A 56,857-nucleotide genomic window follows, 5' to 3' on the forward strand; every position below is an offset into this window, starting at 1 on the left:
GGCAGCAGCCGCACCTCGTGGCCCAGGTCACGGATCTGGCGGGCCCAGTGATGGGCGGTGGCGCAGGCCTCCATCGCCACGATCGTCGCGGGGACCTTCTTGAGCGCCGGCAGCAGCTTGTCGCGCGACACGCGCTCGGTGCTCACCACGGCGCCTTGCGCGTCCTGAGCCTCGAACTGGAAGACGGACTTGGCGATGTCCAGGCCGATGATGCTAATCTGCGTCACGGACGGTCTCCTCGGTTGGGTATTCAGACGACCCCAATCTGGCACCTATGATGCCGGCGGGGGCCGTCCACCCCAACATCCCGGGGCCGCGAAGCGGAACCCGGGATCCATAACCGCTGAGGTGCGGAACCAAGCGGACCGCGTCCCGTCTCATCCGGCATCGTCAGCGGCTATGGATCCCGGGTTCCGCTTCGCGGCCCCGGGATGCCGATGGAGGATGGAAGGAGCGGTCGGTGGAAACTGGGTGGGATCGCCCCCGCTCAGCGCCGGTTCCCCTCCAGAAAAACCCCGATCCGCTCCAGCGCCCGAGAGATGTTCTCCGCCGAGTTGGCGTAGGACAGGCGCAGGTAGCCCTCGCCGTGCACCCCGAAATCCGGCCCGCCGATCGTCGCGACGCCGGACTCCTCCAGGAGCGCCGAGGCGAGGGCCTTGGCCTTCCAGCCGGTCTCGCTGATGTTCGGGAAGGCGTAGAAGGCGCCCTTCGGGGTGATGCAGGAGACGCCCGGCAGCCGGTTCAGCCCCTCGACCACCAGGAGGCGGCGGCGGTCGAACTCGGCCATCATCGCGGCGACGCAATCCTGCGGCCCGTCGAGGGCGGCGATGCCCGCCCATTGCGTCGCGGCGTTGACGCAGGAGAACGAGTTCACCGCGAGCTTGCGGGCGGCGTCGTAGAGCGGTGCCGGCCAGACCGACCAGCCGAGGCGCCAGCCGGTCATCGCGTAGGTCTTCGAGGCGCCGTCGAGGTAGATCAGCCGGTCGCGGATCTCCGGATAGGCGAGCAGCGTGTGGTGGCGCTCGCCGTCATAGGTCATCGTGCCGTAGATCTCGTCCGATAGGATGGTGACGTCGGGATGCTTCGCCAGCCCCGCCACCAGCGTGTCGATCTCGGCCTTCGGGGTGACGCCGCCGGTCGGGTTGGCGGGAGAGTTGAGGATCAAGAGGCGCGTGCGCGGCGTGATCAGCCCCAAGGTCTCCTCGGCCGAGAAGGCGAAGCCGTTCTCCTCGCGGATCGGCACCGGCACCGGCGTGGCGCCGGTGAACTCGATCATCGAGCGGTAGATCGGGAAGCCCGGATCCGGGTACAGGATCTCGGCGCCCGGCTCGCCGAACATCAGGATCGCCATGAACATGGTGACCTTGCCGCCCGGCACGATCATCACGCTGTCGGGCGAGACCTGGACGCCGAGGCGCCGGTCGAGGTCGCGGGCCACCGCCTCGCGCAAGGGCAGGATGCCGGTCGCCGGGGTGTAGCCGTGGTGCCCGTCCTGGAGCGCCTTCACCGCCGCCTCGACGACGTGCGGCGGGGTCGGCATGTCGGGCTGGCCGATGCCGAGATTGATCACGTCGCGGCCGGCCTGGGCGAGAGCCGTGGCGCGGGCGAGCACCGCGAAGGCGTTCTCCTCCCCGATGCGCGAGAAGGCGGGGACGATGGCGGGCATGGTGGTCTCTCGTTTCCTCGATGGCAGGCGGGGCAGGGCGTCGTCGCGCCCCGCCCGGCGGTCCCGCGGCCTTCCGGTGCCGTCGGGACGGATCTGGCTCAGCGCGAGGCGTTGCGCTCGGCCAGCCGGCTGACGCCGTACGAGATCGCGCCGCCGAGCACCGTCAGGATGATGCCGGTCTTGATCGCCGCCCAGAGCAGCGAGCGCTCGATGCCGTCGTCGGTCAGCATGATGATCAGGCACACGATGACCGGGATCGACACCACGATGGCGATCGGCACGAGCGGGTTGGACGGCTTCTCTTGGCTCATCGGCGGCTCCCCTGGGCTAGTCGAGCGGTATGGTTCAGCCGGCCTCATAGCACCGCTCCGCCGTGATGCGACAGCAGTACCGCGAGAAACTTTCGGCCTCTCGGCGTCGCAGCCGCGGGGGCGCCGGCCATGCGCATGACGGTGTTGCCTTCCTGCACCGGCCGGGTCCATAGGTTCCCCGGAACGGTTCTCGACAAGAACGAACTCGGGAAGGACGACCCCGCCATGGCCCAGACGCCGCGCTCCCGCATCGACGCCAGCCGCCTGCGTTCGCGCCTCTGGTTCGACAACCCGGACAACCCGGGCATGACCGCGCTCTACCTTGAGCGCTACCTCAATTTCGGCCTCACGGTGGGCGAGCTGCGCGGCGGCAAGCCGTTGATCGGCATCGCCCAGACCGGCTCGGATCTCTCGCCGTGCAACCGCCACCATCTCGAGCTCGCCAAGCGCGTGCGCGAGGGCATCACCGCGGCCGGCGGCGTGGCGTTCGAGTTCCCGTGCCACCCGATCCAGGAGACCGGCAAGCGGCCGACCGCCTCGCTCGACCGCAACCTCGCCTACCTGTCGCTGGTCGAGGTGCTGTACGGCTACCCCCTCGACGGCGTCGTGCTGCTCACCGGCTGCGACAAGACCATGCCGGCCTGCCTGATGGCGGCGGCCACCGTGAACATCCCGACGATCTCGCTCAATGTCGGCCCGATGCTGAACGGCTGGAGCCGCGGCGAGCGCACCGGTTCCGGCACCGTGGTGTGGAAGGCACGCGAGCGCCACGCCGCCGGCGACATCGACTACCAGCAGTTCCTCGACATCGTGGCCTCGTCGGCGCCCTCGGACGGCCACTGCAACACCATGGGCACCGCCTCGACCATGAACGCGCTGGCCGAGGCGCTCGGCATGGCGCTGCCGGGTTCCGCGGCGATCCCCGCCCCCTACCGCGAGCGCGGCCAGGCGGCCTACGCCACCGGCCAGCGCATCGTCGACATGGTGTGGGAGGACCTGAAGCCCTCCGACATCCTCACCCGCGAGGCGTTCGAGAACGCAATCGTCGCCAACACCGCCATCGGCGGCTCGACCAACGCGCCGATCCACATCAACGCCATCGCCAAGCTGATCGGCGTGCCGCTGACCTGCGACGACTGGGAGCGCGTCGGCTACGACATCCCGCTCCTCGTCAACATGCAGCCCGCCGGCCACTATCTCGGCGAGGAATATTTCCGCGCCGGCGGCCTGCCGGCGGTGATGTCCGAGCTCCTCGAGGCCGGCAAGCTCCACGCCGACGTGCTGACCTGCAACGGCAAGACCGTGGCGGAGAACTGCGCCGGCGCCCAGACCTGGGACCGCGACGTCATCAAGCCCTATAACGAGCCCCTGCGCGAGCGCGCCGGGTTCCTCAACCTCAAGGGCTCGCTGTTCGATTCCGCGATCATGAAGACCAGCGTGATCAGCCGCGAGTTCTACGACCGCTACCTCGCCAACCCGGACGACCCCTACGCCTTCGAGGGGCGTGTCGTGGTGTTCGACGGGCCGGAGGATTACCACCACCGCATCGACGATCCGGCGCTGGAGATCGACGAGCACACGGTGCTGATCATGCGCGGCGCCGGGCCGATCGGCTATCCGGGCGCGGCGGAGGTCGTGAACATGCAGCCCCCGGGCGAGCTGATCCGCAGGGGCGTGCTGTCGCTGCCCTGCATCGGCGACGGGCGCCAGTCCGGCACCTCGGGCACGCCCTCGATCCTCAACGCCTCGCCGGAAGCCGCGGCCGGCGGCGGCCTGGCGCTGCTCCAGAACGGCGACCGCGTCCGGATCGACCTCAACAAGCGCACCGCCGACATCCTGCTCCCCGAGGAGGAGATCCGGCGCCGCCGCGAGGACCTGAACGCCCGGGGCGGCTACCCCTACCCGGCGAGCCAGACCCCCTGGCAGGCGATCCAGCGCGCGATGGTCGACCAGCTCTCCGAGGGCATGATCCTCAAGGGCTCCGAGGCCTTCCAGCGCATCGCCCAGACGCACGGCGTGCCGCGCGACAACCACTGATGTCCCCTCGCCCCGGGCCGGCGACGGTTCGGGGCGCCCGAGAGACGCCGTGTCGAGATCGAGCGCAGGACCTCCCCTCTCCCGCGGGCGAGAGGAGGGCCTGCGCTCTTTTTTTGGTTCCCATCGTCCGGGAAAGGGGAAAAGATGCAATGCGATCCGCCGTCCTGACCCAGCGTTCCGCAACGCAGCATTCCAGAAAATCACGCTATATAACCGTTACATGAAGTAAAATATCGGATCTCACCGGATCTTAACGCTCACCCGGCTAACAAAAGACACTCGTCTCCCCGGTGGGTCCTTCGATGAAGTTCCGGTTTCCCAGCGTCGGTCTGCGCGCACAGATTGCGGTTCTCGGCGTCGGCGGAGTCCTTCTGCTGGGGATCGTCTTCGGCTGGGGCTCGTGGAACCAGGAGCGGCTCCAGGCGAGCGCCGACCGGGCCGCCGATCTCGCCGCCCGGATCACCGCGTTCGCCGACGATCTCCTCAAGGCGCATCAGGTCGAGACCGACTTCCTGCTGCACCGGAAGGACGCGCTGATCGACGAGCGCCAGGTTCTGCTGACCAAGGCCGGCGAGCGCCTCGACGAGATCGAGCGCCAGGTCGCCCCCCTGCCGGACGATGCGCCGCTCAAGGCGGCGGAGGCGCTGCGGGCCGGCCTCAACATCTATGCCACGCGCTTCCAGAACGTCGCGGCGGCGCAGCGCACCCTCGGCTTCACCGAGAAGGACGGGCTGCAGGGGCGCCTGCGCGGGGCGATCCACGACGTCGAGACGCGGCTCGCCCGGCTCGACGAGCCGCGCCTCGCCGTGCTGATGCTGATGATGCGCCGGCACGAGAAGGACTTCATGCTGCGGGGCGACGAGGCCTACGGCGACGCGCTGCGTGAGCGGGCGTCGGAATTCGTCGAGGCGCTGAAGGCCACGCGGCTGAGCCCGGCCGAGCGGGGGGAGATCGGCGACCTCGTCGGGCGCTACCGGGACGGCTTCATGGCCTACCTCGTCGGCGCCGGCAGCCTGAAGGAGGAAGCCGACGACCTCGCGACCCTCTATACCCGCCTCGCGCCCCGCATCGCCGCGGTCGCGCAGGCCGCCGAGGAGGAGCGCGCCGCGGCGCAAGGAGCGGTGACCGCCTCGCGGGACTGGACCGGCCGGCTGATCCTCGGCTGCATCGGCTTCGTCGTGCTGTGCGCCGCCGGCCTGTCGTGGTGGGTCGGCCAGCGCATCTCCGGCCCGCTGACGCAGCTGGCCGACGCCATGGGGCGGGTCGCCGGCGGCGACCTCGCGGTCGCCGTGCCGGATTCCCGCCGCCGGGACGAGATCGGCGCCATCGGCCGCGCCTTCGCGGTGTTCCACGCCAAGATGGTGGAGAACGGCGCGCTCGTCGCCGAGCAGGCCGCCTTGCGGGCGGGCAGCGAGGCGGAGCGACGGGCGGCGTTCCGGGACATGGCCGACCGGTTCGAGCAGGCGGTCGGCGCGGTGGTCGCGACGGTCTCGGCCTCGGCGGGCGCCCTCCAGGAGACCGCCCGCGGCATGAGCGCCATCGCCACCGGCACGGCGGAGCGCTCCGCCACCGTGGCGGCGGCCGCCGAGGAGACGGCGCGGAATGTCGAGGCGGTCTCGGCGGCGGCCGGGCAGGTCGGCCTGTCGATGACGGTGATCGGCGGGCAGGTGCGGGATTCTGCCGACCTCGCGCGGCGGGCCGTGGCCGAGACCGACGAGGCCGGTGCCTTCGTCCAGGCCCTCGACGGGGCGGCGTCCCGGATCGGCGACGTGGTGCAGCTGATCTCGTCGATCGCCGCCCAGACGAACCTTCTGGCGCTGAATGCCACCATCGAGGCGGCCCGCGCCGGCGAGGCCGGTCGCGGCTTCGCGGTGGTGGCGGCGGAAGTGAAGCAGCTGGCGAGCCAGACCGCGCGGGCGACCGAGGAGGTCGGCGGCCAGATCGGCGAGATCCAGGCCGCCACCGCCCGCGCCGTCGCGGCGATCGGCACGGTCACGGCGCGCATCCGGGAGATCGACGGGGGCGCCGCCGCGATCGCCGCGGCGACCGCGCAGCAGGGCGAGGCGATGCAGGAGATCGCCCGCAACGTGGCGCAGGCCTCGACCGGCACCGGCGAGGTGACGCGCACCATCGCGAGCGTCGCGCAGGATTCCGAACGGGCCGGCGCCGCCGCCGCCGCGGTGCTGGAATCGGCCTCGGCGCTCACGCAGCAATCCGACCGGCTCGGGGCCGAGGTCGCGGGCTTCATCGCCTCGGTGCGCGCCGCCTGACGCGTGGCGACGACGGTTTACAGCGGCCCGCGCCCTATGAAAGGCTGGCGCCCCGATTCCCGCGAGACGACCCCGATGACCGATTTCGCCGCGCGCCGCGCCGCCTTCCGGCGGCTCCACGAGGGCGGCTGCTTCGTGATGCCGAATCCCTGGGACATCGGGACCAGCCGCTACCTCGCGGCCATGGGGTTTCCGGCGCTCGCCACCACCAGCTCCGGCTACGCCTTCACCCGCGCCCTGCCGGACACCGACTGGGCGGTGCCGCTCGACGCGATGCTCGCCCACATCGCCGAGATCGTCGCCGCCACCGACCTGCCGGTGAACGCCGATTTCGAATCGGGCTACGCGCACGATCCCGAGGAGGTGGCCCGCAACGTCGCGGCCTGCGTGGCGACCGGAATCGCCGGCCTGTCGATCGAGGACGCCACCGGGGATCCCGCCCGGCCGCTCTACGACATCCGGGAGGGCGCCGAGCGCATCCGCGCCGCCAAGGCCGCGATCGACGCGTCGGGCGCCGACGTGATGCTGACCGGCCGGGCCGAGTGCTATCTCACCGGCCACCCCGAGCCGCTGCCCGAGGCGATCCGCCGGCTCCAGGCCTATGCCGAGGCGGGGGCCGACGTGGCCTACGCGCCGGGCCCGAAACGGCGCGAGGAAATCCGCACTCTGGTCGACGCCCTGGCGCCAGTGCCGGTCAACCTCCTGATGAGCACCAATCCGGGCCTCAAGGTCGCCGATCTCGAAGCCTTGGGTGTGCGCCGGATCAGCGTCGGCTCGTCGCTGGCGCGGGCGGCCTGGACCGGCTTCATCCGGGCGGCCAGGCGCATCCACGACGAGGGCAGCTTCGGCGGCTTCGACGGCTCGGTGAGCTTTTCGGAGATCAACGGCTTCTTCCGCCAGGACCTCAAGGCGCGAGACCTCAAGGAGCAGGGCGGCGCATGAGCCAGGATCGCGATCCCGTCACCGGCCTGCCGATCGGCCGGCCCGTCGCCGTCACCGCCCCGGCCCCCGCGCCGGAGCGGGTCCGCCTGGAGGGGCGCCACGTCACGATCGTGCCCCTCGACACAGGCCACGCCGCCGACCTCGCCGAGGGCGCCGTCGGACCGGGCCGGGAGGCCTTGTGGCAGTACATGGCCGCCGGGCCGTTCGACGACCGTGCGGCGTTCGAGGCCTACATCGCGGCCTGCGCCGCCTCGGCCGATCCGCTGTTCTTCGCCATCCTCGATGCCCGCACGGGCACGGCGATCGGCCACGCCTCCCTGATGCGGATCGACCGGGCGAACCGGGTGATCGAGGTCGGCAACATCCTCTACACCCCGGCGCTCCAGCGCACGCCCGGCGCCACCGAGGCGATGCGGCTCCTCGCCGGTTACGTCTTCGACCTCGGCTATCGCCGCTACGAGTGGAAGTGCAACGCCCTCAACGCCCCTTCGCGGCGCGCGGCCGAGCGCCTGGGCTTCTCCTACGAGGGGCTGTTTCGCCAGGCGGTGATCGTCAAGGGCCGCAACCGCGACACGGCCTGGTTCTCGATGCTCGACGGCGAGTGGCCGCAGCTCGCCCAGGGCTTCGACCGCTGGCTCGCGCCCGACAACCTCGCCGGCGGCCAGTCCCTGCGCCTCGGCGCCCTCAACCGGTCGACGATCCCCGGTACCTCCTTGCGGCGGGCGACCGCCGCGGACGAGAGCGCCCTCGCGGCCTTGCAGGAAGCCGCCTACGCGCCGAACCGCCCGCTCCTCGGCGTCGAGCCGGTGCCGCTCCTCACGCCGGCCGCCGAGGTGCTGGCGCGCTACGAGGTCTGGCTGCCCGACCAGGACGAAAAGCCCGCCGGCGCCCTGATCCTCGACCCGACGCCCGATCACCTGATGATCTGGAGCGTATCGGTCGATCCCTCCTACCAAGGATCGGGCCTCGGCAACACCCTGCTCGCAGCGGCCGAAGCCCGGGCGCGGGACCTCGACCTGTCGGTTCTCCGGCTCTACACCGGGGACAAGCTCGTGCGGAACATCGACTGGTACGCGCGGCGGGGCTACGCCACCGAGCGGGTCGAGGACCTGCCGGACCGGCGCCTGGTCCACATGCTCAAGCGCCTCGCCTGAGGCGCCACGGTTTCACGGACAAGCCCCGCCGGCGAGCGGGGCGCGAACACACGCGGGAGGACAGAATGGCGGGACGTCTGACGGGCAAGCGCGCGGTCGTGACGGCGGCGGGCCAGGGGATCGGACGCGCCATCGCGGCGGCGTTCCTGGCCGAGGGCGCGGAGGTGCTGGCGACCGACCTCGATGCGGGCAAGCTCGAGGGCTTGAAGGGCGCGCAGGCTGCCTCCCTCGACGTGCGCTCGGACGCGGCGGTGCAAGACTTCGCGAAGGGGGCCGGGCCGGTCGACGTGCTGGTGAATGCCGCGGGCTTCGTCCATCACGGCACCATCCTCGACTGCACCGACGCCGAGTGGGATCTGGCCTTCGACCTCAACGTGCGCTCGATGCACCGCACCATCCGGGCCTTCCTGCCCGGCATGCTGGAGCGCGGCAACGGCTCGATCGTCAACATCGCCTCGGCCGTCGGCGCCGATGCCACCGCGCCGAACCGCTACGTCTACGGCGCCTCGAAGGCTGCGGTGGTCGGTCTCACCAAGGCGGTGGCGCGGGACTTCATCCGCAGCGGCGTGCGGGCGAACGCGATCTGCCCCGGCACGATCCAGTCGCCCTCCCTCGACGACCGCATCGCGGCGCTGGCGGAGATGAACAAGACCTCGGTCGAGGCCGCCCGCCAGGCCTTCATCGATCGCCAGCCGATGGGCCGGCTCGGCACGCCGGAGGAGATGGCCCTGCTCGCCGTCTACCTCGCTTCCGACGAGTCCCGCTTCACCACCGGCCAGACCCACGTCGCCGACGGCGGCTTCACGCTCTGATCCGACGGCGAAGGAGTTTTTTCCCATGCATATCCTCATCCTCGGCGCCGCCGGCATGGTCGGGCGCAAGCTCCTCGACCGACTGGTCAAGGACGGCTCCCTCGGCGGCGAGACCATCTCGCGCCTGACCCTGCACGACGTGGTGCCGCCCGAGGCGCCCGCCGGCACCGCGATCCCGGTCTCGCTCTCGGCCTCCGACTTCTCCGATCCCGGCGAGGCCGAGCGCCTGGTCGCCGGCCGGCCGGACGTGATCTTCCACCTCGCGGCGATCGTGTCCGGCGAGGCAGAGGCCGATTTCGACAAGGGCTACCGGATCAACCTCGACGGCACGCGCCGCCTCTACGACGCGGTGCGGGCGATCGGCGAGGGCTACACGCCGCGCTTCGTCTTCACCTCGTCGGTGGCGGTGTTCGGTGCGCCGATGCCCGATCCGATCCCCGACGAGTACCTGACGGCGCCGCTCACCAGCTACGGCACCCAGAAGGCGATCGGCGAGCTGCTGCTCTCCGACTATTCGCGCCGCGGCATCTTCGACGGCGTCGGCATCCGCCTCCCCACCATCTGCGTGCGGCCGGGCAAGCCCAACAAGGCGGCCTCGGGCTTCTTCTCCGGCATCATCCGCGAGCCGCTGGCCGGCCAGGAAGCGGTGCTGCCGGTCTCCGACCAGGTCCGCCACTGGCACGCCTCGCCGCGCTCGGCGGTCGGCTTCCTCCTCCACGCCGCGACGATCGACACCAAGCGCCTCGGCGACCGTCGCAACCTGACCATGCCGGGCGTCGGCGCCACGGTGGCCGAGCAGATCGAGGCCCTGCGCCGTGCCGCCGGCGACTCCGCCGTCGCCCGCATCCGCCGCGAGCCCGACCCGACGATCGAGCGCATCGTCTCCGGCTGGCCCCGCACCTTCGACGCCCGCCGGGCGCTGGAACTCGGCTTCAAGGCCGAGCCCGACTTCGATGCCATCGTGCGGGCGCATATCGAGGACGAGCTGGGCGGGAAGGTGCCGGCGTAGGGCTTTTCCCCTCCCCACAAGGGGCAAATCTGTCCGGGGAAATGAAAAGCGCGGGCTTTCTCCCTCCCCCCTCTGCGGGGGAGGGTGGCCTGCGGAGCAGGCCGGGAGAGGGGACGCCGCTTCCGGAGAAGTCACGACCATGATGACGGGCGCTCCCGGGATCAGCGTCGCGCTGCCCCTCTCCCGCCCCACTCCGTGGGGCACCCTCCCCCGCAGAGGGGGGAGGGGAGAAGCCCGCGCCATGGCGCGGAAGTTTGCGGCACAAACAGAAACGGGCGGCACGCGCGTGCCGCCCGTTCTCATTTCGTAAGATCTGGTGCTCAGCCGCGCTGAGCCACCGTCACGTAGTCCCGCTTCGGCGCACCCGTGTAGAGCTGGCGCGGACGGCCGATCTTCTGGGACGGGTCCTCGATCATCTCGGCCCACTGGCTGATCCAGCCGACGGTGCGGGCGAGCGCGAACAGCACCGTGAACATCGAGGTCGGGAAGCCCATCGCCTTCAGGGTGATGCCCGAGTAGAAGTCGATGTTCGGGTAGAGCTTCTTCTCGATGAAGTAATCGTCCTTGAGGGCGATCTGCTCCAGCTCCATCGCGACGTCGAGCAGCGGATCGTCCTTGATGCCGAGCTCGCTCAGCACCTCATGCGTGGTCTTCTGCATGATGCGGGCGCGCGGGTCGTAGTTCTTGTAGACCCGGTGGCCGAAGCCCATCAGGCGGAAGGGATCGTTCTTGTCCTTCGCCTTGGCGACGTATTCGGAGACGCGCTCCGGGGTGCCGATTTCGGCCAGCATCTTGAGCGCCGCCTCGTTGGCGCCGCCATGGGCGGGGCCCCACAGGCAGGCGATGCCGGCGGCGATGCAGGCGAAGGGGTTGGCGCCCGAGGAACCGGCCAGACGCACCGTCGAGGTCGAGGCGTTCTGCTCGTGGTCGGCGTGCAGGATGAAGATCCGGTCGAGCGCGCGCGACAGCACCGGGTTGGGCTGGTACTCCTCGCACGGCACCGCGAAACACATCCGCAGGAAGTTCGAGGTGTAGTCGAGGTCGTTCTTCGGATACACGAAGGGCTGGCCGATCGTGTACTTGTACGCCATGGCCGCCAGCGTCGGCATCTTGGCGATCATGCGCATGGAGGCGATCATGCGCTGCTTCTCGTCCGTGATGTCGGTCGAGTCGTGGTAGAACGCCGAGAGCGCGCCGACCGAGGCCACCATGACGGCCATCGGGTGGGCGTCGCGGCGGAAGCCCTGGAAGAACCGGTTCATCTGGTCATGCACCATGGTGTGGCGCGTGACGCGGTAGTCGAAATCGGCCTTCTGGGCCGCGGTCGGCAGCTCGCCGTACAGCAGCAGGTAGCAGGTCTCGAGGAAGTCGCCGTGCTCGGCCAGCTGCTCGATCGGGTAGCCCCGATACAGGAGCACGCCCTCGTCGCCGTCGATGTAGGTGATCTTCGACTCGCAGGAGGCGGTCGAGGTGAAGCCCGGGTCGTAGGTGAACTGACCGGTCTGCGCGTAGAGCTTGCTGATGTCGATGACGCTCGGACCGATCGTGCCGGCCTTGGTGGGCATCTCGATCGCGCGGTCGTTCACCGTGAGTGTGCTGGTGGGGAGGCTCATGGGGTTGCGGACCCTTTCATCAACGTGACTGAGCGTTGGCGCCTCGACCGCGGCCCCCGGGGCAGGGCGGCGACTTTGCTGCGGGTGCTCACTCGCCGACCGGGTTAGCGGATCGTCGCACCGGCATCAACCGCGGCTCCCCGCACGGGTGACAGAATTCATTGTCTGTTCAGAGGCGACCGGATCGCCCCCGCGACGGTGGATTCGCGGGGGCCGTGCCGTCGGTCCTCAGGCCGCAACCTGCTCGCGCAGGCGCTCCAGGCTCTCCTCGCGGCCGAGCACTTCCATCACGTCGAAGAGCGGCGGCGAGGTCGTCCGGCCGGTGAGCGCGGCCCGCAAGGGCTGGGCCACCTGCCCGAGCTTGACCCCGGCGCTCTCGGCGAAATGCCGCACCGCACCCTCGGTCGAGGTGGCGCTCCACTCGTTCAACGCTTCGAGATGCGTGAGCGCGCCGGCCAGCCGCTCGCGGCCGCCATTGCCGAGGAGACCGGTGGCCTTCTCGTCGAGGGCGAGGGGGCGCGGCGCGTAGAGGTAGTAGGCGCTGTCGACGAGCTCGATCAGGGTCTTAGCCCGCTCCTTCAGCCCCGGCATCGCGGCGATGAATTTTTCCCGCAAGGCCGGATCGAGGGGAGCCGAGAGGCCCCAGCGCTGCCCTTGCGTCGGCAGGATCGCCTCGATCGCCTCCACCAGCGCCTCGTTCGAGGACGAGCGGATGTAATGGCCGTTCAGGTTCTCGAGCTTGGCGAAGTCGAACCGGGCCGGCGAGCGCCCGACCGAACCGAGATCGAAGGCGGCGATCATCTCCTCGGTCGAAAAGATCTCCTGGTCGCCGTGGCTCCAGCCGAGGCGCACGAGGTAGTTGCGCAGAGCGACCGGCAGGTAGCCGAGGTCGCGGTAGGCGTCGACCCCGAGGGCGCCGTGGCGCTTCGAGAGCTTCGCCCCGTCCGGGCCGTGGATCAGCGGGATGTGCGACATGTTCGGCACGTCCCATCCGAGCGCCTGGTAGATCTGGGTCTGGCGCGCCGCGTTGGTCAGGTGGTCGTCGCCGCGGATGACGTGGGTCACGCCCATGTCGTGGTCGTCGACCACCACCGCCAGCATGTAGGTCGGCGTGCCGTCCGAGCGCAGCAGGACGAGGTCGTCGAGGTCCTTGTTCTGCCACACCACCCGGCCCTGCACCGCGTCCTCGACCACGGTCTCGCCGTCGGTGGGGGCGCGCAGCCGGATCACCGGCTTGACGCCGGCGGGGGCCTCGGACGGGTCGCGGTCGCGCCAGCGGCCGTCGTAGCGGATCGGCTTGCCCTCGCGGCGGGCGGCCTCGCGCATCTCGGTCAGCTCGTCGGGCGTGGCGTAGCAGTGATAGGCCCGGCCGGCCGCGAGCAGCCCCTCGGCCACCTCGCGGTGCCGGGCGGCGCGGGCGAACTGGTAGACCACGTCGCCGTCCCAATCGAGGCCGAGCCAGTTGAGCCCGTCGAGGATCGCGTCGATGGCCCCTTGCGTCGAGCGCTCGCGGTCGGTGTCCTCGATGCGCAGCAGCATCCGACCGCCGTGTCGGCGGGCGTAGAGCCAGTTGAACAAAGCCGTGCGACCCCCGCCGATGTGGAGGAAGCCCGTGGGCGACGGGGCAAAGCGGGTGACGACGGAGGACATGCGCGACGTGAACCGGGTGAGAGCGAAAAAACGGTGTGGCCGGGGCCGTTAGGGCAGGGTTGCTCGAGTCGACCCGCCGGCGCCGGGTCCTGTAGCATGCGCGGGACGAGCCGTTAAGAAACCGTCTTCCGGACCGTCCCGTCACGGCGGGATCAGCGGCGGTTGGGCGCAGCCTCGTCGGGTCGGGACGCGGGATGGCGGGGCCGGGGGCAGGAACGGGTTTGGCGGCGCGCCGGCTGCGCGCGCTGCCGGCGCCCGTGCTGCTGCTGCCGGCTTTGGGCGGCTGGTTCTCCGCCGGGCTCGCCCTGGAGGCCGCGCAGCGCCGGCTGTTTCCCTGGCTGGCGGTGGCCTTCGGGGCTGGGGCCCTCCTGTTCCTCACCGTGGCGGACGGCCCGGCCGTGCTCGCCGCGCCGCTCGGCTGCGGCATCGCGCTCGCCGGGGCCGCCTTCGGCCTGCGCGCCCGGGCGGTGGCGCCGGCCCTGCTGCTCGCCGCCGCCTTCGTGTTCTTCGGCTTTTCCGCCGCCGCCTACCGCACCGCCAGCGTCGCCGCGCCGGTCCTCGCCCGCACGGTGATCGCGCCGCTCCACGGCTTCGTCGAGGCGCTGGAGGAGCGGGAGGAGGGCGCGCGGCTCGTGGTGCGGGTCCTGCGGCTCGGCGAGATGCCCGCCTCCGAGCGCCCGGCCCGGGTAAGGGTCTCGTACCGCCGCGCCGACAACCTCAAGCCCGGCGACTACGTCGAGGCCAAGGCGCGCCTGCTCCCCCCGCCGGAGCCGGCCCGGCCCGGCGGCTACGATTTCTCCCGCGACGCGTATTTTCGCGGCATCGGCGCCGTCGGCTCGCTCCTCGGCCAGGCCGCCGTCAAGCCGCCGCCCGAGCCCGCGCCGCTCGCCTTGCGCCTCGCCGCCGGCCTCGACGAGGCCCGCAACGCGCTCACCCGCCGCATCGCCGAATCCAATGGTGGCCAGCCCGGTGCCGTCGCGGCGGCCCTCGTCACCGGCAAGCGCGGCCTCATCGACCAGCCGACCAACGACACCCTCCGGGCGGCCGGAATCTATCACGTCGTAACGATGGTGAGGAATAGCCGGCAGATTGACGAACTGGTGAGCGCTCTGTGCTCACCTGCATGCGACTATGAGCCTCGGTAAAGATCCGGTCAACCATGACAGCGCCCGCGCCTGCAACTGCCTACTCATACCTCCGGCTCTCATCGGCCCGCCAAGCCAACAAGGCCGATCAGAAGGCTTACAAAGACGGATTCCGCCGCCAGGTAGCGCTCCGTGACGCCTACCTTAAGAAGAATCCCCACCTCAGGCTCGATACAAGCCTCACGCTGCACGACATCGGCGTGTCCGCTTATACGGCTGCGAACATCGCACGAGGCGGCACGGGCAAGCTCGCAGCCTTCAGAGCGATGGTCGAGGCCGGAAAGATCGCGGCTGGTAGCTATCTTCTTGTCGAATCGTTAGATCGGTTGAGTAGAGCCCAAGTTAACGAAGCGCTTGAGCTTTTGCTTTCCCTGATAAATCGAGAGATAATCGTTGTTACATTGATGGACGAGCAGATATATCGGCGTGGAGCAGATCCAACTCAGTTTCTTATATCGATCGTGCACATGATGAGGTCATTCGAAGAGTCGGACCTAAAATCAAAGCGCTTGAGATCGACCTGGGATAATAAAAGGCAAAACATCGGTGAACGTAAGCTCACGGCACGTGCGCCCGCCTGGCTGCACCTAAACGGCAGTTTGTTCGAACCGATACCTGAACGAGTCGATGTTGTGCGCAGAATACTTCGAGAACTCGCGGACGGCATCGGGCGGGATAAGATTGCCATGCGCCTAAATCAAGAAGGAGTTCCGTGTTGGGGTCATGGACGTGGATGGCACGGTGGCACCGTTCAGAAAATAACCGACAGCGAAGCGCTGAGAGGTTATTTTCAGCCGCACAAGCTTGTATTTGAAGAACGTGACGGGAAGCGCATCTCCAAACGGATTCCGATCGGGGATCCAATACCAAATTATTTTCCTGCGGTAGTGGATGATGAACTATGGTTTAGTGCTCGCAGAATTGCCACAGAGCGCATGCGACGGCATGGCGGAAACAGCGGCGGTAGGCAAGGAACCGTTATTAGCAATCTGTTCGGGGGACTTGCAACCTGCGGCGTTTGCGGCTCGCCGATGAATTACAGAGACAGAGGCCCACGATCGCGACCTATACTAAGGTGTTCGTCCGAGCGCGCAGGACAATGCTCAAATCACTATCGGTATCCATACCAAGCCACTGAGGACGTAGTGCTCAGCAGCGCTGTATTTCTGGCACCTCAACGCTCAGAGCCCAGCGAATTGAGCAACCTGGAAAGCCGAATTCGAATTAAATTGGGAGAGCGGGATTCACTTCAAGTGCAAGGTGAAAACATTGTCAATGAATTGGGCCAGGGCAATCGCTTTGCACTGCGCCGCCTTGCCGAAATAGACCGTTCATTATCAGCGGTAGAGAATGATATTCATCTCATCGAGATACGACTGGAAAAGCTTCGCGCTGCTGATCGTATTGAGGAACGTGAGGTAGCTCTCTCTAAAATGCTAGACTTGCAAGGTAATGACGCCCCGGAGGCTGAAATTTTCGCGGCAAGATCTAGGATTCGCCAAATAATACGGGATACATTTCAATCTATGGTCTTCTATCCAGACGGGCACGTTGCAATCACGACGGAGAACGGGGAATCCTATCTATACCGTGACGGATTCTATCTCAAAGACGGAAGGAAGTTTCCATCAGCCTATAGTTTTTTTGGATTGTTTGCCGATCGACGACGTCCTTCAAAGAGCAAGAAGGATTAACAAGAAATGCGCCGTGGCAAGCTTGTGAGAGAGGATTGCGGACATTTAGTGTGAATACAGCATATTCAATGGAGCGCCCCTCGTGGTGGCAATGGGCTACGAGACGGTCTAGTTTGCGCCCCGACCGTGATCCTTAGCGCAAGTGGAAGTAATTTATGGAAAGATTAACCACAGGCATGCGAGGTGTATTCGATCCTCAGAATTGGATTGAAGAGGGAGATGGTCTGCTTGCATCGGCAAGAACTATGCGAGCCGCATGGAGTGTCTATCGGCGAAATTTGAAACGCCAGAAAAATATAGATTTACTCAAGAAGCATATGGACTGGCCGAAATTGACCGGCATGCCGAGAGCTTCCATGTTGCTGTTGTCTTATGCAACGGAGATGTACCTGAAGGCTGGATTGGCCAAAGCATGTAGGGGATGCAGCGAAGAGTTCTTCAACTTTCTATCCGAGCGAAAATACGGCCATCGGCTGCACGCACTCGCAGGAGAGATCGAGTTTCCATTTGCTGACGTATATGGACCTGACCTTTCGACGCTCAACAAAATGATAACGGAGACCGCTCGGTACCCATTAAAGCCAAAGCCGGGCATCGATTTCAGCCAACAAATTAACGCGAGAACAAGATCAATTTGGGACAGAACATCATTCAAGCGTTATTGCATTATTGCAAATGAGATAAGAGCATTCGCCATAAAACTTGATCAAGATAGCAAAAATCCTGCTTTTTTTGTCGGATATCAAATCGATAAGACTGGATATTTTGCTTCGAGGATAGGTGGCGGGTTGCGGCCGCGTATGACTTTTCGCTACAGCGACGAGATGAAGAATGCGGGAAAGGCCGATATTGAGGCGCTTCGGGAGTTGCTTGATAGAGACGGCTTGCACAGGGTGACAAGGTACTGGCAAAGATACAAATTCATCGAGGATACAGGGCCGCCCTACAAGCGATGAATATTACGTGTAGCTGACTTACACCGCCACGGTGAGCTACCAACAGACCGTCACGGCAGCAGCGAAGACGCGGCAGGCCGTGATGATCGTGGCAACGGCGGTGGGAGAGACGGGGCCTGGCAGCCGATCGTCACGAGGGCAGTTCACAGGGTCCATGGCGCCGCCAGCCAAGCACCGAGTGCACCGCAACCGTGAGGCGATCGTCGAGCTAAAGGCCAGTGCCGTACGGAGGCCGTGGTTCGCGACGGAGGCGCGCTGCCGGCGGAACGCACCCGTACGCAGACGCACCTGGTGCTTTGGTCGGATTCCTTCGTGCTATACGATTGGTGCGACGAGGCCGAATCGGATCGAGCCGGTCCAAGACGACAAACCGATTGGTCACGCACTACACCTGAAGGCGTCGACGTCTGCAGCTCATGGGCGTTAGGCGCCCTCCCGCAACTCGCCAGGAGCCAGCCGCTCGGGGCCTGACATTGTAGTCCCACTCTCCGACCGGCAGTTCGGACAAAATGGGAGGCGAGCCTCCAAAGCTTGACGTCATCAAAGGTCAAGAGTTTCCGGCGCCTCTTCAAACAATACTTTCGCTATCGGTATAAGATTTTTCTGTCTTTTTATCTCAAGCCATACAGTTCTATGCGGTGAGATGGCAATATCCTTCTGACGGCTCCTTAGTTCATCATCAGGACCGTCCTCCTTTTTCCTGCGAGCATATTGCGCAAGTCTATCAATGTAGCCAGTGAACGCATTTTTTCGTGCTCTAGTTAGAACTTCTCTGTTGAGGCGCAATATAGTTATGGTAGAATCGGCACGATCATACGATAGTTGATCATCTTCATTGAGTGGATCAAAGCGAAAAGTTCCACCAATTATGTCAAGCCAAATATGGTCCATTGCCTCTTCCGTACGAGGATCTATAAACATTTCAATCCCATCAGGCGGCGGAACAATCCCATTTTGCTTTCTATGCTGTGATAGATCAATTTTTTGCCCGTCAACAATTAAGGGGTACTTGTTTCTTTTGCCCCCGTTACATGGCCCGCATGCGAAAAGATAATTTTCCCAATGAAAAGTCACGGCTGGATAATAATCTTTTGGTCGAACGTGCTCTACTTCATCGGCGCATGAATCTTCACAGTAGGAACATCTAACTAAATGGCCTGAAAGTATCTCCAAATGGTCGCGTATCCTGCCAAAAAGACTGGCTGGCTTACGATCGAAATTTTGCTTAGCCGCTGCAACTTGCGCTGGATACCCGTCCTTTTGATTGATGATATCTTGTAATGCATAGAGTTGCACATTTTCATTATCCGGGAGTTTGTAATCTGGCAGGCGGTACAATTTTCACTCCTGCTCAATCGTCAGTTGCTCGGTCGGCATGGCGGCTCGAATGCTTTCTAGTTCAGTCTCTTCCTCTTTCGTGATTTTGCCCGTCGCCTTTCGTTTTGCCAGCTTTGATAGTCTGGCGAGATTTGCCTCACTATCGGCCGACCTTTCGATATCTTTACCGAAGAAATCTGTAGAATATGCTTCAAGGATATTGCCCGATATGAGCCGTTCTTCCTCGACTCCAGTTACACGAAATGCTTCGCCTCCGCCGCCCGGCGTTGGCATTTTCCAGATTGACCCCTTCTTTGCCGCTCGGCATATAATCGGACTATGGGTAGTTACAATGAATTGTATCTTTGGGAATTTCGCAAGAAACCAGTCGCCGATTCTTGCTTGCCAAGTGGGGTGGAGATGAGCATCAACCTCATCAATGGCAACTACGCCCGGAACAGATACGATTGAGGATGCGGAGTCTATATTACTGATCATTATCTCATTTCCGTAAACTTCAAACATCTGGCGGAGTAGTTCAAAGGTTAAGCTCAAAATAGATCTATATCCATCGCTCATTTGTTCCAAAAGAACTATGTTGCCGTCGCCGTCTTTTAATGTTACATTCTGAGAAGTAATCTCAGAGATCTTCGCTCCGTGCGGAAGTAACTCTGAATTATTAACAAAATCGCGAACTAGGTCTCGTATCTGCTCGCTTTGAGAATGTTGCTTCTCTAATGAGGCAATGTGAAGTTGCTGTAACCAGCGGAATGCTTCGGTGAGTGCAACATCCTCGCCGAATGCGGACAAATGGCCGGCTGCTCGCCTGTATTCGGAAGACAAAAAAAGCCGTTCCCAATCACGGTCTCCGCCGGAAAAGCGTCGAAAAGGTCCAAAGGATGCGCTGAACCAACCAACCGCGGGCGACCAGATGGTTCTCTTTGTCGTAGTCTGCTTACCAGGGAAACTTATTTCTGTGTTGCTACGACCAAGTTGATCAGAGGTCGAGTTCAGCGAAATTGACGCCGAAAATGATTTGACGCGAGGTCCCTGTATCTTAAATTGATCTTCATCATCTTTATTGAGAGTTGCTGATATGGTTGCTTCGTTCGTGCCTGATCTTAGCCATTCGTTCCAAGTCTGGCGAGTAGCGCTTACGTGTTTTCCACCTGAGAACAGCAGAGCGATCGATCTTATAACACTAGATTTTCCTGATCCATTATCGCCCAAAATTACGTGCCAACCGGGCGCCTCGTTTGGACTTACTGAGTATTCGAACTTTGTAATGGATCTTACGTTTTCAATTGTCAGTTTGGTGAGATGCATAGGTTTATCTCTCGTTTAATAGGCTGCCACTAGACATGAATATTGCAGTGAGATATCCATCCGCATGTCTGGGCTTTATAGAAATTTACAGCCCAATTTCTACAACAAGATTACGCTCCCATATATCAGCAAATCTAACATATCTCCTAAAAGTGCTGACTGACTTATGTCTAGTGTGCTTCATAATCTCACGCTCCTCAACTCGGCTCTTGGCCGCAGATGTGGCAAATCCTGCACGCAGGGAGTGGCCGCTGAAAGCCTTTGCATCAAGCCCGGCGAGCTCGGCGCGATCCTTCACAATCTGGGCCACGGCTCGCGTCGATAGCCCCAGCCCTATCCTGCCGTGGCGATTGATCGAGCGGAACACACGCCCGTCTTGCAGCCCAGCCGCAGCCGTCCACGCCGCGAACGCCGCCGCTGGGCAGTACGGCGAACCAGTGCGTCCAACCGGAACGAGTTCCCCTTCACCAAGCTGATCGGTTTTGCTGCGTGCGACCCGAATCACTAGCCCCTCGGGAGAGGGGACCACGTCGGTCAGAGCAAGGGCGCAGAGTTCGGAGCGGCGGAAGGCGCCCGCGAAACCCACGGCGAGCAGCGCCCTGTCACGCAGGTCTTCGAGGTTGCCGCCGTCGCAGGTATCGATCAGGCGCTTGAGCAGCGGCAACGTTAGCGCCGCGGCGCTTCGCGGGGCCGTGCCTTTGGCGCGTCGGATTCCCTGCCATGTGTCTCGGACGACCCGGTGCCGCAGGTCCAATGCGTAGCCCGCCTCCCGGTGAGCGACGGCGATGGCGCTGAGACGACGGCCCATGGTACTTACCGCTAGGCTTTCGGCGTAAGCGGTGAGGTAGGCAGCGAGTGTGTAAGGCTCGGCCGGGAGCGCGGCGAGCCCGGCCCGCCGACACCAGTTCTCGAAATGTATGAGGTCTGACGCGTATGCCCGGCGCGTTGCTACCGCCCGCGCCCCCGCGGCGAAGATTTTGGCGCGGTCCGTTAGCGCCGTAATGTCGTCCGGGGTGCCGGGCACACCGCCGGCTGTGGCGACAAGAACATCCGGGTGGTGCTCGGTGATCCGGCGCCGAGGGGCTATCAGATCGCGCCCGGTCGTTGCACCCAGATATGGCGCTGGGAGGCGCTGCACCGGGAGGCAGCGGAATCGCGCCCTGCCCTGAGAATCGATCTCGCAGACAGCGCCATCGAACGCATCGCCCATAGTCACCGCCTCGCTGGCTTCCGATACGATTACATTATTGGAAGCCAGGATTCGCCGTCCACGGAGCCCATTCATGAGCCTGTGGATGCCCCGCGGTCGGCTAAATACCCGCATGAGATACTTCGAGTTCGCAGAAGGGGCGGGCGAGCCACGGCTGCCCGGCGCACCACGCCGCCCTAAGCCCGCCGCAGGCACGACGCCGCCGCTCACGCCCGAGCAGGCCCGCCGCGCGGCCGACCGCCGGAATACCGTGCAACGACAGCTACGCGACGAGAGCCAGCGTCACAATGCCAAGGTTAACGATCTTCATGATATGCTCAGTTCCAAATAAACAGGCATTAGCGCCTTCGCCGCAAGCTGCTGTAGCAGGAACTCATATAGCCGCCTCGCCCGCGAGAGCACGGCACGGTGGACCAACTGAAGATGCGATTCTCGGCGCGGTAGGTATCGCGGTTTGCCCAATGATCCTTAGGTAGCGACGGCAAGCTAAGACAGGATTGTGTGTCTTCAATCTTAGCGTTCATGGCAGATAATAATTCTATTCTGATTAGTCGCGGGAAAATTGCGCTGTAGAGCGTCACGTCCCGAAGATGAACCTTGGCGTTTGTAGTCAAGACAGCATGCTTTGAAAGCATGAAAGGACGAATTATGTCGTGACGATTTAGGCTAACGACGACGCGATTGCGCTGATTCACACTAATATCACTGAACGGTAAGTATATCATGAGGCCCTATTTTCTGTAATTATCTGTCGTCATGCTGTCGATTCCTTGTGCGCTGCTCGAAAGCGGCGTGCCCGTTCGCGTGCTTGTTCGCGCTTGCGGACCTTCATCTCCTCGTCGCTGAGGCCGAGGCCCTTGGGGCCGCCTTTCTTCGGTTCGATGCCTGCCTGCCTCAGAGCCTCACGCTGAGCTTTACGGTAGCGGCGCTGATAGTCGCGGGCTTTGCGGGCGGAGATCTCGGCGGAGAGCATGGTGCGGAGGTGCTCAAGTTCTTCAGTCGTCGCGGTATGTATGTCAAAGTACACTGGAATATTACTTGGTGGGTTAATTAATTAAATCTATCAAATGCATGACGTTAGGTCGATATCTTTAGTCTATGGTCACGGGCTGGTAGGATATCACCTTGGCGAGCAGGATGCTGAGGCTCCGGTCGATCTCGCGAACCTCGGCGAGGAATCCGGTGATCAGCGTCTCGTAGCAGGGCAGGAGCGTCTGCTCGGAACCGCACTGCACCATCACGTCGTAGGCGGTAAGGATGAGGGCGAAGTTCCAGTGACCGAGGGCGTCCAGCAGGCGGATGCGTTCGCGGCGGGTGGGCGCGTAGTGCATGTCCCCGTGCCAGCCCTTCATCTCGGCGCGGTCGAGCCAGACGCCGACTTCGCTCTGCCACATCTCCTCGAATCCGGCGGTGGGCAGATTCGAGGCGTAGCGGACCGTGTCCTTGGCGTCGTGGAAGAAGGTGTTGGCGAGTTGATCGAACGGCGTAGTCTTCCTGAGCATAAGACAAAAGCTCCCTTGACCCCGGCGAAGGCACGCCGTAGGCTGGTGAAGTTGGTGAATAAAATGAGGGTGGTGAAGGTTTTCTCTATCTTATTTTTTTCCTCTCTCCTCTTTTTTTAGTCCATCCTTTAAAAACTTCACCAACTTCACCAAGTGGCTTAACGCCTTGAAGATCCGGGGGATTTTGGTGGTGAATGGGCTTCACCAACTCTTCACCAGTGGTGAAAAGTGGTGAAGGCGAAGCCGCCTCGGCGGGCAGGTGACGACCGACGTCCGTCACGCACAGCAGCTGCAGGCGCGGCGCCGGTCGACCCATGGGCGTTACGCGTCCTCACCCCAGCCGCGGCCGTGGCGCTGGACTCGGATGGCGCGGGCGAGAGCGCTGTCCTGCTGGATCAGTTCGGCGGTCTCCCGCTCGACCTCGCGCCACGTCTCATCGTCGTCGGTGCGCTGGAGCTTCGCCTTGGCCTCGACGGCGGCCTTGAGGCGGTCGCGGCTCGCCACCTCGCGGGCGGTGGGCTGGTCATCCTCTGGGCGCTGGATGGTGAAGTGGAGGTAGCGCGAGCGCTCGCTCTCGACGATGTCGAACCGGCCGCGCTGCTTCAGTTCGCGCATGTCGGCGACGAAGCGCTTCTTGTCGAGGAACTTGCGGTTGGCCTCGGACACGCCGCCGTTGTCCGCCCACATCTTGAAGGCGTCGAAGGCTTCGCGGTCCTTCATGGGCGAGCCCCAGACGATCCCGGAGCCGCCCTCCAGAATCCAGTTCTCGACATCGGCGATGACCCGCTGCGTCTCCTGGGTGCCGTTGATCAGCGCGGTGGCCTCGGGCGAGGAGTACATTGGCGGCTCGATCGCGTCCTCGTCGATGGACCGCCAGATCTTCTCGAAGTCGATCGCGAAGAGTTTCTCGCGGGTCACGGACTTGCTGTTGAACTGGATGACGCGCCTGTTGCCGGTGTCATCCTTCAGGAGCTTGCGGATGTCGTTGTTCGACGCGCCGATGAAGGTGACTACGATCGGGCGGACCGACGCGATCTTCCATTTCTGGTCCAGCAGCTTGAAGGGATCGGTCATGACCGCCTTCATGCCGTCGATGTCGGTCTTCGATGCGCCGGCCATTTCCTCGAACACCATGATGGGCATTTCGGAGAACTGGTAGGCCATGCTGCTGTTATTGAAGGCTTCGAGGCTGACCTTGGTCCACATCTGGACCAGTGGGGCGCAGAGGCACTCGATCGCCGTGGACTTGCCGTCGCCCTGGCAGCCCTGGAGCACGATCATCAGGTGGGCGCTGGACTTGAAGTTGTATCGCAAGTGGTTCTTCACCCGATAGATGAAGTTGGCGAAGGCGATGACGGCGGTGGAGCGGATCACCTCCAACTCGTCGGGGTCATCGGAGCCGCCGATGATCAGATCGACGAACTTGCGCAGTTCCGTCAGGCCGGGGTCGAGGGTGGACTGGAAGGCGAGGCGGATGCTTGCCTCGGCCAGGATCCGCTCCTTGGCGTTCTCGACCCAATTGAAGAAGGCGTTCTCGATATCGCCCTTGTTGAAGAGCTTCACGGCGGAGGCGAACAGCTTGATCTCGCGGGCGACGTAGTCGGTGTCGCGCCGGGTCAGCCTCCCGTGCAGGTGCCAGAGGCCGGAGTAGGTGATCGCGTAGTGGTTGGCCTCGGTCCACAGGCTGATGAGGTCGGCGGGGGAATCAGGGTAGGCGCCGAGGGAGCCGTGGATCTGCGCCTTGTTGGCGGCGGCCAGGGCCTCGGCCTCCTTCTCGAAGCCGCCGATCTTCACCAGCAGCGCGCGCAGGCGGTTCCACTGGCCTGGCGTGGCGCTGCGGGCGGTATCGGCCGCGGCCATGAGGTCGGCGTACTCGACCTCGGTCAGGGGCGTGGGCTCCCCGTTGCGCACGAAGGCGCGGGCCGCGTGCTGCCTCAACAGCGTCTCGAATTGGGCGGTGGTATCGATCGTGAGGGTCATTTTTAGGTCCTTAGATGATTAGCGGCGGTACTTAGTCAGCATCCGGGCGCGCGTCCTCTCCGTCCCGAAGTCATCTTCTGACTTGTACGAAGGGTTAGTGCCGCGGAAACGCAGAACCGACTTAACATCAGAAGCCAGAGCATTGGCCCCATACTTGCGTTTGCAATAGAAACCCATCTCCGAGTCCATATCATTCTGAAGCATGGACAAGTCGAAAGCGGAAAGGGCGTATTGGGACTTCAAAAATGTCTTGGTGAGAACTTGGTAGAGGGTCTGGCGGTGGGATCCTCCGTTGGCGCAGGCGTGGAGATCGTTGATCCACGCCGGGTTGAAGAGCCTCGGGTTGCGGATGGAGATCTCGCCGAGGCTTGTCGAGACGGTGGGTGCCGTGGCCTTGAGGGCCACCAGCAGGGTGCGAGATTCTTCCGGGGAGAGGGCGCGGGTCGGCGCCGCCGCCTTCGCCTCGTAGGAATCCAGGGCTGCCCTCGTTGAGTCGGGCAGCGGCACGGCAAGGATCCGGTCCACGTCGAGCGCGAGCCCGTTCGTGTTGATCCGGATCTCGGCGCTCGGACCCGGCCCGTACAGGTAGTCGGCCGGGTCGTAGATCGAGGCGTCGAGTTGCCGGTGCATTAGTTCGTTGAAGAACAGGTGCAGCCGGAAGCACTCCCGGTACGAGACGTTCCGCGAGATCGGCGCCACGATCCTGACCTTGTGCTTCGCCTCGGTGTGGGAGAACGAGGTGTAGAGCAGGTAGGCGCAGCCGATTTCCTTCATTGCCGTCTCGATCTGGTCGAGCGTGATGCAGGGTTCGGCCTCGTTGTTGTTATCGCAGTCGGCGTAGAACAGGCTCAGTTCACCGGTCGCGTGCTCACCGCGGCGCCAGTGTCCGAGCCGACCTTTGTACTCCGCCTCCTCGAAGAGAGTCGGGGTCCAAGCGTAGGTCATGGACTTCACGGGCTGGTAATCCGGGTAGATCGCCATCCGCTTGAAGCCGATCACGAAACCGCGGAAATCAGTGTACAATCCGTGATCGGTGATCTTGGACTGGTGCAGGATATCATACCCGCGCTCGCTCGGAAAAAGGCAGCGCAGGTAGGATACGGACGGCTCCTGCTCGTGCGATGTGACGAGCTTCTCCGCTAAAATCTCGGAAGGGCCGGGATGACTACCGAGAACTCGCTTGATCTTGACCACGCCCAACCTCATCGGTTGGCCGTTTCGAGTAATGCCCTTTACCCCTAGGGATTAGGCCCGGTGGGTTCATACCAGGGGGGTTGAACAGGGTTTCAAAGCTGCTAGAATCGTTGGTGTCGAGTCGCCGATCTAGCGACGTGAGACCCCTGATGCGTAACCGCATTGGGGGTTTCATCGTTTTTAGCCTTGGAACTTACTCGGAAACGGCACTCCAAGTGGTGCCGGCCATTCCCCGCTTACGTGGTGTCGATCTCCGGGTTGCACATGGTGCTGGCCGCCGGCGTGGTGTTCTGGCTCGCCCGGGCGCTCCTCGCCCTGGTGCCAGGGCTCGCCCTCTCCTGGCCGATCAAGAAGATCGCGGCCGGCCTCGCCATGCTCGGGGTCACCGCCTACTGCGCCTTCTCGGGCTGGGACCTCGCTGCCGAGCGCTCCCTGGTGATGACCCTGGTGATGTTAGGGGCGATCCTGGTCGACCGGCCGGCGCTCAGCCTGCGCAACCTCGCGCTCGCCGCCCTGATCTCGCTCACCCGCGAGCCGGACGGGTTGCTCGGCCCGAGCTTCCAGATGTCGTTCGGGGCGGTGGCCGGGCTCGTCGCCTGCGCGAAGGTGATCGACGGGCGGCTGTGGAACCCGGAGGGGGCCGGGCCGGTCACCCGGGCGCTCGCCTGGTGCCTCGCCACGGTGATCGGCACGCTGGCCACCACCCTCGTGGCACAGATCGCCACCGCGCCCTTCGCCACCTACCATTTCCAGACCGTGCAGCCCTTCGGCCTCGTCGGCAACGCGCTGACCCTGCCGCTCGTCTCGCTGGTGGTGATGCCGGCGGCGGTGCTCGGCATCCTGGCCTATCCCTTCGCCCTCGACCGGCCGGTCTGGTGGGCGATGGGGCTGGCCGTACGCGGCATGCTCGACATCTCGGCCTGGATCCAGGGCTTCGACCGGGCGACGGTCGTGCTGCCGGCCTTCGGCCCGGGGGCGCTCGGGCTGATGAGCGTGGCCTTGCTGCTCCTGGTGCTGCCGGTCTCCAGCCTGCGCTGGCTCGGCCTCGCTCCCGGCCTCCTCGGCCTCGCACTCGCGGCGGCGCCGGAGCGCCGCGACCTCTACGTCGACCGCGAAGGAGGCGGCGCGGCCCTGCGCGGGGCCGACGGGCGCCTCGTGGTCTTGGGCAAGCCCCCAGCCTTCGTGCTCGAGCAGTGGCTCAAGGCCGACGGCGACGGCCGGTCCCGCGACGATCCCGGGCTCACCGCCGGCTCCCGCTGCGACAAGCTCGGCTGCGTCGGCCACGGACCCCGGGGCGTCAGCGTGGCGCTCGTGCGCGACAAACGCGCCTTTCCGGAGGATTGCGCCCGCGCGACCGTGGTGGTCAGCCGGTTGGAGGCGCCGCCGGGCTGCGCCGCTTCGCACATCCTCGACAAGAGGTTCCTGGCGGCGCACGGGTCCACGACCTTGCGCTTCACCGCGGACGGCCCGGTGGTCGAGACCGCCAAGCGGCCGGGAGAGACGCGGCCGTGGCGACCGGCGGCGGTCGTGGCGGCGCCCGCGCCGCCGGTGGTTGTCGCGCCGGTCCCGAAGGCAGCGCCGCTGCCGGTTCCGCCGCCCGCCGCGCCCGAGGGGGAGGACGCGGAGGGGCAGGGTGAACCGTGACGACTCGATATGCCCTCGCGGCATGTTGACAAATTTGTCATCGTCGCTCTCATGCTCGATACGCGGCCGATCTCGTGGGTAAAAGGAGCGCTGAAAGCGTTCGAAGCGTTTCCCGCTGCCGTACAGGATGAAATTCTCGACGCGCTGACCCTCGCGGCTGACGGTGCAATGCCTACGGCGGCAAAGCCGTTCAAAGGTGTCGGAGGAGGCGTTTTCGAGATTGCGATCCGGCACCGCGGCGATGCCTACCGATCGATCTACGCTGTCCAAATCGGTGAAGCGATCTGGGTCATCGACGCGTTCCAGAAGAAATCGACCAGTGGTATCAAGACCCCTCAGGTCGATGTCGATCGGATCAAGGAGCGTCTGAAGAGAGTGCAAGAGGCCTTACGATGAGCGACGACGATCTCGAACTCGTTCACGGAAGCGGGAACGTCTATCGCGACCTGAAGCGGCCGCACCCCGATCTCGAACAGGCGCGAGCTCTCGTCGCCGCGCAGATCGTCCGGACGCTCGACGCGCGCGGCCTCACCACCCGCGACGCCGAGGCGGCGACAGGGGTGGCGCATAGCGAGTTCTCCCGCATCCGCAACGCGCAGCTGCGGCGCTTCACCCTCGACCGGCTGATGACCATCCTGGAGACGCTGGACGGCGACCTGGAGATCAGGCTGGTGATGCAGCCCCGCCGCCCCGAGGCCCGCGCGACCTGACCGGACGGAGCCCGGTCAGGTCGCGTGACGCCCCTACGGCATCAGCCGCAGGGCATCGGCGAAGAAGTCCGGCCCGCCGAAATTGCCCGACTTCAACGCCAGCCACATGTCCCGCTCGGTGGTGCGCAGGACCGGCACGCCGGCGGCGATCTCGGGGCCGACGCGGAAGGCCGGCAGGCCGAGGCGGTCGACCACGGCGCCGGAGGTCTCGCCCCCCGCCACCACCAGGCGGCGCACGCCGTGGGCGACCAGCCCCTCGGCGATCCGCGCCATCGCCGCCTCGATGGCGTGGCCGGCGGCGTCGCGGCCGTATCGGGCCTGGACGGCGGCCACGTCCTCCGGGCCGGCGCTGCTGGCGATCAGCACCGGACCGTCGCCGATCCGCTCCATCGCCCAGGCGAGGGCCGCCCCGGCCTCGTCCGCGCCGGCGAGCAGCCGCGCCGGATCGAGGCGGCGCACCGGCATCGCGGCCTCGGCCCGGGCGATCTGGCCCAGCGTCGCCTGCGAGCAGCTGCCGGCGAGGCAGGCCGCCGGGCCGCCGATCGGACCGCCGAGGTCGGCCTGCGCGGCCGCTGGCGCGACCCGGCCCGAGGAGACGAGCGCGCGGGCGAGGCCGAGGCCCAGGCCCGAGGCGCCGGTCGAGATCTTTCGCGTGAGGGCGGCGGCGCCCAGAACCGCGAGGTCGCGGTCGAGTACCGCGTCGGCGATGGCCGCACCCTTGCCTTCCCGGGCGAGGGCGTCGAGCCGGGCGCTCACCGCCTCGGCGCCTTGCGCGACGGTGGAAAGGTCGATCAGCCCGACGTCGGACCGGCTCTGGCGCGCCAGCACCCGCACGAGGTTCGAATCCCGCATCGGATTGAGCGGGTGGTCCTTCAGCGGGCTCTCCGCGAGCGGCACCGCGCCGACGAAGAGGTGGCCGAGATAGACCGTGCGCGCCGTCTCCGGGAAGGCCGGGGTGACCAGCGCGATCGCCTCGCCGGCATCCGCGCGCAACGCGTCCGTCACCGGGCCGATATTGCCGGCATCGGTCGAATCGAAGGTCGAGCAGACCTTGAACAGCAGGTGGCCGGCGCCCCGGGCGTTCAGCCACGCCGCGGCCTCGCGCGAGCGCGCCACCGCCTCCTCGGCGGGGATCGAGCGGCTCTTGAGCGAGACCACCACGGCGTCGACCTCGGGCAGCGCGAGATCGTCGGCCGGCACCCCGATGGTCTGCACCGTGCGCAGGCCAGCCTTGGTCAGGGTGTTGGCGAGGTCGGAGGCGCCGGTATAGTCGTCGGCGATGCAGCCCAGCGCCAGGGTCATGTCCGTGCTCCCTTGTAGGGGGCGAACCAGCCGAGCCCTTCGCGCGTGCCGGCCCGCGGGTTGTACTCGCAGCCGATGAAGCCGTCATAGCCGAGCCGATCGAGCTCGGCGAACAGGAAGGCGTCGTTCATCTCGCCGCTGCCGGGCTCGTGCCGCTCCGGCACGCTCGCGGTCTGGACGTGGCCGACGATCGGCATCAGCGCGCGCAACCGCATGGTCACGTCGCCGTGCAGGATCTGGCAATGGTAGAGGTCGAACTGGAGCTTCAGGTTCGGCAGCGCCAGCTCGCGGATCAGGTCGGCGGCGTATCCGAAATCGTTGAGGAAGTAGCCCGGCATGTTGCGGGCGTTGATCGGCTCGAGGACGAGGTCGAGGCCTTCCCTAGCCAGTCGCTCCGCCGTCCAGGCGACGGCGCGGCGGTAGGAATCCTGCGCTCGCCGGTCGTTGCGGTCGGCCATGCCGGCCATCAGGTGGAGGCGCTTGACGCCGGTGGCGTGGGCGTAACCGAGCGCCGTCTCGACGCCGCCCTTCAGCTCCTCGAACCGGTCGGGCAGGGCCGCGAGGCCGCGCTCGCCGGCGGCCCAGTCGCCGGGGGGCAGGTTGAACAGGGCCTGGGTCAGGCCGTGCGCTGTCAAGCGCTCGCCGATCGCCTCGGGCGGATGGTCGTAGGGAAACAGGAACTCGACCGCCTCGAACCCCGCCTCGGCGGCCTGCGCGAAGCGATCGAGGAACGGGACTTCGGTGAACATCAGGGTCAGGTTCGCGGCGAAGCGCGGCATGAAAGGTCCTCCCTTGATCGGCGCGCCAGCGCCGGCGCCCTGGCGGATTTGATTCCCCGGACTACCGGAGCCATCCGGTGGCAATTTCCCTCCGCGTCATCCCGGGGCCGCGCAGCGGAACCCGGGATCCATAACCACCGAGGATGCCGGATGAACGGTGTGCGGTCCGACCTCTTCTGAGGCGTCAGCGTTTATGGATCCCGGGTTCTCGCCTTCGGCGAGCCCCGGGATGACGCGGAGGGCTTCAGTTCGATCGCGTGAGTATCAAGACGCCGAGCCCGCCCCACCCGGCAGGGCCGTCCCGGTCACCTGCGCGTAGATCCGCGCCACCGAGGCGTCGTCGTCGCGGCCCATGCCGGCCCCGGCGGCCATCAGGAACATCTGGAGCGCGGCGGCCGCCACCGGCACCGGGAACTTCTGGGTCCGGGCCATGTCCTGCACGATGCCCAGGTCCTTGACGAAGATGTCAACCGCGCTGCGCGGCGCATAATCGCCGTCGAGCACGTGCGGCATCCGGTTCTCGAACATCCAGGAATTGCCGGCAGACGCCGTGATGACCTCGTAGACCTTCCGCAGGTCGAGGCCCTGGCGGGCCGCGAAGGCCATCGCCTCGCTCGCCGCGGCGATGTGCACGCCGGCGAGCAGCTGGTTGATCATCTTGAAGGCCGCGCCCTGGCCGGCGGCATCGCCGAGCTCGTAGAGCTTGGCCGCCATGGCGTCGAGGGCGGGCTTCGCCTGCGCGAAGGCCGCCGCGCTGCCCGAGGCCAGGATCGTCAGCTCGCCTTGCGCCGCGCGCTGGGCGCCGCCGCTGATCGGCGCGTCGAGATAGTGGCGGCCGGTGGCCTCGAGCCGGGCGGCGAGGCGGCGGGCGATCTCGGGATCCATCGTGGCGCAGGAGACGAACACCGCGCCCGCCGGCATCGCCTCGGCGACGCCGCCCTCTCCGAACAGCACCGCCTCGGTCTGGGCGGCGTTGACGACGACGCAGACCACGATGCCCGCATCCGCTGCCGCCTCCGCCGCGCTGGCGGCACCGCGGCCGCCCTCGGAGGCGAAACGCGCCACGTTGTCGGGCGTGACGTCGCTGCCGGCGACGTCGAGGCCGGCCCGGCGCAGGGCCTGCGCCATGCCGTAGCCCATCGAGCCGAGGCCGATCACCGCGACGCGGGCGGGGGTGTCGCTCATGCCGTATCCTCCCTGCGGACCGTGACCGGCCCGGATCTGCGCGATCTGACGCCGCGCCATCGCCCCAAGCTCTAGCATCGATGTGGCAGCGCTGCCAATCCGGATCATGGATCCGTTGAGCCGGCCCGGGAACCGTGACATCGTGGCTGTCCCGAGCCGCCGTGACAAGGTGCCGGGTGAGACGGGAGGGCGGATGGACGAGGGGGGCAACGAGGCCTTCGCGGCCGACGAGGAGACGTTGCGGGAGGGGATCGGCCGGCGCCCGATCACGCTCGCGGACGTCGCCCGCGAGGCGCGGGTCGGCGAGAGCACGGTGTCGCGGGTCCTGCGCAGCCACGGCTCGTTCTCGGAGAAGACCCGGGCCCGGGTCGAGGCGGCGGTGGCGCGCCTCGGCTACGTGCCGAACCGCATCGCCGGGACGCTGGCCTCCACCGGCTCGCGGCTGATCGGCATCGTCATCCCGTCGCTCACCAACATCGTCTTCCCGGACCTCCTGCGCGGCGCGACCGCGGCCCTGGAGCAGGAGGGCTTCCAGTCGGTCATCGCGGTCACCGACTACGACCAGGACAAGGAGGAGGCGGTGGTCGGCTCGCTGCTCAGCTGGCGCCCGGCCGGGCTGATCGTCACCGGGCTCGAGCACAATCCGGGCACGCGGCGGCGGCTCATGGCCAGCGGCGTGCGGGTGGCCGAGCTCCTCGACGTCGACGGGCCGGGGCTCGACATCGTGGTCGGCTATTCCAACCGCGCCGCCGGCGAGGCGAGCGCCCGCCACCTCGCGGGCCGCGGCTACCGCCGCATCGGCTATATCGGCCACGACCTCACCAAGGATAAGCGCGCCGCCAAGCGCTACGCCGGCTTTCGCGAGGGATTGAGCGCGGCCGGGCTGTCGCTCGCAGCGGAGGAGCGGGTGGCGAGCCCGTCCTCGGTCGAGGCCGGCCGGCACGGGCTGGAGACCCTGCTCGCCCGCGTGCCGGACCTCGACGCGGCCTATTTCTCGAACGACGACATGGCGCTCGGCGGCTATTTCCACTGCCTCGCCCACGGCCTGTCGGTGCCGGGACGGCTGGCCCTGTTCGGCTATAACGGCCTCGATGTCGGCCGGCTGATGCCGCAGCCGCTCGCCACCATCCGCACCCCGCGGGTCGAGGCCGGCGCGACGGCGGCCCGGCTCCTCTGCACCGGGGGGCCGGCGACGGTGGTGGATCTCGGCTTCGAGCTGATCGAGGGAGCGACGGCGTGACGACTGGATCGGGCAAGAGCGAATCCTCCCTGCGCGAGGCGATCTGCCGCTTCGGCCGCTCGCTGTTCGAGCGCGGCCTGACGCCGGGCTCGTCGGGCAACATCTCGCTGCGCCTCGACGACGGCGGCTGGCTGGTGACGCCGACCAACGCCTCGCTCGGCTTCCTCGACCCGGCCCGGATCTCCCGCCTCGACCGCGACGGGCGGCTCCTGGCCGGCGACAAGCCTACCAAGGAGATCCCGCTCCACGGCGCCCTCTACGACAGCCGGGCCTCGGCGCGGGCGATCGTCCACCTCCACTCGACCCACGCCGTCGCGGTCTCGATGCTGCCGGAGATCGATCCGCGCGCGGTGCTGCCGCCGCTGACCCCCTACAGCCTGATGCGGGCCGGCGCGGTGGCCCTGGTGCCGTATTTCCGCCCGGGCGACCCGGCGGTGGCGGACGCGATCCGGGGTCTCGCCGGACAATATTCCTCGGTGCTGCTGGCCAATCACGGACCGGTGGTGGCCGGCGACGACCTGGAGGCAGCGGTCTTCGCCACCGAGGAGCTGGAGGAGACGGCCAAGCTCTACCTGCTCCTGCGCAACCTCAACCCGCGCCACCTGACCCCGGCGCAGGTGCAGGATCTGGTGAGCCATTTCGGGCTGACGCTGCCGGAGCATGGGCACGACCATTGAGCCCCTGTTTGATTGGGCCGACCGAATTGCAATCCTCGATGTCATCCCGGGGCCGCGCAGCGGAACCCGGGATCCATAACCGCTGACGATGCAGGACGGAGCGGGCCGCGTTCCACCTCATTCTGGTAGGTCGGCGTTTATGGATCCCGGGTTCTCGTCTTCGACGAGCCCCGGGATGACATAGTGAGATAGCGGCGTGCGCGCAGATCGATTGGCGCAGTCGCTCAAGCAGGCCGTGAGTTTTCGACGCTGTCCAAGACAACGGAGCCGCTGCAATCATGACTGACGATCGCGCGTGGTACCCCACCGACAAGGCGCTCGTCTCGTCCCTCCCGGGTGGTCAGGCCATCATCGACTGGTTCGGGTTCTGTCCAAGCTTCCACGACGCGACCCTGGAGAGCGTCGCCATCGCAGGTGGCAACGCATCGCTCACGCTCAAGGCGTTCCGGATGACGGACGAGACCGATGCGAACGGCTATTTCATCCTCGACCGGCACACGCAGGTGGTGATCCGCATGCGCCGCGTCACCGGACTGAGCCTGACGGGCGACGCCGTGTCCATCATCTCGGAGTTGACTGTCAGGCGCCTGCCCGCGACACCGGACCGATCCGAATGGCCGACCTGCGAGGGACCCGCCGCAGGCGACATCGAGGTCGCGTTCGGCACCTCGATCGGCCTCACCGGAGCGTTCTACGCCAAGGATGTGGAGTTCGAGCTTCTGCCTGCTGAAGAACCAGCTTAGCGCACGAAAACCCGAAAAAAATCTCCGGCCGGTGGCGCTCCCAAGGGGACTCGAACCCCTGTTTTCGCCGTGAGAGGGCGACGTCCTAGACCGCTAGACGATGGGAGCTGGCCCGGCGGGATGGCGGCGGTATAGCGACGGGCCTGGACGGGCACAAGCCCGAAATCGTATGCCGGCGACGTTTTCGAGAAAGGCGGCAGGAGTGGTGGGGTTGAGCGAGGCTGACCTTCGCGAGGGCGTGATCCCGGAAGGGGAGGGGAGCGAGCGCCTGGACCGAGCCCTGGCGCGGCTGTGGCCGGACCTGTCGCGCAGCCGCCTGCAGGCGCTGATCCGCGAGGGGCAGGTGACCCTGGAGGATGTGCCGGCGGGCGACCCCTCCGCCAAGGTCGTGGGCGGCCAGCGCGTCGCCGTGTCGGTGCCGCCGCCGCGCCCGGCCGAGCCGGAGCCGGAGGCCCGCGACCTCGCGGTCGTCTACGAGGACGACGACCTGATCGTGATCGACAAGCCGGCCGGGCTCGTGGTCCATCCGGGCGCCGGCAACGACAGCGGCACGCTGGTCAACGCGCTGCTGGCCCATTGCGGCGCCAGCCTCTCGGGCATCGGCGGAGTCGCGCGGCCGGGCATCGTCCACCGCCTCGACAAGGACACGACCGGCCTGATGGTGGTGGCCAAGACCGACCTCGCCCACCAGGACCTCTCGGCGCAATTCGCCGATCACGGCCGCACCGGGCCGCTGGAACGGGCCTACCTGGCGCTGGTCTGGGGCCTGCCGGATCCCGCGAGCGGCACGATCGACGCCGCGCTCGCCCGCTCGGAGCGCAACCGGGAGAAGATCGCGGTGGTGCGCGAGGGCCGCGGCCGCCACGCGATTACCCATTACCGGACGGAGGCCGCCCTCGGGGAGCGGGAGGCGGTGGGGCTCGTGCGCTGCCGGCTCGAGACCGGGCGCACCCACCAGATCCGCGTGCACCTCGCCCATCGCGGCCACCCGCTCCTCGGGGACGCCACCTACGGGGCGGCGTTCCGCACCAAGGCGAACCGCCTCGAACCGGAGGCGCGCGCGGCGCTCGACGCCCTCGGCCGGCAGGCGCTGCACGCGGCGCTCCTCGGCTTCCGCCACCCCCGTTCCGGCGAATCGCTCCGCTTCGAGAGCCCGCCGCCGGCCGACATGGCGCGGCTGATCGCGGCGCTGACGCCCTGAGAGAGGCTTCGCGGGACCTTGGCGGCAAGGGAACCGGCACGAAACCCGGGATGAGAACCCCTGCCCCGCACGTCTCATTGACGAGGGGGCGGAATCGGGATCACCCTGCGCCAGGTCTCCTCCGGCGAGGTCTCCCTGCCCGAAATCACCCTGCGGCAGTGTGGCACCGCACGCGGCGAACCGCCACGGCAACACAAAACGCCGCCTCACGCGTTAGTCGCGACACCCGTCGCTACCCGGCCGGACCGCTCTCTGCTATGGTGGCAGATCGAACGGCCGGCCAACGGGAGGTCGTTCGCGCTCGCCCATGTCTCGCGGGGAGCTTCTAGGAGGTTGGAATGGCTGCTGCACTTCCCGTGCTCGCCAACGAAGGGGGCCTGTCGCGCTACCTCGACGAGATCCGCCGGTTCCCGATGCTGGAGCCGACGGAAGAGTACATGCTGGCCAAGAGCTGGCGCGAGCACGGCGACCGTGACGCCGCCCACAAGCTCGTGACCTCCCACCTGCGGCTCGTGGCCAAGATCGCCATGGGCTATCGCGGCTACGGCCTGCCGATCGGCGAGGTGGTGTCCGAGGGCAATGTCGGCCTGATGCAGGCCGTCAAGCGCTTCGACCCCGACAAGGGCTTCCGCCTCGCCACCTATGCGATGTGGTGGATCAAGGCGGCGATTCAAGAATACATCCTGCGTTCGTGGTCGCTCGTGAAGATGGGCACCACCGCGAACCAGAAGAAGCTGTTCTTCAACCTGCGCAAGGCCAAGGGCCGCATCTCCGCCCTCGACGAGGGCGACCTGCGCCCCGATCAGGTCAAGCAGATCGCCACCCGCCTCGGCGTGCCCGAGCAGGACGTGATCGACATGAACCGCCGCCTCGGCGGCGACGCGTCGCTCAACGCCCCGTTGCGCGAGGAGGGCGAGGGCGAGTGGCAGGACTGGCTCGTCGACGACAGCCCGACCCAGGAGACCGTGCTCGCCCGCGAGGAGGAGGGGCAGAACCGCCTCGCCGCCCTCAAGGATGCGCTGGGCGTGCTCAACCCGCGCGAGCGCCGGATCTTCGAGGCCCGGCGGCTGGCCGACGACCCGATCACCCTGGAAGACCTGTCGAGCGAGTTCGGCGTTTCCCGCGAGCGGGTGCGGCAGATCGAGGTGCGGGCCTTCGAGAAGGTGCAGGACGCGGTCAAGCGCAACCTCGCCACCCGCGAGGCGCCGCGGGCGGGGGTGCCGGCCTGAGGGAGGCCGGTATTCGAGCGCTTCACGATCGCGTCGCAATCGTGAAGCGCTCTAGGCCTCTGATTTTGCCGCGTTTTCTGCGACGAACCGGTTTCCGCTTCGTCGGCCAATGCTCTACCCCATCGGCACCACGATCGAGAGGCCGATCAGCACCAGGGGCATCGCCACCAGCGCCAGCACGGTCTGCACCGCCGTGATGCCCGCCATCAGCGGCGCATCGCCGCCGAGCTGGCGGGCGAGGATGTAGGCCGAGGAGGCGGTCGGCAGCACCTGGAACAGCAGGGCCGTGGTGAGCGCCGGCCCGTGCAGCCCGAGGCCGTGCGCCACCAGCACGGTCGCCGCCGGCATCGCCAGGAACTTCATCGCCGAGGCCGAGGCCACCGGCCCGATCCAGGTCCGCGCGCCAGAGAAGTCGAGCGCCGCCCCGACGCAGAGCAGGCCGATCGGCAGCGACGCCGCGCCCAGCGTGCGAAGCGCCGGCTCCAACCCCGGCGGCAGGCCCCAGCCGAGGAGCTGGACGGCGAGGCCCGCCAGCGACGACACGATCAGCGGATTGGTGACGATCTGCCGGGCGACGCCCCGCGGCGTCAGCCGGGCCGCACCGTGGCGAGCGAAGACCAGCACGCACAGGATGTTGACCGTCGGCACGATCGCCGCGTTGCAGATCGCCGCGAGCGCGATCCCCTTCGCCCCGAACAGCCCGGCGGCGAGCGTCACGCCGACATAGTTGTTGAAGCGCACGCTGCCCTGGAACACCGAGGTGAAGGCCGGCCCGTCGATCCGCATGACGGGCCGCAGGGCGACGACGAGGGCCGCCACGACCAGGGTCGAGAGGATCAGCGTGAGGGCGAGCGCGCCGACCGGCACCGCCGCGACCTGCGCCGTGGCGAGGCTGTGGAAGAACAGGCTCGGCAGCAGCACGAAGTAGCCGAGGCGCTCGGCCTGCGGCCAGAAGGCTTCCGCGAGGAAGCGGCGGCGGCGCAAGGTCAGCCCGAGGACCGTCAGGATGACGACCGGCAGGAGGGCCAGCAGGACGGCGCTGGTCATGATGAGGCTGTCTCGGGGCGGGGTGTCTTCGAGGAGGGCCGGAGAGATCCGCAACGAGCCCGCGATGCGGAAGTCAAGGGTTTCGCTTAGCCGATGGGACGGCCCGCTCCCAGCCGCTCCCGGGTAGGGCGGCCATGCGTGGCTCGACGGGGCCGCCCGACGACGCCTCGGCGAGGCGGCGCGGTGCGCTTCCGCCCGGTCCCTGCCCCGGACGTGCCGTTGCGTTACCGTAATATCCGTCGCGGCTCGCCGCAATGTGGCGAATGCCTGGTAACAGTGTGGTGCCCATTAACCATGCGGACGTAGCCAAGGATCACCCCAACGGAGTCGGTCCATGCTGCGGCTGTCCAACGTCAAGATCCTGCACAAGCTCGTCGGCGTCATCGTGGCGATCAGCCTCATCGTCGCCGGCTGCGTCTGGTACGCCCAGTCGCGCATGACGAGCATCGACGACGCCTACAGCCTGTTCATCACGCGGGAGGCGCGGGCCGTCGCGACCGCGCGGCGCGTGAACGGCCTGGCCTTCACGCTCAATTACTGGGTCTACCGCATCATCGCCGAGACCGAAGACGCCCAGATGAAGGCCGCCGATGCCGGGTTCCAGGCCGCGGTGCCGGTGCTGACGCAGGCCTTGGCCGACCTTCGGAGCGAGGCACCGACCTTCAAGACCCGGATCGACGCGCAGGTCGCCCGCATCGAGCGCTTCGTGCAGGGCGTCATCGAGGTGCGCCGCCTCGGTTCGACCAACCACAACGCCGAGGCGATCGACCTCGTGCACCGGGAGATCGACCCGACCTTCAAGGCGATGATCGACGAGAGCGCCTCGCTCGCCGAGGACATCCGCCGCTACATGGAGAAGGGGTCGGACGACCTCACCGACGAGACCAACGCCACCCGCGCCAGCCTGGTGGCCTTGAGCGCGGCGGGCATGACGGCCGGTCTCCTGGCGGCGATCCTGATCGCCGTGTTCGGCATCACGCGCCCGCTCGGACGTCTCGTCGCGGTGCTGCAGCGCATGGCCGCCGGCGAGATCGATGCCGAGATCAAGGAGGCGGCCCGCGGCGACGAGGTCGGCGCCGTCGGCCGCGCCGTCGAGGGCATCAAGGCCCTGGTGGCCCGAAAAGCCGCGGAGCAGGCCGAGATCAAGCGCATCGCCGACGAGGCCGCTGCGAAAGAGCGCAGGCGCGCGAGGGTGGAACTCGCCGACGCCTTCGAGCGCGCGGTGGGCGGCGTCGTCGGCATCGTCTCGTCCTCGGCCACCGAGCTGCAGGCGACCGCCCAGCAGATGACCGCGACGGCGGCCGAGACGGCGGCCCAGTCGACCACGGTCGCGGCCGCCGCCGAGGAGGCCGCCGCCAATGTCGGCACGGTGGCGGCCGCCGCCGAGGAGCTGGGGAACGCCGTGCAGGAGATCGGCCGGCAGGTCGCCGGCTCGGCCGGTCTCGCCCAGGCCGCGGTGGCCGAGGCCGACCAGACCTCGCGGCTGGTGCAGGAGCTCAGCCAGGCCGCCGAGCAGATCGGCGCCATGGTGGGGCTGATCTCCTCGATCGCCGGCCAGACCAACCTGCTCGCCCTCAACGCCACGATCGAGGCGGCCCGGGCGGGGGAAGCGGGCCGCGGCTTCGCCGTGGTGGCGGCCGAGGTGAAGGAGCTCGCCGCGCAGACCGCCAAGGCCACCGAGGAGATCGGCCAGCGCATCGGCCAGGTGCAGGGCGTGACGAGCCTCGCGGTCGGCGCCATCGGCACCATCACCGGGCGGATCCAGGAGATCAACGCCGTCGCGGCCTCGATCGCCGCCGCGGTGGAGGAGCAGGGAGCCGCCACCCAGGAGATCGTCCGCAACGTGGCGCAGGCGGCGAGCGGCACCTCCGAGGTGACCGGCAATATCGCGGGCGTGGCGCGGGCCTCGGAGGATACCGGCGCGGCGGCGTCCCAGGTGCTGGCCTCGGCCTCGGAGCTGTCGCGCCAGTCCGAGCACCTCACGGCCGAGGTCGGACGCTTCCTCGTGACGATCCGGGCGGCGTGAAGCGGACGGCGCGAGCCGGAGGATGTGTCGCCGCCTTACGGCCGCTCGGCCGGGATGCGGCGGCTCACGGTTGCCACTGCTCGAACGCCTCCCGCATCACCTTCTCTCCCGCGTTGCCCTTCTCGAAGGTCAGGATCGCGCGGTTGCCGTTGGCGTAGCGGATCGGCAGGTCGATCCAGTTGCGCTTGAGCAGCAGGTCGGTGTTGCGCTCGATGTCGGCCTTGAGATTCGAGAGGCCGATCAGGAACAGGTTGTCGCGCACCGGCACCGGCAGGCCCGAGACCGGGGAGCCGCGGCCGGTCTCGTCGTCCTTGAACTGGATCAGGCCGACGTCGCGCACGGTACGGTTCGGATCGGTCGCCGTGAAGGTGAGTTCGAGGATGTGCGAGGCCGGCAGGGTCGCGTCGGTGTTGCGGCGCAGGACCATCGCCAGGCTCAGGCCCGCGTCGGGCACGTCGACATTGCCGCGCACCACGGTCTGGAGCGGCTGGCCCTGACCGCCGTTCACGGCGTCGAGGCGCCACACCACCCGGGCCTGCGTCGCCTTCGGGGCGCTGCCCTGGGGGCCGTTCTCCTCGTAGAGGGTGCCTCGCTGCGCCACCGCGATGTCGGGCGTCGGCGACGGGCGCGGAGCGCCGCCCTGCGGGGCGGCGGGGGCCGCCGGCGCGGGGGCCGGGGCCTGAGGCGCCCGCTCGCCGCCGACCCGGTCGGCGAATTTCGAATCCTGGTTCTCGGCCGGCCGGTTGGGGCCGTTCTCGGCGAAGCCCGCCGGCAGGGCGGCCGGGTTGTCGCGCAGGGACCAGGCGGTGACCGCGATGGCGCCGACGATGGTGGCCAGCACTGCCGCCACGATGCCGTTGCGCACCAGCCGCGAGCGGTCGCGCTTGGGCGCCACCACGTCGAGGCGGGGACGCTGGGGACCCGGATCGGTAGTCCCCGGATCCTCCGCGGGATCGGGGGTGCGCGCCCGCGCCGGGGGCAGCTTCAGCTCGACCGGGGGGCCGGCCTCCGGCAGGGCGTCGGCGTGGTGCGGCGCCGGGGCCGCGGGAGGCGACGGCTCGGGCAGGGCAGGGGGCAGGGTAGGGGAGGCAACGGCGCGGAGAGGCTCGGGCGTCACCGCCGGTTCCGCCAGCGGCTCCCGCGACGGCTCCGGAGCATGATTCGGTTCGGGCGGGGCGGGCTCCGGCGGGCCGCCATGCTCGATCTCGAGCCGGGCGATCGCCCGGTCGAGGGAGACCCGCTCCGCCTCGATATCGGCCTCCGACAGGGGCGGATCGAGGGAGCGGAGCTGGCCGATCAGGGCCGCGCGGGCGCGCTCGTAGACCGTGTGCCGCAGGTCGGGCGAACGGTCGGGCAGGGCCTCGAGGGCGCGGGCGAGCAGGGGATAGTAATCGGCCATGGTCGCCGCATGCCTTGTCGTGCGGGGCGGCGGGCGTCAAGCTTCGCCCGCCGGATGCGCGGAGGATTCCCCTTAATCCTCCAAATTCCCCTCAATCCTCGAAGGGGTTGTGGACCAGGATGGTGTCGTCCCGCTCCGGCGAGGTCGAGAGCAGGGCGACCGGCGCGCCGATCAGCTCCTCGATCCGGCGCACGTACTTGATCGCCTGGGCCGGCAGGTCGGCCCAGGAGCGGCCGCCCGCGGTGGTCTCGCTCCAGCCCTCGAAGGCCTCGTAGATCGGCTCGACCCGGGCCTGGTCGGCCTGGCTCGCCGGCAGGTGGTCGATCTCGCGGCCGTCGAGGCGGTAGCCGGTGCAGATCTGGATCGTCTCGAAGCCGTCGAGGATGTCGAGCTTGGTGAGCGCGATGCCGTCGATGCCGGAGGTCCGCACGGTCTGGCGCACCAGGGCGGCGTCGAACCAGCCGCAGCGGCGCTTGCGCCCGGTGACGACGCCGAACTCGCGGCCCCGCTCGCCGATGCGCTCGCCGATCGCGTCGGTCAGCTCGGTCGGGAACGGACCCTCGCCGACCCGGGTGGTGTAGGCCTTGACGATGCCGAGCACGTAACCGATCGCCCCCGGGCCGAGGCCCGACCCCGTCGCCGCCTGCGCCGCCACGATGTTCGAGGAGGTCACGTAGGGATAGGTGCCGTGGTCGACGTCGAGGAGGGCGCCTTGCGCGCCCTCGAACAGGATGCGCTTGCCGGAGCGTCGCGCGTCGTCGAGGAGCGACCACACCGTGTCGGCGAAGGGCAGGATCTTCGGGGCGATGGCGAGGAGCTCGGCCTTCAGCGCCGCGCCGTCGATCTCGTCGATGCCGAGGCCCCGGCGCAGGGCGTTGTGATGGGCGAGCAGGCGCGAGATCTTGGCGTCGAGCATCTCGGCATCGGCGAGGTCGACGACGCGAATCGCCCGGCGGCCGACCTTGTCCTCGTAGGCCGGGCCGATGCCGCGCTTGGTGGTGCCGATCTTCAGCACCGCGTTCGAGGTCTCGCGGAAATGGTCGAGCTCGCGGTGCAGCGGCAGGATCAGGGTCGCGTTGTCGGCGATGCGCAGGTTCTCGGGCGTGATCGCCACGCCCTGCTGGCCGATCTTGGCGATTTCCTCGACGAGGTGCCAGGGATCGACCACGACGCCGTTGCCGATGACCGAGAGCGTGCCGCCGCGCACCACGCCCGAGGGCAGGAGCGACAGCTTGTAGGTCACGCCGTCGATCACGAGGGTGTGGCCGGCATTGTGCCCGCCCTGGAAGCGCACCACGACGTCGGCCTGCTCGGAGAGCCAGTCGACGATCTTGCCCTTGCCCTCGTCGCCCCACTGGGCGCCCACGACGACGACGTTCGCCATATCTAAAATACCCGTCCCTGCCCGCCGCGCGAAAAGCCCCGGCGCATGGAAGGCGCGGGGCTGATCGGCTGCGGATGGTGTCACGCGTGTGCGCTCTTCGGCGATCCCGGCCGGGAAATCAAGCTGGGCCCGGGAGATGCGCCGAAGTTCGCCGGCCGGATGCGCCTTACTTGGCCTGGGTGTTCGGACCCTGGCCCGGCAGCTCGCCCGGCTTGATCACCGGGGTCGAGTTCGGGGTCGGCTCCGGCGGCGTCACCGCCATGTCCGGGGCGCCGGTGGCCGGCGGCTTGATCACGCCGTCCGATCGCTGGAGCTTGTCGCTGAGCGTCGAGCCGGTGGTGTCGGACTTGTCGGCGTTCGAGGTCGCGTCGCCAGGCCGGACCTTCTCGGGGATGGTCTGGTTCAGCGGCGGCAGGTTCGGGTCGCGGGTGCGGCCCTGCAGGGGCACCTCGGGCGACTGGGCGAGGGCGGCGGTGGCGCCGGCGACGATCGCCAGCACGGCCAGCCCGCCGCGCGTCAGCTTGGACATTCGGGTTCTCCCAAGAGTTGGGTCTCCTGGGGGAAACAGGGCCGGCCCCCGTCAGTTCCGGCCCCGCTTGGCTTTAGCCGCTGCCGCCGCAGGCTCTAGGCGGCTTCCCGCTCCAGGGGGCGGATCGCGTCCATCTCCGCACCGATCGCGTCGCGGGCCGTCAGAAGGTCGAAACGGCTCTGAAGGTTCACCCACACTTGTGGGTCCATCCCGAAGTAGCGCCCGAGCCGCAGGGCCGTGTCGGCGGTGATGCCGATCTCCTCGCGGGCGATGCGCTCGATCCGCGTGCGCGGCACGCGGCACGCCTTCGCGATGGCGTAGGCCGTCAAGTTCAGCGGCACCATGAACTCTTCCCGCAGCACCTCGCCAGGGTGCATCGGCGGCAGGAGGGTGTCGGTCTCGTGCTCGGTGCTCATGCCGCTTGCCTCCGAAGGAGTAGGGCGCTGCCCAGAACGGTGGTCGTCAGTGATAGTCCACGATCTCCACGTCTTCCGGTCCGATGGCTGTCCAACGAAAGCACAATCGGAACTGGTCATTGATCCAGATGGCGTGTTGCCCGACTCGCTCGTCGAGCAGCGGGTGCAACTTGTTGCCCGGAGGAACCTTCAAGGCGTCGAACGAGGTCGCCGCATCCAGGTAGTTGAGCTTACGCCGGGCCGTCTTGAGAAGGTGAGCCGGTATCCCTCTTGGCCGCCGCCCTTCGAAAACGTCTCGCGTCCGGTCATCGGCGAAGCTACGAATCACTAGGCGGCCTCCTAGGCGATGATTAGTATCGCACAATGATACGTGTCGGTCAAGCGAAACGTATCTATGAGCGATACCAATACTGCCGCGATCCGCGTCTGCGCCGATGCCCTGCGTTAGAAATGCCCGGTGGTGTCTCGGGCATTCCCGGGGCGATCAGCTTCGATCCGGAGACCGGCCGTCTACGGCCGGCAGACCAAGCCTCAGCCGTTCGCCGCCATCTCCAGGTAGAGGCCGCGCAGGCGGCGGGTCATCGGGCCGGGCTGGCCGCCGCCGACGCGGGTGCCGTCGATCTCGATCACCGGCATCACGAAGGCGGAGGCCGAGGTGAAGAACGCCTCGGACGCGGCCAGCGCCTCCTCGACCGTGAAGGCGCGCTCCTCCACGCTCAGGCCGTTCTCCTCGGCGAGCCGCATCACCGCCCGGCGGGTGATGCCCGGAAGAAGCGCCGTCGAGAGCGGGCGGGTGACGATGCGGTTATCCTCCGTGATGATGAAGGCGGTCGAGGATCCGCCCTCGGTCACGAAGCCGTCCTCGTGCATCCACGCTTCCGCGACGCCGGCGGCGGCGGCCTGCTGCTTCGCCAGGACTTGGGCCAGCAGCGCCACCGACTTGATGTCCCGGCGCTTCCAGCGCAGGTCCTCGACGGTGATGATCTTGGCGCCGCGCTCGGCCAGCGGGTTCGCCGAGACGGTCTTGGCCTGCGTGAACATCACCACCGTCGGCGGCGTGCCCTCGGGCGGGAAGGCGAAGTCGCGCTCGGCCACCCCGCGGGTGACCTCCATGTAGATGAGGCCTTCCTTGAGATCGTTGCGGGTGACCAGCTCTTCCTCGAGCTTGGTCCACTCGGCGATCGAATGAGGATTGCGGATGCCGATCTCAGCCAGCGAGCGGTCGAGCCGGGCGAGGTGGGCCTCGTTGTCGACGAGCTTGCCGTTCAGCACCGCGCTCACCTCGTAGATGCCGTCGGCGAACAGGAACCCGCGGTCCATGATCGGGATCGTCGCCTCCTCGAAGGGCACGAAGCGGCCGTTGACGTAGACGATGCGGGACATGCGGGTCTTCCTCTCGCGGGACCGATCACGCGGCCGGGCCGGACAAGAGGCTCTTGAAGCACCAGCCGGAGCCCGGCCGCAAGCGCGATTCCGGCCGCCCCGCCCCGCAAGCGCCGTGCGCGCGCGGCGGTTGCGCTTGGCCGCGCCCACGACCTATCGTCCGGCGAACACGAGAGGAACCGACATGCGGCTCACCCCCGACGCGAAGGGCGTCTTCCCCATCGCCCCGACCCCGTTCCACCCGGACGGCCGCATCGACGAGGCCTCGGTCGACAAGATGACCGATTTCTACGGCGAGATCGGCGCGACCGGCCTCACCGTACTCGGCATCATGGGCGAGGCGCCCAAGCTTGACGGCGCGGAAGCGGTGGCCGTGGCCTCGCGGGTGATCCGGCGCACGAAGCTGCCGGTCGTCATCGGCGTCTCGGCCCCGGGCTTTGCCGCGATGGGCTCGCTCACCCGCGCGGTGATGGATGCGGGTGCGGCGGCCGTGATGATCGCCCCGCCGCCGTCCCTGCGCACCGACGACCAGATCGTCGGCTACTACGCCCAGGCCGCCGAGGTGATCGGGCCCGACGTGCCGTTCGTGATCCAGGACTACCCGCTCACCCTGAGCGTGGTGATGACGCCCGCCGTGATCCGCCGCATCGTCACCGACAACCCGAACTGCGTGATGCTCAAGCACGAGGACTGGCCGGGGCTGGAGAAGATCTCCGCCCTGCGCGCCTTCCAGCGCGACGGCTCGCTGCGGCCGATCTCGATCCTGTGCGGCAATGGCGGCCTGTTCCTCGATTTCGAGTGCGAGCGCGGCGCCGACGGCGCCAATACCGGCTACGCCTTCCCGGAGATGCTGGTCGACGTAGTTCGGCTCTCAGTCGCCGGCGAGCGCGAGCGCGCCCACGACATCTTCGACGCCCACCTGCCGCTCCTGCGCTACGAGCAGCAGCCGGGCCTGGGGCTGGCGGTGCGCAAATACGTGATGATGCGCCGCGGCATCCTGGCCTCGGATGCCCAGCGCAAGCCGGGGGCCGGCCTGTCGGCGACGGCGAAGGCCGAGGTGGACTTTTTGCTGGAGCGGTTGGGCCGGCACGACCCGCGGGCGCGGGTCTGACGATGCCGTCAGGCGGCATCCTCCAGGTGGATGCGCAGGACGAAGCCCGCGGCGGTCGCGATGTTGACCAGCGCGTCGAGCGAGAATGTGTCGAGCTTGCCGCGCATCAGCTCGTTGAGCCGCGGGCGGGTCAGGTGCAATCTGGCTGCGGCCTGTTCCTGGGGTAGATCCCAGCTCCGGATCCGCTCGCGGATCTGGAGCAGCAGGTCCGCCCGTGCAGTCATGTTCGCGGCCTCCACCGGATCGTCGGTCAGGGTGTCGAAGACGTTCGCGAATGTCTCGTTCGTCATGTCGTGTCTCCACGAACATCGGACGGTCCAAGGCTGGCGCGGTGTCCCTCCCTCGACCTCATCCTGAGAGCTTGTTTGAGTTGGCCGACCGCATTGAACCCCTCGATGTCATCCCGGGGCCGCGGAGCGGAACCCGGGATCCATAATCGCTGACGACGCAGAAGACGTCGGAACGCGTTTCGCTTCACCCTGCACCGTCAGCGGTTATGGATCCCGGGTTCTCGCCTCCGGCGAGCCCCGGGACGACGTCGAGAGATGTCGGCCTGTGTACAGATCGTTCGGCGAAACCGCTCAAAGAGGCTCCGAGGTGTGGAGCGATCGAAGATCGCGAAGCCTCGAAGGAGGCCTCTAGACGTCCCGGAGATCACTGGAGCCCTCCTTCGAGGCCGACCGATCTTCGATCGGCCGGCACCTCAGGATGAGGTCGAGGGTGGGACAACCGAAATCTGGCACGAGGGACTACCTGTCCCGCCTCTTCCGCAGGTCCGTCCCGTGGCCGGGCGCCCGACCCTTCCGCTCACTTCTCCGAGCCGAACACCCGTCGGAAGATCGTATCGACGTGCTTCAAGTGGTAGCCGAGGTCGAAGCACTCGGCGATCGCCTCGGGCTTCAAGGCCGCGGTCACCTCGCGGTCGGCCTGAAGCAGGGTGAGGAAGTCGCCCTCGCCGCGCCAGACCGGCATCGCGTTGCGCTGGACCAGCCGGTAGGCGTCCTCGCGCGACACGCCGGCCTGGGTGAGCGCCAGCAGCACCCGCTGCGAGTGGACGAGGCCGCCGAGCCGGTCGAGGTTGCGCTGCATCTGCTCGGGGTAGACGAGCAGCTTGTCGACGACGCCGGTGAGGCGGGCGAGCGCGAAGTCGAGGGTGACGGTGGCGTCCGGGCCGATCATCCGCTCGACCGAGGAGTGCGAGATGTCGCGTTCGTGCCAGAGCGCCACGTTCTCCATCGCCGGTAGCGCGTAGGACCGCACCATGCGGGCGAGACCCGTCAGGTTCTCGGTCAGCACCGGGTTGCGCTTGTGCGGCATCGCCGAGGAGCCCTTCTGGCCCTCGGAGAAGTACTCTTCCGCCTCCAGCACCTCGGTGCGCTGCAGGTGGCGCACCTCGATCGCCAGCCGCTCGATCGACGAGGCGACGACGCCGAGCACCGCGAAGAACATCGCGTGGCGGTCGCGCGGGATGACCTGCGTCGAGACCGGCTCAGGCGTCAGCCCCATCTTCTCGGCGACGTATTCCTCGACCCGCGGGTCGATGTTGGCGAAGGTGCCGACCGCGCCCGAGATGGCGCAGGTCGCGACCTCGGCGCGGGCCGCGATCAGGCGGGCCCGGGCGCGCTCGAACTCGGCATAGGCCTGGGCGAGCTTGAGCCCGAAGGTGACCGGCTCGGCGTGGATGCCGTGCGAGCGGCCGATGGTCGGGGTCAGCTTGTGCTCGAAGGCCCGGCGCTTGAGCGCGGCCAGCAGCCCGTCGATGTCGGCGATGAGCAGGTCCGCGGCGCGGACGAGCTGCACGTTGAGGCAGGTGTCGAGCACGTCCGACGAGGTCATGCCCTGGTGGACGAAGCGCGCCTCGGGCCCGACGATCTCGGCGAGGTGTGTCAGGAAGGCGATCACGTCGTGCTTGGTGACGCGCTCGATCTCGTCGATGCGCGCGACGTCGAACACCGCGTCGCGGCCCTTCTCCCACACCTTGGCGGCGGCCTCCTTCGGCACGACGCCGAGCTCGGCCAGGGCCGTGGTGGCATGGGCCTCGATCTCGAACCAGATCCGGAAACGCGTTTCCGGCGACCAGATCGCCGTCATCTCGGGCCGGCTGTAGCGGGGGATCATCGTCGGGGCTCCTGCGTGAAGGGCGAGATTGGGATGCCGCGACGGCTATGGGATGCGGGGCGAGAAGGCAAGAAAGGGGAGGGGGTCGCGCTCCTCGACGGCTCGGCGTCTCGTCCGGGATCCCGTCCGGGATCTCCTGGGCCGCGATCACCCCCGATGCCTTCCGGGGCACCGACCGCGGGGCGAATGCCCGCGGTTTTTGTCCCATCCTCAACTTTCAGGTGCGGTCGCTAAAATTTTAGCCGGATCCGCAGGCGGGCCTTCAAGGCCGGGCCGCATTCTGCCGATGTCGTCCAGTTGGATGTCGTCCAAGTGGCAAGAACAACATCGGATCGGGGCTCGAAATGGTGGATCGACTGTCGTCCGGCGCAGCGTCGCTGCGCAAGTGCGTGATCGCGGCCGCGGCGGTCCTTCCGCTGATCGGCCTGCAGGCCGCGCCTGCGCAGGCTCGCGACGGCGGGGCCATCGCGGCCGGCATCATCGGCGGTCTGGCCCTGGGCGGGCTCGCCGCCGCGGCGGCGGCGCAGCCGCGCTACGCTTATCCCTACCCCGCTTACGGCTATCCGGCCTACGGCTACCGCCGCGTCTACTACGCGCCGGCCCGGGATTGTTGGATCCAGCGCCGCCGGGCCCGCGACGATTTCGGCAACATCTATTACCGGCGCGTGCGCGTCTGCGGTTAAGGCCGCACGGAGATCCGAATCCCGGGTCCCGCTGCGGCGAGCCCGGGATCGGGACGATCTAGAACCGCAGGGTCAGCCCGCCATTCACCGCGTAGCCGTCCCCGCCCGTGCGGGCGAAGGTGGTGCCGCCCGTCAAGGTTAGGCTCACCCCCGGCGTCACGTCGGCGGAAAGCCCCGCCTCGACGAGGCCGTAGGTGCCGCGCGCAGCCCGGCCGAGCGGGGTCAGGATCGGCAGCAGCGGGGTCGAGGTGAGGGAGGTCACCAACGTGCGGCCGCCATCCAGGAATTCGTGCTCGGCGGTGACGTTGACGAAGGCCCGCACCGGCAGGCCGACGAGGCTGAAGGGCGCGGCGCGCAGCTGCAGGCCGGCCCGGCCGACCAGCGACTCGATCCCGGTGGCGCCGACGGCCTGCGTCAGCACCGGGTCGCCCCGCTCGGTATAGGCGCCGACCCGCGTGGTGGCGTAGGTGAGGCCGACGATCGGCCCGAGGCGCACCGGCCCGACGATATCGAACAGGTAGCCCGCCTTCGCCGCCACCGCGACGCTGTCGCCGCCGGTCGCGCCGTTCAGCGGGTCGATCACGCCGGGCCGGGTCACGGAATAGTCGTGGCGGCCATAGGCCAGGACCGCGTCGGCGAACAGGTTGGTTCCGGTGAACGAGCCGTAGGCGGCGAAGCCGTAGCTGTCGACGTCGATCGTGCCGGCGCCGCCGCGGAGGTTCGCGTGCGGGTTGGCGTAGTTGAAGGCGACGCCGAAGCGCACGCCCGGGGTGGGCGTCGCCTCGATTCCGATCGCGCCGCTCGGGCTGTCGTAGTCGTAGCCGGTGGAAAAGCCCCGTGTCGCCCGGCTGCCGCCGGCGTACCCGCCCTGGCCCCACACGATCAGCGGGCTTGCCGGCGCGCCGAGCGGCGCGACGCCGGTGACACCGAGCGCGCCCGTCGCCTCGCCGGGCAGGGGCGCGAAGAGCCGGTAGGCGTCGAGGCGCTGAAGCAGGGCGCCGGCGAAGCTCGTCGTGCCGATCTGGCCGAGCTCGGCCTGGGCGGCGATGCCGTTCGGCGCGGCGAGCGCGTTCGCCATGTAGCGCGACAGCACGAGGTAGCCGCCCTCGGTCAGGTGCACCCCGTCGAGGGAGAGGAAGGTGTTCTGCACCGCCTTCGGGGCGGTGGCACAGGCGGCGACGAGCGCGCAGGGCGTGCTGGTGTTGGTGAAGCCGTAGCGGCCCGGATCGGCGATGATGCGCTGGAAGATCTGGCCGTTGTCGAGGAGGAAGATCCGGGTGCCGGCGGCCGAATAGGGCGCCAGCCCTGCCTGCAACCCGTCGAAGTAGGTGCGGGAGAAGAGGTCGGCGGCCGCGGCGTTGCCGGAGGCCGCGACCCGCGGCAGGCCGTTGAGCGTGGTGAAGCCGTTGAACACGATCGTGCCGGCACCCGCGCCGACGAGCTGGCCGACGCTGCCGACGGCATTCGCCGCCGAGGCCCGGCCGAGGAGCGGCGCCTGGGCGGTGGTGAGCCCGGAGAGCGCGGCGCCGATGCCGTCATTGCCGCCGATGTTGATGGCGACGAGGCTGCCGGGGCCGAGGCGCTGGCCGCTCGCCAGGAACGCCGCCACCTCCTGGGTCAGGCCCGGCAGCAGGCTCGAGCCGACATTGCCGGTGCCGGTCTGGGCGCCGCCGACGGCGTAGTTGGTCACGGCGGAATCGGGCAGGCCGTAGATCGCCTGCAGGCCGTCGACGAAGTTGACCCCGTTGGAGTAGCGGCCGTTCACGTAGGGAAAGCCGAGGGGCCGGCCGGTGAGGCGCACGACGTTGCCGGTATCGGCGTAGCTGTCGCCGAAGACCGTGAGCCCCGTCACCGCCTGCGCGGCCGCACCCTGCGCGCCCGCCAGAGCCGTGCCGGCGAGGAACGAGGCCGCCATGCCCGCGCGCCGCAGGCGTCCGAAACCCGTCGTCATGTCGTTTCCCCCAAAGGTCCTGCGGCGTCGCCGCGCCGCTTTTGGGCCACAATGGGGCAGGCCGGGACCGGTCGGGTCAAGCGTCTGACGGCCGGGTTACAATTCAGACAAGACGAGGCGGCCGGCCTGTGACCCGGCCGCGACAGTCCCTCAGGATCAGGCCTCCTCCACCCGGGCCCAGCCGTTCGGCATCAGCCGTTCCTGGGGGGTGAACTTCGCCTTGTACTGCATCTTGCGCGACCCCTCGACCCAGTAGCCGAGATAGAGGTAGGGCAGGCCGAGGCTGCGGGCGCGCTCGATGTGGTCGAGGATCATGAAGGTGCCGAGCGAGCGCTCGGCCTCGACGGGATCGTAGAAGGAATAGACCATCGACAGCCCGTCGGAGAGCACATCGGTGAGGCAGACGGCGACCGGCGCGCCGGTGCCGCGGCCGTTGATCGCGGTGTCGGGCCCGCGCTTGCGGTAGACCACGAGGTGGGTCTCGACGTGGCTGTCCTCGACCATCATGGCGTAGTCGAGCACCGTCATGTCGACCATGCCGCCGTCGCCGTGGCGTGCGTCGAGGTAGCGGCGAAATAGCGCGTATTGCTCCGAGGCCGGGCGGTTGGCCTGGGCCTGGCCGACGAGGTCGCGATTGCGCTTCAGCACCCGGCGCTGGCTGTCGCTGGGCAAAAAGTCGTCCACCACCACCCGCACCGAGATGCAGGCGCGGCAAGTCTCGCAGGCCGGCCGGTAGGCGATGGTCTGCGAGCGGCGAAAGCCGCCCTGCGTCAGGATCTCGTTGAGGTCGCGGGCACGCCGGCCGACGAGATGCGTGAAGACCTTCCGCTCCTGCTGCCCGGGCAGGTAGGGGCACGGCGAGGGCGCCGTGAGGTAGAACTGCGGTGCGTCCCGCGGATGGCTGGTCACGCTTCGGTGTTCTCGCAGGCAGGGACCGGCGCGGCGCCGGGAAGGCCAGGATAGCACCGGCGCGGCCCGCCTCAACAGGGGCGGGCCGCGCCGGCGAAAAATCCTGACAATTAAGCGCGACGGGGGCCGAAGGTTGCAGCCCTGGGGTGCGCTCTCGCGTCCCTCACGCCTCGCGGACGACCGCGAGGTCGAGGACGAGGTCGTGGCCCATGCGCCGGTCGGCCCGCAGCACGCCGATGCCGATGTCGAGCACCCAGAGCAGGAAGGTCGACAGCGCGACGTAGAACAGCAGCGCGTGCACGCCGGCGGTGATCCAGTCGATCGGCCCGCCGGTCGTCGCCCGCACCGCCCGCAGGCCCATCATCCGCATGCCCAGCGTGCTCTGGCGCGGGCCGCCGACGGTGATCGCGCTGTAGAGGATGCCGCTCGCCGGCAGGATCGCGTAGAGCGCCCAGCCAACCCCGAAGGTGATGACCCCGAGGAGCGAGATCGCCAGCCACAGGAGGCAGCTGAAGCCGAAGATGAACAGGATGTCGAGCAGGTAGGCAATGAAGCGCCGCGACAGCGAGCCGTGCGCCACCAGCACCGGCGGCCCGGCCCAGCCGGGGCCGGACGGGGGCAGGGGACCGCCGTAGCCGGGTTGGTAGGGTCCACCCTGATAGGGACCGTTCTGCCAGGAATTCGCCATCGCGTCCGTCTCCGCCGTATCGCCCGCTGGGTAAGGTGGGCGTGGCGGGGCGGCGGCTCAAGGGCCGATGTCCGGGACTCGATCTCTGCGCCCCTGGCCGGAATGCGGCGACCGTCGAACCTCCCGCTGTTCCGCTCTCTTGCCGATTCGGTCCAGCGCCGCTCGCCCGCGGTCTCACCCTGAGGAGTATGGCGCGATGTGTGAGAGCCTGCTCGACAGATCGGCAAGGTTTGTCCTGCCCACAACCTCATCCTGAGGTGCCAGTCGATCGGAGATCGACTGACCTCGAAGGAGGTCTCCAGAAGTCTCTGAGAGAACTGGATGCCTCCTTCAAGGCTCGCTTCGCTCGCACCTCAGGATGAGGTCGCATGTGGACTAAATAATTCCTCGCTGTATTGTATTTGCAATTCAAACAGGTTCTCAGCTATCCCGGTTCCTATCCACCCATCGTCCCGGTGCCATTCGGCCCGATCCGCCGCGGCTCCAGCCCCTCGCGGCTCAACGTGTCGAGGATCTCGGCGGTGTGGCCGGGTCCGCGCGTCTCGATCGTCACGTCGATCGAGACGCTCTTCGCCGGCACGTCGAGGTGGAGGCGGCCGTGCGAGACCTCCAGGATGTTGGCCCCCAACTCGCCCAGCCGCCCGGCGACCCGGCCGAGCACGCCGGGCCGGTCGCTCGCGGTCATCCGGAACGAGATGATGCGGTCCTCGCGCTCCAGTTCGCGCACCATCACGGAGGCGAGGAGCCGCGCGTCGATGTTGCCGCCGCACAGCACCAGGCCCACGGTGCGGCCGGCGAAGAGATCGGGCCGGGCGAGCAGGGCCGCGAGGCCGGCGGCGCCCGCGCCCTCGGCGAGGCTGCGCTGGAGCGTGGCGTAGTCGTGCACCGCCCGCTCGATCTGCGGCTCGTCGACGAGGACAATCTCGCGCACGAGGTCGCGGATGATCGGCAGGGTCAGGCGGCCGACAGTCTTGACGGCGATGCCCTCGGCGAGCGTCGGGCCGCCGATCGGCCGCTCCTGCCCGTCGATGGCGTTGAGGAAGGAGGGGTAGAGCGCGGCTTGGACCCCGGTGAGCGCCACCCGCGGCCGCAGGCTCGCGCCGACCGCGATGCCGCTCATCAGCCCGCCGCCGCCGATCGGCACGACGAGGCAATCGAGGTCGGGCGCATCCTCCAGCATCTCGAGGGCGATCGTGCCCTGGCCGGCCATCACCAGGGGGTCGTCGTAGGGGTGGACCAGCACGAAGCCGTGCGCCTCGACCAGCCGGTCGACCGCCGCGGCCGATTCGACCAGGGTCTCGCCCTCCAGGACGACCGTGGCGCCGTGAGCGCGGGTGTTCTCGACCTTCACCAGCGGGGTCGTCGCCGGCATCACGATGGTGGCCGGGATGCCGAGGCGGCGCGCGTGATAGGCCACCGCCTGGGCGTGGTTGCCGGCCGACATCGCCACCACGCCGCGGCGTCGCTCGGAGGCCGAGAGGGCGCTCAGGCGGTTGACCGCGCCGCGCTCCTTGAAGGCGCCGGTCGCCTGCATGTTCTCGTGCTTGACGAGGACGCGCGCGCCGGTCAGCTCCGAGAGGCGCGGCGCCGGCACCAGCGGCGTGCGCAGCACGTGGCCGCGGATGGTGTGGGCGGCCCGGACGACGTCGTCCGGGGTGATGGCGTAGGGCTGGCTCAAGCGCGACTCTCCGGGTGTCGGCAGTGTAGAGCCCGCGTGGGTCCGCGTCAGCCCGCTCCCGGCTCGGCGAGCGCCGCGTCCGGCGTGTCGAGGTAGTAGTGCTTCAGCAGGTAGAGCGCCGCGCCGCCGACCGGGCCGCGGTCGCTCGTGAGCCCCGAGAGGTCGGTGCGGCTCAACCCGGAAAACTCGCAGACTGCGTAGCGCGGCAGCGGGCTGCGGCCCTCGCGCTCCTGCGAGAAGTCGATGCGGATGCTGCGCTCCTGCGGCCCGGCGGCCTCGCGCAGCACCGCCACGCGGGCGCCCGCCGGCACCAGGGTCGGCAGGGCGCGCCGGCAGATCCGGGCCTGCTCGGCATCGGGCGTGCCCGCGCAGGCGCCGAGGCCCAGGAGACCGGCAAGGGGACCGGCGAGGAGCAGGCGGGCGGCGAGGCCCGCAGGCCTCGCGCGGGAGCCTGGGTTCACCCGTCCTGTCCGTCTCACCCTTGCCGCAGCCGCTCGGCGACCCGCGGGGCGAAGTAGGTGAAGACGCCGTCGGCGCCGGCGCGCTTGAAGGCGGCGAGGCTCTCCATCATGGCGCGCTCGCCGTCGAGCCAGCCGTTCTGGGCCGCCGCTGCGATCATCGCGTACTCGCCCGAGACCTGGTAGGCGAAGGTGGGGACGGAAAAACTCTCCTTCACCCGGCGGATCACGTCGAGATACGGCATGCCCGGCTTGACCATCACCGAATCGGCGCCCTCGTCGAGGTCGAGGGCGACCTCGCGCAGGGCCTCGTCGGTGTTGCCGGCATCCATCTGGTAGGTGCGCTTGTCGCCGACCAAAGTGGCGTTGGTGCCGATCGCGTCGCGGAACGGGCCGTAGAAGGCGCTGGCGTACTTCGCCGCGTAGGTCATGATCTGCACGTCGCGATGGCCGGCCCGGTCGAGCCCGGCCCGGATCGCGCCGACCCGCCCGTCCATCATGTCGGAGGGGGCGATGACGTCGGTGCCGGCCTCGGCCTGGATCAGGCTCTGCTCGACGAGGAGCGCCACCGTCTCGTCATTGACGATCACCCCGTCCTCCAGGAGGCCGTCATGGCCGTGGCTGGTATAGGGATCGAGGGCGACGTCGGTGATGATTCCGATCTCCGGCACCGCCTTCTTCACCGCCCGCACGGCGCGGCAGACCAGGTTGTTGCGGTTGAGCGCCTCGGAGCCCGTCGCGTCGCGTAAAGCAGGCTCGACGAAGGGGAAGAACGAGATCGCCGGGATGCGCAAGGACGCGGCCCGCTCGGCCGCCCGCACCGCCTCGTCGACGGTCAGGCGCTCGACGCCCGGCATCGAGGCAACCGGCACGCGCCGGTTCTCGCCCTCGATCAGGAAGATCGGCCAGATCAGGTCGTCGACGGTGAGCGTGGTCTCGCGCACCAGGCGGCGCGACCACTCGGCCTTGCGGTTGCGCCGCGGGCGCTGGGTGAGCCCGAGGGAGGCCGGCTCGGTCCGGGCGGCTTCCCGGGCCAGCGGCCGGGGCATCGGCTGGATCTGCGACATCCGGGGTCGGGCCTCCTCGCGGCCCGCCTTCGCGCCGGGCCTGTTCTTCGTGGAATTCGTCCAATCCGGAGGTAGCACAAACCGGGCGGCGCCAGAACCCGGGCGGAGGTGCATGGCAGGGTCTCGCGAACGGCTTCGCGTCGTCCCGCGCCGTTGACGCGGCGGGCGGCACCCGGTTAACCGCCATTAAGTGTCTCTCACGAAACTCCCGATCACCGTCGTCGCTCGCCGCGGCGGCGTCGGAGCAGCGGGACTTGCGTGAGGTGCACGAACCGGGAGGGTGCATCATGAGCGAAGCGGGCGTGACGGCGGACGGCGCGGTTCTGTGCGAGCGGCGGGGCGCCGCCGGATTCATCACCCTCAACCGGCCGAAAGCCCTCAACGCCCTCACCCTCGAGATGGTGCGCGCGATGCGTGCCGCCCTGGACGCCTGGGCGGCGGATCCTGCGGTGACCCGGGTGGTGGTGCAGGGCGCCGGCGAGCGTGCCTTCTGCGCCGGCGGCGACATCCGCCGCATCCACGAGGAGGGGAGCGCCGGGAAATTCGAGGAAGCCCAGACCTTCTTCCGCGAGGAATACGAGCTCAACGCCCTGATCCAGCGCTATCCGAAGCCCTACGTCGCGCTGATCGACGGCATCGTGATGGGCGGCGGCGTCGGCGTGTCGCTGCACGGCTCGCACCGGGTCGCGGCCGAGCGCACGGCCTTCGCGATGCCCGAGACCGGGATCGGCTTCTTCCCCGATGTCGGCGCCACCTACGCCCTGCCGCGGCTGCCGGGCTTCGTCGGCACCTATCTGGCGCTCACCGGCGAGCGGATCGGCCAGGGCGACGTGCTGGCCTTCGGGCTCGGCAGCCACGCCGCACCCGCCGCGCGCTTCGACGCGATCCGCGACGCGCTGAGCGAGGGCGGCCCGGTCGAGGCGGCGATCGGCCACCACGACGCGCCGGCCCCCGGCCCGCTCCACGCCGAGCGGGCGCTGATCGAATCCTGCTTCTCGGCCGACAGCGTCGGGCAAGTGCTGGCGCGGCTCGACGCCGCCGGGTCCGACTTCGCGCGGAAATCCGCCGCGACGATCCGCACCCGCTCGCCGACCAGCCTGACCCTGGCGCTCGCCCAGATGCGCCGCGGCGCCTCCCTGTCCTTCCCGCAGGCGATGCAGCTCGAATACCGCATCCTGTGCCGGATCCTGCGCGGGCACGACTTCTACGAGGGCGTGCGCTCGGTCTTGATCGACCGCGACGGGAAGCCGGACTGGCGGCCCGCCACCCTGGAGGCGGTGCAGGCCTCCGACATCGAGGCCCATTTCGCGCCGATGCCCGGCGAGCCGAGCTTCACCTGACCATGCGCTCCTTGAGCAAGGTCCGGGGCGGTCCGCGGCGGGCCGGGATCGACGAGGCGGCCGACCGCATCGAGCGCCGGCCGCCGCGGCCCGAGACGCGCTGGGACGTGGTCCTGGTCTGGCTGATGCGGGTCGTCGCGGTGGTCTGGATGGTCAAGGGCCTGAGCGCCTG

At 67.9% G+C, this 56,857-nt stretch carries 49 protein-coding genes, 1 tRNA gene and 3 pseudogenes (1 of these 53 cut by a window edge); 22 read left to right on the top strand and 31 right to left on the bottom strand.

Going from position 1 to position 56,857, the window contains the following annotated elements; all coding sequences use genetic code 11:
- The 3 genes and pseudogenes from BM430_RS25580 to BM430_RS25590 form a co-directional block, all read right to left on the bottom strand.
- Nucleotides 1-227, bottom strand: a pseudogene (locus BM430_RS25580) (IS110 family transposase); the annotation flags it as partial.
- Between the two features lie 260 nt (nt 228-487).
- Complete coding sequence (locus BM430_RS25585) at nt 488-1,666, bottom strand: pyridoxal phosphate-dependent aminotransferase (protein WP_093570065.1); 1,179 nt, start codon at nt 1,664-1,666, stop codon at nt 488-490.
- 98 nt (nt 1,667-1,764) lie between these two features.
- Nucleotides 1,765-1,977 carry a hypothetical protein gene (locus BM430_RS25590; RefSeq protein WP_093570066.1) on the bottom strand — a complete coding sequence of 71 codons (213 nt, stop codon included), beginning with the start codon at nt 1,975-1,977 and terminating at the stop codon, nt 1,765-1,767.
- Between the two features lie 225 nt (nt 1,978-2,202).
- On the opposite strand from BM430_RS25590, the gene BM430_RS25595 reads away from it, so the two are divergent.
- The 6 genes from BM430_RS25595 (at nt 2,203) to denD (ending at nt 10,201) form a co-directional block, all read left to right on the top strand.
- Entirely contained in the window at nt 2,203-4,014 is a 1,812-nt protein-coding gene (locus BM430_RS25595; RefSeq protein ID WP_093570067.1) for an IlvD/Edd family dehydratase, read from the top strand.
- Nucleotides 4,015-4,316: 302 nt separating this feature from the next.
- A complete protein-coding gene (locus BM430_RS25600) occupies nt 4,317-6,284 on the top strand; it encodes a methyl-accepting chemotaxis protein (protein ID WP_093570068.1) in 1,968 nt (655 codons plus the stop codon).
- 75 nt (nt 6,285-6,359) lie between these two features.
- Nucleotides 6,360-7,226, top strand: a complete 867-nt coding sequence (locus BM430_RS25605) for an isocitrate lyase/PEP mutase family protein (RefSeq protein ID WP_093570069.1) — start codon at nt 6,360-6,362, stop codon at nt 7,224-7,226.
- Nucleotides 7,223-8,380: a GNAT family N-acetyltransferase gene (locus BM430_RS25610; RefSeq protein ID WP_093570070.1), complete on the top strand. Its 1,158-nt coding sequence runs from the start codon at nt 7,223-7,225 to the stop codon at nt 8,378-8,380. The genes BM430_RS25605 and BM430_RS25610 overlap by 4 nt, the downstream gene beginning before the upstream one ends.
- Before the next feature lie 65 nt (nt 8,381-8,445).
- Entirely contained in the window at nt 8,446-9,192 is a 747-nt protein-coding gene (locus BM430_RS25615; protein WP_093570071.1) for an SDR family oxidoreductase, read from the top strand.
- Nucleotides 9,193-9,217: 25 nt separating this feature from the next.
- On the top strand, nt 9,218-10,201 hold the full coding sequence (gene denD / locus BM430_RS25620) for a D-erythronate dehydrogenase (RefSeq protein ID WP_093570072.1): 984 nt from the start codon (nt 9,218-9,220) through the stop codon (nt 10,199-10,201).
- A gap of 320 nt (nt 10,202-10,521) precedes the next feature.
- Here denD and gltA read toward each other — a convergent pair whose 3' ends face one another.
- Together gltA and gltX are read right to left on the bottom strand one after the other, a co-directional pair.
- Complete coding sequence (gene gltA / locus BM430_RS25625) at nt 10,522-11,814, bottom strand: citrate synthase (protein ID WP_093570073.1); 1,293 nt, start codon at nt 11,812-11,814, stop codon at nt 10,522-10,524.
- A 228-nt stretch (nt 11,815-12,042) separates the two neighbouring features.
- On the bottom strand, nt 12,043-13,464 hold the full coding sequence (gltX, locus tag BM430_RS25630) for a glutamate--tRNA ligase (protein ID WP_093570074.1): 1,422 nt from the start codon (nt 13,462-13,464) through the stop codon (nt 12,043-12,045).
- A 194-nt stretch (nt 13,465-13,658) separates the two neighbouring features.
- On the opposite strand from gltX, the pseudogene BM430_RS25635 reads away from it, so the two are divergent.
- The 3 genes and pseudogenes from BM430_RS25635 to BM430_RS34235 all read left to right on the top strand — a co-directional run.
- Nucleotides 13,659-14,531, top strand: a pseudogene (locus tag BM430_RS25635) (DUF4131 domain-containing protein); the annotation flags it as partial.
- 92 nt (nt 14,532-14,623) lie between these two features.
- Nucleotides 14,624-16,303: a recombinase family protein gene (locus BM430_RS34230; protein ID WP_143132127.1), complete on the top strand. Its 1,680-nt coding sequence runs from the start codon at nt 14,624-14,626 to the stop codon at nt 16,301-16,303.
- 176 nt (nt 16,304-16,479) lie between these two features.
- Nucleotides 16,480-17,259 carry a hypothetical protein gene (locus BM430_RS34235; RefSeq protein ID WP_143132128.1) on the top strand — a complete coding sequence of 260 codons (780 nt, stop codon included), beginning with the start codon at nt 16,480-16,482 and terminating at the stop codon, nt 17,257-17,259.
- Between the two features lie 540 nt (nt 17,260-17,799).
- Here the strand turns inward: BM430_RS34235 and BM430_RS34240 are convergent.
- The 7 genes from BM430_RS34240 to BM430_RS25670 form a co-directional block, all read right to left on the bottom strand.
- A complete protein-coding gene (locus BM430_RS34240) occupies nt 17,800-18,597 on the bottom strand; it encodes an HNH endonuclease family protein (protein ID WP_143132129.1) in 798 nt (265 codons plus the stop codon).
- A 3-nt stretch (nt 18,598-18,600) separates the two neighbouring features.
- Nucleotides 18,601-19,902, bottom strand: a complete 1,302-nt coding sequence (locus BM430_RS25650) for an AAA family ATPase (protein WP_093570127.1) — start codon at nt 19,900-19,902, stop codon at nt 18,601-18,603.
- 85 nt (nt 19,903-19,987) lie between these two features.
- Nucleotides 19,988-21,112 carry a site-specific integrase gene (locus tag BM430_RS25655; RefSeq protein WP_177303173.1) on the bottom strand — a complete coding sequence of 375 codons (1,125 nt, stop codon included), beginning with the start codon at nt 21,110-21,112 and terminating at the stop codon, nt 19,988-19,990.
- 754 nt (nt 21,113-21,866) lie between these two features.
- The gene (locus BM430_RS34245; protein WP_143132130.1) at nt 21,867-22,085 is read right to left on the bottom strand and encodes a hypothetical protein; all 219 of its coding nucleotides are present in this window, start codon (nt 22,083-22,085) and stop codon (nt 21,867-21,869) included.
- A gap of 118 nt (nt 22,086-22,203) precedes the next feature.
- Nucleotides 22,204-22,614, bottom strand: coding sequence for a hypothetical protein (locus BM430_RS25660; protein WP_093570077.1), 411 nt, complete (start codon nt 22,612-22,614; stop codon nt 22,204-22,206).
- 321 nt (nt 22,615-22,935) lie between these two features.
- Nucleotides 22,936-24,594, bottom strand: a complete 1,659-nt coding sequence (locus BM430_RS25665; protein WP_093570078.1) for a VapE domain-containing protein — start codon at nt 24,592-24,594, stop codon at nt 22,936-22,938.
- Between the two features lie 18 nt (nt 24,595-24,612).
- On the bottom strand, nt 24,613-25,788 hold the full coding sequence (locus BM430_RS25670; RefSeq protein WP_143132131.1) for a hypothetical protein: 1,176 nt from the start codon (nt 25,786-25,788) through the stop codon (nt 24,613-24,615).
- 237 nt (nt 25,789-26,025) lie between these two features.
- Between BM430_RS25670 and BM430_RS25675 the strand changes: the two are divergent.
- The 3 genes and pseudogenes from BM430_RS25675 to BM430_RS25685 form a co-directional block, all read left to right on the top strand.
- Nucleotides 26,026-27,432: pseudogene (locus BM430_RS25675) on the top strand (ComEC/Rec2 family competence protein); the annotation flags it as partial.
- A gap of 9 nt (nt 27,433-27,441) precedes the next feature.
- A complete protein-coding gene (locus tag BM430_RS25680) occupies nt 27,442-27,828 on the top strand; it encodes a type II toxin-antitoxin system RelE/ParE family toxin (protein WP_244539662.1) in 387 nt (128 codons plus the stop codon).
- Entirely contained in the window at nt 27,825-28,142 is a 318-nt protein-coding gene (locus BM430_RS25685) for a helix-turn-helix domain-containing protein (RefSeq protein ID WP_093570081.1), read from the top strand. The genes BM430_RS25680 and BM430_RS25685 overlap by 4 nt, the downstream gene beginning before the upstream one ends.
- Before the next feature lie 33 nt (nt 28,143-28,175).
- Here BM430_RS25685 and otnK read toward each other — a convergent pair whose 3' ends face one another.
- The 3 genes from otnK to ltnD form a co-directional block, all read right to left on the bottom strand.
- Nucleotides 28,176-29,444: a 3-oxo-tetronate kinase gene (gene otnK / locus BM430_RS25690; protein WP_093570082.1), complete on the bottom strand. Its 1,269-nt coding sequence runs from the start codon at nt 29,442-29,444 to the stop codon at nt 28,176-28,178.
- Nucleotides 29,441-30,223, bottom strand: coding sequence for a 2-oxo-tetronate isomerase (otnI, locus tag BM430_RS25695; protein WP_093570083.1), 783 nt, complete (start codon nt 30,221-30,223; stop codon nt 29,441-29,443). The genes otnK and otnI overlap by 4 nt, the downstream gene beginning before the upstream one ends.
- A gap of 264 nt (nt 30,224-30,487) precedes the next feature.
- Complete coding sequence (gene ltnD, locus BM430_RS25700; protein WP_143132132.1) at nt 30,488-31,468, bottom strand: L-threonate dehydrogenase; 981 nt, start codon at nt 31,466-31,468, stop codon at nt 30,488-30,490.
- A 133-nt stretch (nt 31,469-31,601) separates the two neighbouring features.
- On the opposite strand from ltnD, the gene BM430_RS25705 reads away from it, so the two are divergent.
- From BM430_RS25705 to BM430_RS25715, 3 genes are all read left to right on the top strand, one after another.
- Nucleotides 31,602-32,648, top strand: a complete 1,047-nt coding sequence (locus tag BM430_RS25705) for a LacI family DNA-binding transcriptional regulator (protein WP_093570085.1) — start codon at nt 31,602-31,604, stop codon at nt 32,646-32,648.
- Nucleotides 32,645-33,325: a 3-oxo-tetronate 4-phosphate decarboxylase gene (locus tag BM430_RS25710; RefSeq protein ID WP_093570086.1), complete on the top strand. Its 681-nt coding sequence runs from the start codon at nt 32,645-32,647 to the stop codon at nt 33,323-33,325. The genes BM430_RS25705 and BM430_RS25710 overlap by 4 nt, the downstream gene beginning before the upstream one ends.
- Before the next feature lie 278 nt (nt 33,326-33,603).
- On the top strand, nt 33,604-34,068 hold the full coding sequence (locus tag BM430_RS25715) for a hypothetical protein (protein WP_093570087.1): 465 nt from the start codon (nt 33,604-33,606) through the stop codon (nt 34,066-34,068).
- 32 nt (nt 34,069-34,100) lie between these two features.
- Here the strand turns inward: BM430_RS25715 and BM430_RS25720 are convergent.
- Nucleotides 34,101-34,176, bottom strand: a tRNA-Glu gene (locus BM430_RS25720).
- Nucleotides 34,177-34,237: 61 nt separating this feature from the next.
- Between BM430_RS25720 and BM430_RS25725 the strand changes: the two genes are divergently transcribed.
- Together BM430_RS25725 and rpoH are read left to right on the top strand one after the other, a co-directional pair.
- On the top strand, nt 34,238-35,269 hold the full coding sequence (locus tag BM430_RS25725) for an RluA family pseudouridine synthase (protein ID WP_093570088.1): 1,032 nt from the start codon (nt 34,238-34,240) through the stop codon (nt 35,267-35,269).
- A 338-nt stretch (nt 35,270-35,607) separates the two neighbouring features.
- Nucleotides 35,608-36,498: an RNA polymerase sigma factor RpoH gene (gene rpoH / locus BM430_RS25730; RefSeq protein ID WP_048447606.1), complete on the top strand. Its 891-nt coding sequence runs from the start codon at nt 35,608-35,610 to the stop codon at nt 36,496-36,498.
- Between the two features lie 114 nt (nt 36,499-36,612).
- Here the strand turns inward: rpoH and BM430_RS25735 are convergent, their stop codons facing one another.
- Nucleotides 36,613-37,545, bottom strand: a complete 933-nt coding sequence (locus tag BM430_RS25735; protein WP_093570089.1) for an AEC family transporter — start codon at nt 37,543-37,545, stop codon at nt 36,613-36,615.
- A gap of 334 nt (nt 37,546-37,879) precedes the next feature.
- Between BM430_RS25735 and BM430_RS25740 the strand changes: the two genes are divergently transcribed.
- Nucleotides 37,880-39,571, top strand: a complete 1,692-nt coding sequence (locus tag BM430_RS25740; protein ID WP_093570090.1) for a methyl-accepting chemotaxis protein — start codon at nt 37,880-37,882, stop codon at nt 39,569-39,571.
- Nucleotides 39,572-39,635: 64 nt separating this feature from the next.
- Here the strand turns inward: BM430_RS25740 and BM430_RS25745 are convergent, their stop codons facing one another.
- The 6 genes from BM430_RS25745 to BM430_RS25770 form a co-directional block, all read right to left on the bottom strand.
- Nucleotides 39,636-40,970, bottom strand: coding sequence for a histidine kinase (locus tag BM430_RS25745; protein WP_093570091.1), 1,335 nt, complete (start codon nt 40,968-40,970; stop codon nt 39,636-39,638).
- 91 nt (nt 40,971-41,061) lie between these two features.
- Nucleotides 41,062-42,354 (bottom strand): adenylosuccinate synthase, encoded by a 1,293-nt coding sequence (locus BM430_RS25750; protein WP_093570092.1) that lies wholly within the window; start codon nt 42,352-42,354, stop codon nt 41,062-41,064.
- Nucleotides 42,355-42,520: 166 nt separating this feature from the next.
- Complete coding sequence (locus tag BM430_RS25755) at nt 42,521-42,883, bottom strand: hypothetical protein (protein WP_093570093.1); 363 nt, start codon at nt 42,881-42,883, stop codon at nt 42,521-42,523.
- 95 nt (nt 42,884-42,978) lie between these two features.
- Nucleotides 42,979-43,299: a HigA family addiction module antitoxin gene (locus tag BM430_RS25760; RefSeq protein WP_093570094.1), complete on the bottom strand. Its 321-nt coding sequence runs from the start codon at nt 43,297-43,299 to the stop codon at nt 42,979-42,981.
- A gap of 46 nt (nt 43,300-43,345) precedes the next feature.
- Nucleotides 43,346-43,627, bottom strand: a complete 282-nt coding sequence (locus BM430_RS25765; RefSeq protein ID WP_093570095.1) for a type II toxin-antitoxin system RelE/ParE family toxin — start codon at nt 43,625-43,627, stop codon at nt 43,346-43,348.
- 203 nt (nt 43,628-43,830) lie between these two features.
- On the bottom strand, nt 43,831-44,682 hold the full coding sequence (locus tag BM430_RS25770; protein ID WP_093570096.1) for a D-amino-acid transaminase: 852 nt from the start codon (nt 44,680-44,682) through the stop codon (nt 43,831-43,833).
- 184 nt (nt 44,683-44,866) lie between these two features.
- On the opposite strand from BM430_RS25770, the gene BM430_RS25775 reads away from it, so the two are divergent.
- The gene (locus BM430_RS25775; RefSeq protein ID WP_093570097.1) at nt 44,867-45,793 is read left to right on the top strand and encodes a dihydrodipicolinate synthase family protein; all 927 of its coding nucleotides are present in this window, start codon (nt 44,867-44,869) and stop codon (nt 45,791-45,793) included.
- Between the two features lie 8 nt (nt 45,794-45,801).
- On the opposite strand, the gene BM430_RS25780 is transcribed toward BM430_RS25775, so the two are convergent.
- The gene (locus BM430_RS25780; protein WP_093570098.1) at nt 45,802-46,083 is read right to left on the bottom strand and encodes a helix-turn-helix domain-containing protein; all 282 of its coding nucleotides are present in this window, start codon (nt 46,081-46,083) and stop codon (nt 45,802-45,804) included.
- Between the two features lie 517 nt (nt 46,084-46,600).
- Complete coding sequence (purB, locus tag BM430_RS25785) at nt 46,601-47,911, bottom strand: adenylosuccinate lyase (protein ID WP_093570099.1); 1,311 nt, start codon at nt 47,909-47,911, stop codon at nt 46,601-46,603.
- 344 nt (nt 47,912-48,255) lie between these two features.
- Here purB and BM430_RS25790 point away from each other — a divergent pair, with 344 nt between their 5' ends.
- Nucleotides 48,256-48,594, top strand: a complete 339-nt coding sequence (locus BM430_RS25790) for a hypothetical protein (protein ID WP_244539663.1) — start codon at nt 48,256-48,258, stop codon at nt 48,592-48,594.
- 58 nt (nt 48,595-48,652) lie between these two features.
- On the opposite strand, the gene BM430_RS25795 is transcribed toward BM430_RS25790, so the two are convergent.
- From BM430_RS25795 to hemB, 6 genes are all read right to left on the bottom strand, one after another.
- On the bottom strand, nt 48,653-50,545 hold the full coding sequence (locus BM430_RS25795; RefSeq protein WP_093570100.1) for an autotransporter domain-containing protein: 1,893 nt from the start codon (nt 50,543-50,545) through the stop codon (nt 48,653-48,655).
- Between the two features lie 156 nt (nt 50,546-50,701).
- The gene (locus BM430_RS25800) at nt 50,702-51,454 is read right to left on the bottom strand and encodes an arginyltransferase (RefSeq protein ID WP_093570101.1); all 753 of its coding nucleotides are present in this window, start codon (nt 51,452-51,454) and stop codon (nt 50,702-50,704) included.
- 163 nt (nt 51,455-51,617) lie between these two features.
- Nucleotides 51,618-52,142 carry an RDD family protein gene (locus tag BM430_RS25805; RefSeq protein ID WP_093570102.1) on the bottom strand — a complete coding sequence of 175 codons (525 nt, stop codon included), beginning with the start codon at nt 52,140-52,142 and terminating at the stop codon, nt 51,618-51,620.
- Between the two features lie 436 nt (nt 52,143-52,578).
- On the bottom strand, nt 52,579-53,820 hold the full coding sequence (locus tag BM430_RS25810; RefSeq protein ID WP_093570103.1) for a threonine ammonia-lyase: 1,242 nt from the start codon (nt 53,818-53,820) through the stop codon (nt 52,579-52,581).
- Nucleotides 53,821-53,867: 47 nt separating this feature from the next.
- Nucleotides 53,868-54,281, bottom strand: coding sequence for a hypothetical protein (locus BM430_RS25815; RefSeq protein WP_244539664.1), 414 nt, complete (start codon nt 54,279-54,281; stop codon nt 53,868-53,870).
- Nucleotides 54,282-54,295: 14 nt separating this feature from the next.
- Entirely contained in the window at nt 54,296-55,345 is a 1,050-nt protein-coding gene (hemB, locus tag BM430_RS25820) for a porphobilinogen synthase (protein ID WP_093570104.1), read from the bottom strand.
- Nucleotides 55,346-55,632: 287 nt separating this feature from the next.
- Between hemB and BM430_RS25825 the strand changes: the two genes are divergently transcribed.
- A complete protein-coding gene (locus BM430_RS25825; RefSeq protein ID WP_093570105.1) occupies nt 55,633-56,685 on the top strand; it encodes an enoyl-CoA hydratase/isomerase family protein in 1,053 nt (350 codons plus the stop codon).
- 2 nt (nt 56,686-56,687) lie between these two features.
- Nucleotides 56,688-56,857: the beginning of a DUF6163 family protein gene (locus BM430_RS25830; RefSeq protein ID WP_093570106.1), read on the top strand. Its footprint extends 292 nt past the window's final position; only the first 170 of its 462 coding nucleotides appear in the window; its start codon is at nt 56,688-56,690; the stop codon falls past the right edge of the window.

The sequence above is a fragment of the Methylobacterium sp. 174MFSha1.1 genome, from assembly GCF_900116815.1.
Taxonomy (GTDB): Bacteria; Pseudomonadota; Alphaproteobacteria; order Rhizobiales; family Beijerinckiaceae; genus Methylobacterium.

Coding starts and splice junctions, on each gene's coding strand:
- BM430_RS25585 (WP_093570065.1), bottom strand. CDS start 1,666: ATGCCCGCCATCGTCCCCGCCTTCTCGCGCATCGGGGAGGAGAACGCC.
- BM430_RS25590 (WP_093570066.1), bottom strand. CDS start 1,977: ATGAGCCAAGAGAAGCCGTCCAACCCGCTCGTGCCGATCGCCATCGTG.
- BM430_RS25595 (WP_093570067.1), top strand. CDS start 2,203: ATGGCCCAGACGCCGCGCTCCCGCATCGACGCCAGCCGCCTGCGTTCG.
- BM430_RS25600 (WP_093570068.1), top strand. CDS start 4,317: ATGAAGTTCCGGTTTCCCAGCGTCGGTCTGCGCGCACAGATTGCGGTT.
- BM430_RS25605 (WP_093570069.1), top strand. CDS start 6,360: ATGACCGATTTCGCCGCGCGCCGCGCCGCCTTCCGGCGGCTCCACGAG.
- BM430_RS25610 (WP_093570070.1), top strand. CDS start 7,223: ATGAGCCAGGATCGCGATCCCGTCACCGGCCTGCCGATCGGCCGGCCC.
- BM430_RS25615 (WP_093570071.1), top strand. CDS start 8,446: ATGGCGGGACGTCTGACGGGCAAGCGCGCGGTCGTGACGGCGGCGGGC.
- denD (WP_093570072.1), top strand. CDS start 9,218: ATGCATATCCTCATCCTCGGCGCCGCCGGCATGGTCGGGCGCAAGCTC.
- gltA (WP_093570073.1), bottom strand. CDS start 11,814: ATGAGCCTCCCCACCAGCACACTCACGGTGAACGACCGCGCGATCGAG.
- gltX (WP_093570074.1), bottom strand. CDS start 13,464: ATGTCCTCCGTCGTCACCCGCTTTGCCCCGTCGCCCACGGGCTTCCTC.
- BM430_RS34230 (WP_143132127.1), top strand. CDS start 14,624: ATGACAGCGCCCGCGCCTGCAACTGCCTACTCATACCTCCGGCTCTCA.
- BM430_RS34235 (WP_143132128.1), top strand. CDS start 16,480: ATGCGAGGTGTATTCGATCCTCAGAATTGGATTGAAGAGGGAGATGGT.
- BM430_RS25650 (WP_093570127.1), bottom strand. CDS start 19,902: ATGCATCTCACCAAACTGACAATTGAAAACGTAAGATCCATTACAAAG.
- BM430_RS25655 (WP_177303173.1), bottom strand. CDS start 21,112: ATGGGCGATGCGTTCGATGGCGCTGTCTGCGAGATCGATTCTCAGGGC.
- BM430_RS34245 (WP_143132130.1), bottom strand. CDS start 22,085: ATGCTCTCCGCCGAGATCTCCGCCCGCAAAGCCCGCGACTATCAGCGC.
- BM430_RS25660 (WP_093570077.1), bottom strand. CDS start 22,614: ATGCTCAGGAAGACTACGCCGTTCGATCAACTCGCCAACACCTTCTTC.
- BM430_RS25665 (WP_093570078.1), bottom strand. CDS start 24,594: ATGACCCTCACGATCGATACCACCGCCCAATTCGAGACGCTGTTGAGG.
- BM430_RS25680 (WP_244539662.1), top strand. CDS start 27,442: ATGCCCTCGCGGCATGTTGACAAATTTGTCATCGTCGCTCTCATGCTC.
- BM430_RS25685 (WP_093570081.1), top strand. CDS start 27,825: ATGAGCGACGACGATCTCGAACTCGTTCACGGAAGCGGGAACGTCTAT.
- otnK (WP_093570082.1), bottom strand. CDS start 29,444: ATGACCCTGGCGCTGGGCTGCATCGCCGACGACTATACCGGCGCCTCC.
- otnI (WP_093570083.1), bottom strand. CDS start 30,223: ATGCCGCGCTTCGCCGCGAACCTGACCCTGATGTTCACCGAAGTCCCG.
- ltnD (WP_143132132.1), bottom strand. CDS start 31,468: ATGGCGCGGCGTCAGATCGCGCAGATCCGGGCCGGTCACGGTCCGCAG.
- BM430_RS25705 (WP_093570085.1), top strand. CDS start 31,602: ATGGACGAGGGGGGCAACGAGGCCTTCGCGGCCGACGAGGAGACGTTG.
- BM430_RS25715 (WP_093570087.1), top strand. CDS start 33,604: ATGACTGACGATCGCGCGTGGTACCCCACCGACAAGGCGCTCGTCTCG.
- BM430_RS25725 (WP_093570088.1), top strand. CDS start 34,238: ATGCCGGCGACGTTTTCGAGAAAGGCGGCAGGAGTGGTGGGGTTGAGC.
- rpoH (WP_048447606.1), top strand. CDS start 35,608: ATGGCTGCTGCACTTCCCGTGCTCGCCAACGAAGGGGGCCTGTCGCGC.
- BM430_RS25735 (WP_093570089.1), bottom strand. CDS start 37,545: ATGACCAGCGCCGTCCTGCTGGCCCTCCTGCCGGTCGTCATCCTGACG.
- BM430_RS25740 (WP_093570090.1), top strand. CDS start 37,880: ATGCTGCGGCTGTCCAACGTCAAGATCCTGCACAAGCTCGTCGGCGTC.
- BM430_RS25745 (WP_093570091.1), bottom strand. CDS start 40,970: ATGGCCGATTACTATCCCCTGCTCGCCCGCGCCCTCGAGGCCCTGCCC.
- BM430_RS25750 (WP_093570092.1), bottom strand. CDS start 42,354: ATGGCGAACGTCGTCGTCGTGGGCGCCCAGTGGGGCGACGAGGGCAAG.
- BM430_RS25755 (WP_093570093.1), bottom strand. CDS start 42,883: ATGTCCAAGCTGACGCGCGGCGGGCTGGCCGTGCTGGCGATCGTCGCC.
- BM430_RS25760 (WP_093570094.1), bottom strand. CDS start 43,299: ATGAGCACCGAGCACGAGACCGACACCCTCCTGCCGCCGATGCACCCT.
- BM430_RS25770 (WP_093570096.1), bottom strand. CDS start 44,682: ATGTCCCGCATCGTCTACGTCAACGGCCGCTTCGTGCCCTTCGAGGAG.
- BM430_RS25775 (WP_093570097.1), top strand. CDS start 44,867: ATGCGGCTCACCCCCGACGCGAAGGGCGTCTTCCCCATCGCCCCGACC.
- BM430_RS25780 (WP_093570098.1), bottom strand. CDS start 46,083: ATGACGAACGAGACATTCGCGAACGTCTTCGACACCCTGACCGACGAT.
- purB (WP_093570099.1), bottom strand. CDS start 47,911: ATGATCCCCCGCTACAGCCGGCCCGAGATGACGGCGATCTGGTCGCCG.
- BM430_RS25790 (WP_244539663.1), top strand. CDS start 48,256: ATGGTGGATCGACTGTCGTCCGGCGCAGCGTCGCTGCGCAAGTGCGTG.
- BM430_RS25795 (WP_093570100.1), bottom strand. CDS start 50,545: ATGACGACGGGTTTCGGACGCCTGCGGCGCGCGGGCATGGCGGCCTCG.
- BM430_RS25805 (WP_093570102.1), bottom strand. CDS start 52,142: ATGGCGAATTCCTGGCAGAACGGTCCCTATCAGGGTGGACCCTACCAA.
- hemB (WP_093570104.1), bottom strand. CDS start 55,345: ATGTCGCAGATCCAGCCGATGCCCCGGCCGCTGGCCCGGGAAGCCGCC.
- BM430_RS25825 (WP_093570105.1), top strand. CDS start 55,633: ATGAGCGAAGCGGGCGTGACGGCGGACGGCGCGGTTCTGTGCGAGCGG.